Genomic DNA, 40,983 nt, shown 5'->3' with positions numbered 1-40,983 from the left:
GCTCAGCGGCCCGGTGAGCGCCGCGGTGCGGGCCCGGTCCACCGCGCCGGCGGCCACCACCTGCAGAAACTCCACGTGGCGGGAGAGCTGCTCGACCCGGTCCGCGAAATCCGCGGCCTGCCCGAAACCCCACAACGCGGTGTCGTCGGTGGTGATCGCGTTCGAGGCCAGATCAGCAAGGCTGCGGTCCACCACGTCCGCCTCGGAAGAAACGACCTGCAGGGCGTTGGCACCGGCAGAAGCCAACCCACCGGCACCGGGCCCTAAGGCCCGGTCCGCGGCGAATCCCCCCATGGCTTCCATGGAACAAGTCTGGTCAGGGGGTCTGACATTAAAGGACGGCAGCGGGCGCCGGCAACGGAAGCTGCCATACCCGGCCGGCCCACGGTGAAACTAGGCCAGCGTGATGAGGTCCAGGTAGTCCTCGTTCCAGAGATCCTCAACGCCGTCGGGCAGCAGCACCACACGCTCCGGGTTGAGTGCTTCAACGGCGCCTTCATCGTGGCTGACCAGGACGACGGCGCCGGTGTAGTTGCGCAGGGCCCCGAGGATCTCCGCACGGCTGGCAGGGTCAAGGTTGTTCGTGGGCTCGTCCAGCAGGAGAACGTTCGCACTCGAGGCCACGATGGTGGCCAGCGCCAGACGGGTCTTCTCACCGCCGGAGAGCACGCCGGCGGGCTTGTCGACGTCGTCACCGGAGAACAGGAACGAGCCCAGGATGCCGCGGACCTCGGCGTCCTTCATGTCCGGCGCGGATGACCGCATGTTTTCGAGGACGGTGCGGTCGTGGTCCAGGGTCTCGTGTTCCTGGGCGTAGTAGCCCACCTTGAGCCCGTGTCCGGGGACGATGTCGCCCGTGTCCGGGCGGTCCACGCCCGCGAGCATCCGCAGCAGCGTGGTCTTGCCGGCACCGTTGAGGCCGAGGATGACCACCTTGGACCCGCGGTCGATGGCGAGGTCCACGTCGGTGAAGATCTCCAGCGAACCGTAGGACTTGCTGAGGCCTTCTGCGGTGAGCGGGGTCCGGCCGCAGGGCGACGGGTCCGGGAACCGCAGCGCAGCCACGCGGTCCTGTGCGCGGACAGATTCCAGTCCGCTGAGCAGCCGCTCGGCGCGCTTGGCCATGTTCTGCGCGGCGACAGCTTTGGTGGCCTTGGCACGCATCTTGTTGGCCTGGTCTATCAGGACCTGGGCCTTCTTCTCGGCGTTGGCGCGTTCGCGCTTGCGGGCGCGCTCGTCGGTCTCACGCTGCTGAAGGTAGCGCTTCCAGCCCATGTTGTAGAAGTCGATCTGGGCCCGGTTCGCGTCCAGGTGGTACACCTTGTTGACGGTGGCTTCCAGCAGTTCCACGTCGTGGCTGATCACGATCAGGCCGCCCTGGTGGTTTTTGAGGAAGTCCCGGAGCCAGGAGATGGAATCCGCGTCGAGGTGGTTGGTGGGCTCATCCAGCAGCATGGTTTCCGCGCCGGAGTACAGGATGCGTGCCAGTTCCACGCGGCGCCGCTGGCCGCCGGACAGCGTCTTCAGGGGCTGGTTGAGGATCCGTTCCGGCAGCGCGAGGTTGGAGGAAATGGCGGCTGCTTCGGCTTCCGCCGCGTACCCGCCGCCGGACAGGAATTCGTTTTCGAGCCGGTCGTACCGGCCCATGGCCTTGCGCTGGACTTCCGGGTCCTCGCTGGCCATGTCCGCCTGCGCCTTCTTCAGCTTGCCGACGACGACGTCCAGGCCGCGGGCCGACAGGATCCGGTCCCGCGCCAGCTGCTCCATGTCCGGCGTGCGCGGATCCTGGGGCAGGTACCCGATCTCGCCGCTGCGGGTCACTTTGCCGGCGGCAGGCAGGCCTTCACCGGCGAGGACGCGGGTCAGCGTGGTCTTGCCGGCACCGTTGCGGCCGACAAGGCCGATCTTGTCACCCTTGTCGATGCGGAAGCTCACCTGGTCCATGAGCAGGCGGGCGCCGGCACGGAGTTCAAGTTCCTGAACGGTAATCACAGCAGGTATGGCCTTTCACAACAGGGAATGCCGCAGCACGGCAGGTTGCATGCCGCGCGGCGTCACGTAAGGAACACCGGGGATGCCGGCCGGAGAACGGCCCGTTCAAGTCTACCGGCCGGTGCAACCCGGGCAGAACACGCCTTCGCCGCCAGGCAAGAGTGGAATACCGGCCAGGAAGAGCGGAGTATTTGTACCCAGCACCAGACCCCGTGCAGCCCCTCTTGTAGAACAGCAACAAAATGCGGCTACTCCCGGGCCAGTAACGTCAACAGCAGCCGATAATTGTTTGTACCCCTCCGACAGGACCTCCCATGACCCAGACCCATTCCGCCGGCACCCTGCAGCCGGCTAAGCGCAACCGCTGGAACGCCACCGACCTCGGACTCATCGCCGTCTTCGCCGCGCTCGTGGCGGCGTCAGCCCTGGTTGCGGCCATCCCCGTGGGCGGCCTCGGCGTTCCCATCACGCTCCAGACGCTCGCCGTCATGCTGACCGGACTCGCGCTCGGGCCCGGCCGCGCCTTCGCCGCCGTCGGCCTCCATACCCTGCTTGGGCTCGCCGGTCTCCCCATCTTCAGTGGCGGCCGCAGCGGGCTGGGGATCCTGGCCGGACCGTCGGCCGGCTACATCATCGCGTTCCCCCTCGCCGCTGCGGCGGTGGGCTGGATGGCCTCCGTCATCATCCGCCGCACGGTGAAGTTCCGGGCCGTGTTCCTTTTCGCTGCCGCGATGGTCGCCAGCATTGTACTGATCCACGGACTGGGCATCGCCGGCATGATGGTCAACGCCAAGCTGGACTTCGCCAAGGCCTTCCTGGCCGATCTCCCCTTCTACCCGGGTGACATCATCAAGAACGTCCTCGCCGTTGCTGTGGCCATCGCCCTGCACAAGGCCTTCCCGGACCTGCTGGTCCGCCGCGTCCGCAAGGTCCCGCAGCAGCCCGCCACACCGGAAGCCCCCAAGCCGGAAGCCTCCGCGCAACAGTGAGCACCATCTCCCTCAGGAACGCAGGGGTCAGCGTGGCCGTCGACGGCCGCCCTGACCCCAAGGTCCTGCTGCAGGACATAAGCCTGGAGCTCACCGAGGAGCGGATCGGTGTGATCGGAGCCAACGGCTCCGGCAAGTCCACGCTGCTCCGCCTGCTCAACGGCCTCGTGGCGCCCACCGAAGGGACCGTGACCGTCAACGGCGCCGACACGGTCCGCAATGTGCGCGCCGTGCGCCAGCAGGTGGGGTTCGTCTTCACCGATCCCCTCTCCCAGCTGGTCATGCCCACCGGGCGTGAGGACGTGGAGCTCTCCCTCCGGCGTTCGGTGCGGCACGGGAAGGAACGCCGGGACAAGACGACGGCCGCCCTGGACCGGTTCGGCCTCCTGCCGCTGGCGGACCAGAGCATCTATGAACTCTCCGGCGGCGAACGGCAGCTTCTCGCCCTGGCGTCCGTGCTGGCAGTGGAACCCGGAGTGCTCGTGCTGGACGAGCCGTCCACGCTGCTGGACCTCCGGAACCGCGAGCTGCTGCGCCGCACCCTCGCCGGCCTCAGCCAGCAGATCGTGATGTCCACCCATGACCTGGAGCTGGCCCTGGACATGGACCGGGTTTTGGTGGTCGATTCCGGACGGATAGCCTACGACGGCGGTGCTGCCGCCGCCGTCGGGCATTACCGCTCGCTGTCCGCCCGGAGCCTGTCAGGCGGGGACTTCCGGTGAGGGGCCACGGCTTCCTGCTCGCCAACTACGTGCCCGGCACGTCCCTGATCCACCGCATGCCGCTGTGGCTGAAGTTCTTGCTGGTCCTGGCCTGCGGAATGGCCTCGTTCCTGATCGTCGACTGGCGGCTGGCTGCCGGAGCCCTCCTGGTGATGTGCGTGCTGTTCCTGCTCAGCGGCGCCGGGGCCGTGCGCCTCTTCCGGGCGGTGCGGCCGCTGCTGCCCATCCTGCTGGTCATCGGCGCGTTCCAGTGGTGGCAGCTCGGCGGGCCGGTTGCCGCGCGGATCGTCCTGAACATCCTGCTGTGCGTCGTGGCGGCGTCCCTGCTGACCGCCACCACGCCGCTGCACCGCCTGCTCGACGGCGTGGTTTCCCTCGCCCGCCCGTTCCGGCGCTTCGGCGCGGACCCCGAGCGCTTTGCCCTGACCATCGCCATTATGCTGCGGAGCATTCCGTTTATTGCCGGGGCTTTCGCTGACGTCCGGGATTCGGCGCGTGCCCGCGGACTGGAACGCAACCCGCGGGCACTCGTCCTGCCGGTATTCATCACCACCGTTGCGTATGCCCGCCATACCGGCGAGGCGCTGGCCGCCCGCGGGCTGGGCGAACCCGAAGACTGAGCGCCGTCAATTGACGTAAGAAAACGCAAAGTACTTCCCCGTTTTTTATTTCCCTCTGTGAAGCAATTTGAGCATTAAAAAACTTTATTGACGGCGAATTGCGAAATGTAAATGGCCTGTCATCAAAACTGGCGGATCCCTCGCAGCCAAAAGTACTTTTTCTGCAGTGAGCGCTCCCGGACGCATCGAGGCCGGGAGACAAAGTGCTCTTGAGTTGACGCCGCCATCGGACTGGTTCCGGATAACGGTGCCACCTCAGGAAGAAAGTGACCCCGAGGTGACCTCAGTAGAAACGGAACCGGCGCTCAGCGCCGTCGACACGCTTGTCCGCGAGCTCGCAACGCTGCATCCGGAGATCGAAGTGCTGCGGCCCTCTCCTGAGACCGGCCCCTACGGCCATGATGCAGCCACGGCGCGCAGCGCCAACGAAAAGCTCGCACCCGGCGGCACCGCCCCGGACGGTCCCGCCGTCGCCCTGCCCGCGGACGCCAAACAGGTGCAGGCACTGGTCCGCACCGCCGCCGCGCACGGGGTGACAGTGGTTCCGCGCGGCGCAGGGTCGGGACTGTCGGGCGGGGCGAGCGCCGCGGCGAACCAGCTTGTCCTGTCCACCGAACGGCTGAACCGCATCCTGGAGGTTTCCCCGCTCGACGAGGTGGCCGTCGTCGAGCCCGGCGTCATCAACGCTGAACTCAACGCCCACCTCCAACCTCACGGCCTGTTCTACGCGCCGGACCCGGCAAGCTTTGAAATCTCGAGCATCGGCGGCAACATCGCCACCAACGCCGGCGGGCTGCGGTGCGCCAAATACGGGGTCACCCGGGAATCTGTCCTGGCCCTCGACGTCGTACTGGCCGACGGCAGCCTCATCACGGTGGGACACCGGTCCATCAAGGGCGTGACCGGGCTCGACCTGACGTCCCTTATTGTGGGGTCCGAGGGCACCCTTGGGATCGTGGTCCGGGCCACCGTCCGTCTCCGGCCGCTCCCCGTGGCGCGCAGGACCCTCAGCGCCTTCTTCGCCGGCACGCGCGAAGGCACCGCAGGCCTGGCCGCCATCACGCTCTCGCCCGTCCGCCCGGCCGTGATCGAGTTCTTCGACACCCCCAGCCTGGAAAACATCGACGACCATTCCGGAACCGGACTGCGCCAGCGCGGCGGAGCGCTGATCCTGATCGAAATCGACGGCTACGGCATCGACGAGCAGGCCCGCGACCTGAGCGCCGCGCTCACGGCAGTTGGCGGTCACGTCACCGTCGAGACCGAAGAACAGGCCGCCCTGCTGTGGGAGCTGCGCCGGAACGGACGCGGCTTCCCCGAGGGACAGTGGTTCATCGGCGAGGACATCGCCGTGCCCAAGTCACAGCTGCCCAGGGTTTACGAGGCATTCCCCGCGCTGGAAGCGCGCTACGGCGTTCGGATCTCGGCCGTCTCACATGCCGGGGACGGCAACCTCCACCCGGTCATCTCCCGGGAGATAGGGCCCGACGACGATCCGGCCGTTCCGCCGGCGACGCTCGCCGAGGCCGCCACCGAGCTGGTTCGCGTCGCCCTCGCCCTGGGCGGCACCGTCACCGGAGAACACGGGGTGGGCACCATCAAGCGTGAATGGGCCGCCCTGGAACTCTCCGAACGGAACCTGCAGGCGCAGCAGGCCATCAAGGACGCCCTGGACCCGGAGCATCTGCTCAATCCCGGCAAGGCCTTCTAAGGCGCCTCCCACAACGGGCCGGTCGCGCACACCGTTCCGCCACAACACCTCCCGCGTTCCCCACATACTTTCCAAGGAGATTTCCCATGTCCTCAGCCCTTTGGCCGCGGCGCGCCTTCCTCGCGACCGTCAGTGCCGCCACCGCCTCCGTACTCCTCACCGCATGCGGCGGTGCGACGGCGACCGGTCCGTCCGGCGACGGCACGCCGGTCGACGGCGGCAACCTGACCTTCCTGATCCAGGGCTATGACACCGGCTGGGTGTCCAGCAAGACATCGATCTCCAGCTACGAGGGCAACCTCTGGGGCCAGATCACCGACAAGCTCGTCTATGTCGATGAGAAGGGAAAACTCAGCCCGTGGATCGCGGAAAGCTGGGAAGAACTCAACGGCGCGAAGGAGTTCGTCCTCCACCTGAAGAAGGGCGTGACGTTCTCCGACGGTTCACCGCTGGACGCGGCGGCCGTCGTCGCGAACCTCAACGCGTGGGCGAAGGGCGATCCCAGCCGCGGCGTCAGCAAGGTGGGCCTGTTCCCGTCCACGAACTTCCTGAAGGCCGAGGCGAAGGATGCCGGGACGGTCCGCGTCACGTTCTCCTCGCCCGCGCTGGGCTTCATCGCCACGCTGGGCTACCACGGCTGCATCCTGCTCTCACCCAAGACCCTCGCCCTTCCGGTGGAACAGCAGGCCGACCTGAAGCAGGAAATCGGCAGCGGCCCGTTCGTCGTCAAGTCGTGGAAGCAGGGTGACAGCTACGTCCTCGAAAAGCGCAAGGACTACAACTGGGGCCCCGCCGCACTGGGGCACACCGGCCCCGCCCGCCTGGACACCATCACCTACAAGGTCATCAAGGACACCTCCGTCCGCACCTCCACGGTGGCCTCCGGCCAGGCTGAGGTGGCCTTCAACGTGGAACCGCAGGAGATCGATTCCCTCAAGGCGCAGGGCTTCACCGTGGGCACGCCGCGCTACCTCGGGTTCACGGACGGCTTCCAGGTCAACACCGGCACCTTCCCCACCAACGAGCTGAGCGTCCGGCAGGCCATCCAGCACGGAATCGACCGTGAAGAGATCCTCAAGACCGTCTACACCGGCGACTGGACCGCCGCCACGACGTTCCTGCAGGGCAACGTCCCCGAAGCCGGCGACTACAGCGGGCTCTTCAAATTCGATCCGGAAGCTGCGAAGAAGCTGCTCGAGGACGACGGCTGGAAGACCGGCGCCGACGGCTACCGCGTGAAGGACGGCAAGACGCTCGAACTCACCCTCTCCCCCAACCCCTACGTCCCCTCCACCAAGGCCGAGGACGAGCTGATCTCGCAGCAGCTGAAGAACATCGGCATCAAGGTCAACCTCAAGGTTGTGGACGTGGCCGGTTACGCCGCCGTCCAGGCCAGCCACCCCCCGCTGTACCAGACGTCGCGCAGCTTCGTCGACGTCGGCACGGTCGCCGGCGTGCTGACCAGCCAGAACAACGGCGAGGACTGGTTCAGGCTGGGAACGAGCGACAAGAAGCTCAACGAGCTGTCCACCGCCGTCGCCACAGCCTCCGACCGGGACACCCGCAAGAAGGTGGCCGGCGAGATCCAGCAGCACGTCCTGGAGCAGGGGTACTTCATCCCGCTCAACCAGCTCGTGCAGCGCCTCTACCTGATCTCGCCCAAGGTGCAGGGCGTCCAGTACAACGGCCTCGCGTACGCGAACTTCTACACCGCATGGATCGCCAAGTGACTCGCCCCATCCCCGGCAGCGGACACGGGGCGGTGACATGAAGCCGGCCTACCAGCGTTACGCGCTGACCAGGACGGCGCAGGCCGCGGTGGTTGTCCTGCTGGCCTACGTGCTGACCTTCCTGGTGACCAGCGTGCTCCCCGGGGACGCCGTCACCAACGCGCTCCGGGACCCGCAAAACGGCCTGAGCGAGCAGGAAATCCAGCGGATCGTGGCTTTCTACGGCCTCGACAAGCCGGTGCTGGTGCAGCTGGGGCTGTCGCTGGGGCGCTTCCTGACCGGGGAGCTGGGCTTCTCCCTGCAGTCGGACCTGCCGGTATCACGGCTGATCGGTGACGCCCTGCCCTCGACGCTGACCCTGGCCGGCAGTGCACTGGTAATCGCTGTAGTCTTCGCGGTGGCCATCGCCTACGGCGCCCACCACCTTCCCGGCAAATGGTCCGGGGCGGTGCGGTCCATTCCGTCGTTTTTCCTTTCGGTGCCGAACTTCGTCATCGGGCTGGTGCTGATCGAACTGTTCGCCTTCCGCCTGCACTCGTTCACCACCACGGACCCGAACAGCCCGGCAGCCACACTGTTCGCTGCGGTCACCCTGGCGATTCCGGTATCGGCGCCGCTGGCCGAGGTGCTGATCGCCGGGCTGGACCACGAGTCGCGGCAGGACTACGCCCAGGTTGCCCGTTCACGCGGCATCACCGAGGCAGGCCTCTTCGTGAAGCATCTGGTGAAGCCCTCGGCACTGCCCTCCGTGGCCATGGTCGCGCTGATCGTGGGGGAACTGCTGGGCGGGTCCGTCATCACCGAGACAATTTTCGGCCGGGACGGCATCGGCACCGTGGTGCAGAAGGCCGTCACAGGCGAGGACCAGCCGGTGCTCCAGGCCGTGGTGTCCCTGTCCGCGGTTGTCTTCGTTGCGGTCAACCTCATCGCGGACCTCGTGTCCCCGCTGGTTGATCCGCGCGTCAAGCTCAGAGAGACGGTGGACGCATGACAACCGCCTTTACCCTGGAACGCCTGCGCGGCGTCGGCGGGGCCACGCGCCGCGGCACCCTGCGGCTTCCGCCCACGGTGGTGCTGTCCTTCCTGGTGGTGCTCACCGTGGTGCTGTGGTCCCTGTTGCCAGGACTGTTCACCTCCCACAGCCCGGTCACCGGGGAAACCGCGACCAAGCTCGCCGCCCCGAGTCCGGGCCATTGGTTCGGGACCGATTACCTGGGGCGCGATCTGTATGCCCGAGTGGTGTTCGGCACTGCGTCATCGGTGACCAGCGCCCTGGTGGCGGTCCTCATCGGCCTCGTCGCCGGCAGCGCCATCGGCCTGGCCAGCGGATTCCGCGGCGGCTGGGTTGACGCCACATTGGGCCGGCTCGTCGACGTTCTGCTCGCGGTCCCCGGCTTCCTGCTGGCCGTGGTCATCGTCAGCTCGCTCGGCTTCCAGACCATCAACGCCGCCATCGCAACCGGCGTGTCCGCCGTCGCCGTCTTTGCCCGCCTCATGCGGGCGGAAGTCCTGCGGATCAGGGGCGCCGTGTACGTCGAGGCGTCCTACCTGGAGGGCGGCAGCCGGCTGCACGTGCTGCTGCGGCACATCCTGCCAAACGCCTACCGGTCCGTACTGGTGCTCGCCGTCCTGCAGTTTGGAACATCGATCCTGGTCATCGCCTCGCTGGCCTTCCTCGGCTACGGCGATCCGCCGCCGGCCTCCGACTGGGGTCTCCTGGTGGCCTCCGGCAAGACGTACGTCACCGCCCCGTGGCTGGTGTACGCCCCTGCCCTGGTCATCGTGATCACCGTGCTCTCCGTCAACCGGATCAGCCGATGGCTGCGGAAGGCAAAGTGATGGCCGTGCCGACGCAGGAGACGCCGACGCAGGATGCGCTGCGCCGCAGTGGAAAGGACAACAACGTGCCACGACCCAACGGGACACTCCTCAGCGTGGAGAACCTGGCGGTGGCGTATGGCAGGAACGCGGTGGTGCGCGACGTCGGCTTCTCCCTGGAGCGTGGCCAGAGCCTCGCCCTGATCGGAGAATCAGGATCGGGCAAGTCAACGATCGCCAAGGCCATCCTGCGGCTGCTTCCGCACGACGACGTCACGGTCACCGGAAACGTGCGGCTGGACGGGCGGGAGACGCTCGGACTGCCGGACCGGCAGTTCCGCCCGCTCCGCGGCCGGCAGCTCGGGTTCATCCCGCAGGACCCCGGCTCCGCCCTGAACCCGGTCCGCACCATCGGATCGCAGGCCCACGAAGCAGCCGGCCTGCTCGGCGGGACCGACGCCGAGGAGCGGCGCTCGCGGATCCTCGCGGTGTTCGAACAGGTCGGTTTGCCGGACCCGGTCCGGGTCTACAACTCGTACCCGCACCAGCTTTCCGGCGGCATGCTCCAGCGGGTGCTGATCGGCCTGACGGTGCTTCCGCGGCCGTCGCTGATAGTGGCGGACGAGCCGACGTCGGCCCTGGACGTCACGGTCCAGAAGCTCATTCTGGACATGCTTTCCGAGCTGCGGCAGGAGCTGGACATCGGCCTGCTGCTCATTACGCATGACCTGGCGGTTGCGGCCGAACGTGCGGACAGCCTCGTCGTGCTCAAGGACGGCGCTGTGCAAGAGAGCGGCACGGCCCGGCAGGTCTTCGAGGCGCCCCGCTCCGACTACGCCCGCAGCCTGCACGCCGACGTTCCGGCGCTCAACCCGGACCGCTACCGCAGCCAGCCGTCGGCCCACAACCAGGAACAAGCGGACGACGGCGGCCTGCCGGTATCCGTTGGGTTGGCACAGTTTGGCGGGTTGGCACAGCCTGGTGGGTCGGCGGACAGCGCGCCCCACATCGACGTGCGCGGCGTTACCAAGCGCTTCTCCTCGCGCGGCAAGGACGTCCTGGCGGTCGACGGCGTGTCCTTCGCCGTGAAGCGCGGGACCACCCACGCCCTGGTGGGTGAATCGGGGTCCGGAAAGACCACTGCCATCCGGCTGCTCCTGGGCCTCGAACAGCCTGACTCCGGTGACATCACCGTGGGCGGGGATGGGATCCACGGCCGGTCGCACGCCGACCTGCGCGGGGTCCGCCGGCACCTGCAGCTGGTCTACCAGAACCCCTTCACCTCGCTGGACCCGACGTGGCGCGTCAGCAGGATCGTCCGTGAGCCGCTGGACCAGTTCGACGTCGGCAGCAAGGCCGGGCGCGCGGAGCGCGTGCAGGAGGTGCTCGCGTCCGTCGGCCTGCCGGAATCAGTCCTCGGCCGCCGCCCCGCACACCTCTCGGGCGGCCAGCGGCAGCGCGTGGCTATCGCCCGCGCACTGGTGCTGCGGCCCGACGTCGTGGTCCTGGACGAACCGACGTCGGCCCTGGACGTCAGCGTCCAGGCCGGAATCCTGGAACTGCTGGCCCGGATGCAGCGCGAGGTGGGGTTGACGTACCTGTTCGTCTCCCACGACCTGGCGCTGGTGAGGCAGATCGCGGACACAGTCTCCGTCCTGCGGCGCGGCCAGGTGGTGGAAGACGGGACCGTCGAGCAGATCTTCAGCCGGCCGCAGCACCCCTACACACGGGAGCTGCTGGACGCGATCCCGCGCATCTCCCGGCCGGCACATGGGCCCGACACGCAGCACCAGAGCACAACGCCCGAACAATTTGCGGAGGCAACACCATGACCATCAGCCCCACTCTCCCCCTTGCCGCGGCGGACCGCCGCCCCGCCCTGGTGGCCGGATTGAGCGCACCGAAAGGATTCGGTGACGCCACGCTGCGTGACGGGCGCGCGGACGCCATCGAGCTGCTGGGCGGCATTCCGGATCCGGGCGTACTCCCCACCCAGCAGCTTACCGAGGCGACGGCCCGGGTCCTTTCCCGCCCGGGCGTACCGGCGCTGCAGTACTCCCGCACCGAGGGCATCTCACCGCTGCGGGAATGGATAGCCGAGCGCGAGGGCGTTCCGGTGAACCGGATCATCGTGACCAACGGCGGGTTCCACGGCCTGGCACTGGCGATCCAGGCCGTCGTCGAACGCGGGGATCTGGTTGCCGTCGACAACCCGATCTTTCCGCTGTTCCTGCGCGGGCTGGAACTGTCGGCCGCCGAGATCCTGCCGGTCGCCGTCGGCCCCTCCGGGCTCGACGTCGGGCAGCTGGCGGACCTGCTGCGCGCCGGCGCCCGCCCGTCGGCGCTGTACACGGTCCCGGACTTCCACAACCCCACCCAGGGCACGCTGTCCGAGGAGGGGCGCCGTGAGCTGGTCAGGCTCGCTGAGCAGTACGGGTTCATTGTGTTCGCCGACAACCCGTACCGGGAGCTGTGGTTTTCCACGCCCGCGGCGGGCTCTGACGTGTTCAACGCCTCGGAGCACGTCATCCACATCAACACCTTCACCAAGACACTCGGCCCGGGCCTGCGCCTTGGCTGGGCTGTGGTTCCGGAGCATCTGACCCGGGACATTGTGGCGCTCCGCAGCCGGCAGGACTCACACAGTTCCACACTCGTGCAGGCCGTGGTCGGCGAGCTCCTCACCTCGGATCCGGGCCTGTTCGATGCGACCCTGGACCGGGCAAGGGCCCTGTACCGGAACCGCGCACAGACCCTGGTGAACGCCCTTGAACGCGAGGCGCCCGGCGTCTTCGACGCCGACGTACCCGACGGCGGGCTGTTCCTGTGGCCGCGGCTGCTGGACAACAGCATCGACGCGGACCGGCTCGCTGCCGACGCCAGTGCCGAGGGCATCGAATACCAGCGGGGCTCGTTCTTCCCCTCGGGCCCGGGCACCGACGCCGACCGGCACCTTCGCCTGGCCTACGGCCACGTCAGCGAGCCGCAGCTGGAGGAGGCGGCCGCACGTTTGGGCCGCGCGCTGCGGCGGCAGGCGGGGTAAACAGACTCGACGCGGCTTGCAAACCCAACTGGGACGCAGCACAGGAGGGTTCTGAGCGCTCAGAACCCCCACAGCTGCGACCCAGTTGGGTTTACCGCTGCACAGGTCCTGTCGACTGCCCTTCCTCAAAACAGCAAATCACCACGGCCTGGCGCATGGGGCCGCCCGGCTCCTCGAGCTGGTCTACGAGCGTTTCGACACCCATGCGTCCCAGCTCCGTGCTGGGCAGGGTGAGGACAGTCAGCCGGGGATCCGTCGCTGCAGCCCCGTCCGGCGTTGAGCCGATCAGCAGGACCGACATGTCCCCGGGGACGTCGATGCCGCGCCTATTCAGGCCGTTCAGGAAGCCGAACGACGCGTTGTCGTTCATGAGGATCACTGCCGTCGTGTCCGGGGCTGTTTCGAGCAGCTTTTCTGCGGCGTTCTGACCTGACATCGGCGACTCCTCGCAGGAGAGGTGGACTGATTCCAGCCCGCGGCGCTCCACTTCCGCGGCAAAGGTCGCCCTGCTCCGCACCACAGGACCGTAGCCGCTGAGGGCATGCTCGGCCCCGCCGCTGTCCACGAAACAGAGCCGGCTGTGGCCCAGCCCCTCCAGGTAGGAGACGGCCTCGATCATGGAATTCTCAAAGTCGACGTCAACGTACGGCAGTTCCTCCGGATGCCGCGTCCGTCCGATCAGGGCAAACGGCAACGTGGATCGCTGCAGCCGCTCCACCCGGGCATCGTCCAGCTGCACTTCCATGAGCAGGACACCGTCGATGAAGCCGCTTGAGATGAGCTCCTCAATCTGCCCGGCGTCGTTGCTGATGGGCCACAGCACAAGGTTGTAGCCGAGGTCCTTCGCCGTCTGGGTCGCGCTGGTGAAGAACTTTACGGCGGTCTCGCTAAGCCGCCGCTGCAGCGCAGGGTAGAGCAGGGCAATGATCCGGGTGCGCTTGCTGGCCAGCGCACGTCCCAGGGCATTCCGGCGATAGCCAAGCTGCTGCATGGCCTCCTCGACCCTGGCGCGGGTGGCCGGGGCAACCGGCTTGGTGTCATTGATGACAAAGGACACCGTGGCGATCGAGACGTCCGCCAGCCTCGCAACGTCTCTCATGGTGGGCACAGCGCGCCTCTTTCAGTTCAGACTCGGGGAACCGGACAGGACTCCAGTAAAGCGGTTAACTTTTTCCTTGACAACCCCGCGCTGCGGCATGCAGAGTTGTTCCGACATCCCCCGACATATTGAACCCGTGGCGGACTTTGGCCTTCGAGTTAACCGCTTAACTGCCTGTCCGCGCGAACCCACTTTTTCGACAGGAGGACGATGACGTCCACAACATCAGAGCCCGGAAAGCTGCGGATAGCCCTCATCGGCTACTCATTCATGGGCTCCATTCACGCACAGGCCTGGATCACGGCACCGCGGTTCTTCGACCTCGGCGTGGTACCCGTCCTCGCAGCGGTCTGCGGCCGCGACCAGGAAGCAGCCCAATCTTTCGCCAACAGGTTCGGCATCGGCCGGGTGGAGACCGACTGGCGGACCCTCGTGGCCGACCCGGACATCGACGCCGTCGACATCTGCGCCCCGGGGAGCCTGCACGCAGAGATTGCCATGGCCGCGCTCGAGGCCGGCAAGCACGTCCTCTGCGAAAAGCCCCTCGCCAACACAGTGGGCGAAGCCGAGAGGATGGCCCTCGCTGCGGAGGAGGCGAAGGCCCGGGGCGCCCTGGCGATGGTCGGCTTCAGCTACCGCCGGACACCGGCACTCGCCTACGCAAGGGAGCTGGTCCGGGACGGCAGGCTCGGCACCGTCCGCCATATCCGTGCCTCGTATCTGCAGGACTGGATCGTGGATGAGGAGTTCCCGCTGGTCTGGCGCCTACAGAAGGACAAAGCCGGTTCAGGTGCGCTCGGCGACATCGGCGCACACATCATCGACCTCGCGCAGTACGTGACCGGCCACCGCCTGGCAGGGATGAGCGCGCTGACGGAGACTTTTGTGAAGACCAGGCCGTATGCCGGTTCGTCGTCCGGACTCCAGGCCCAGCTGGGCCCCGAGCCAGCATCCGGCCTGCGAGCGCAGGGCCACGAGAAGCCCGAACGGGGCGCAGTGACCGTGGATGATGCCACCGTCGTCATCGGACGGACCGCCGAAGGGGCGCTGGCTACGTTCGAGGCAACCCGCTTCGCCACGGGCCGCAAGAATGCCATCAGGCTTGAGGTCAATGGTTCACGCGGTTCGCTGGCCTTCGACTTCGAGGACCTCAATGAGCTGTGGTTCCATGACCACACCGACCCCGCCGAATCGTCAGGCTTTCGCCGCATTCTCGTCACGGAGCCCAATCACCCGTACGCCGGAGCGTGGTGGCCGCCCGGACATGGGCTCGGCTACGACCACGCCTTCGTCCATCAGGCAGCCGACTTCGCCCGGTGCGTCGCCCGCGGCGAACAGCCGGAGCCATCGTTCGCGGAGGGGCTGCAGATCCAGCGCCTCCTCGAAGCCGCAGAGGCCAGTGCCGCCAACAACGCCCAGTGGCAGGACGTAACGGCCGGCGCGTAGCCCGCCGTCGTTCCCGGCACGAACCAACCACCGGAGCCATTCAGTACAACGCAGCCAACCGCAGCGGCCATAGGCCGCCCGGATGATCCCGTGCGCCCGGAACCACGGAACCCCCGGACGAACGAATCACCGGAACCACCGAACACCCAACACCGCAACCACCGAAACACGGCAAAGGAGCCCCCTCATGAAGAAATCATCACTCACCTGCCTGATGGCCATGGCCGCCATCGCGCCCCTCGCCCTCACCGCCTGCGGCGGGGGCGGCAGCCAGGCCGCCGCCAGCGAAAAGGTCGACTCGCTCACCGTCCTTGACTACTACAACAACGAACCTGACAAGACCCACATACAGGGCGCGCTGGACAAGTGCGCCGCGCAGCTGGGCGTGACCCTCAAGCGCGAGACCGTCCCCGGCAAGGACCTCATCCAGAAGGTCCTTCAGCGGTCGTCCTCCCGGACCCTGCCGGATGTGCTGATGCTGGACAACCCCGACGTGCAGGAGATCGCCGCAACCGGGGGCCTGGCCCCGCTGGACGACTTCGGTGTGGACACTTCCGGCTTTGCCCAGGGCATGCTGGACGCCGCCACGTACGAGGGCAAGGTGTACGGCCTGGCCCCCACCGCCAACACGCTGGGTCTGTTCTACAACAAGGAGATGCTCGCCGCTGCCGGTATCCAGCCGCCCAAGACCTGGGATGAGCTGAAGGCAGCGGCGTCAAAGCTGACCACCGGCGACCGTTACGGCCTGGCGTTCTCCGCGATCGCCACCTATGAAGGCAGCTGGCAGTTCCTGCCCTTCATGTGGACCAACGGCGGGGAGGAAACCGACCTGAAGAGCCCCAAGGTGGCGGAGGCGCTGGGCTTCGTTGACGGCCTGGTGGCCTCGGGGTCGGCGTCCAAGAGCGTGGTGAACTGGAGCCAGGCGGACGTGCGGGACCAGTTCGCTGCAGGCAAGGCCGCCATGATGATCAACGGACCGTGGCAGATCCCCTCACTGGCCAAAACGCCCAACGTCAAGTGGGAGGCTGTCCAGGTCCCCGTCAACGCACAGGGGCAGACCCCCGTAGCGCCGCTGGGTGGCGAGGTCTGGACGGTGCCGCAGACCGGCAACAAGGCTAAGCAGGCCAAGTCCGCTGAGCTGGTGGCGTGCATCAGCAGCGATGAGAACCAGCTGGCCCTGGCCAAGGAGCGCTTCACGGTTCCCACCAAGACCGCCCTTGCGGGTGAGTACGTGAAGGCCGTTCCTGAGATGGCAGCGTTCACTGAGCAGGTGGCCAACGCCCAGTCCCGGACGGGCAAGCTCGGCAAGGAATGGCCCAAGACGGCAACGGTCATGTACACCGCAATCCAGCTGGCGCTGACCGACCAGGCTTCCCCGCAGGAGGCCTTCACCAAGGCCGAGGCGAAGTAGGCCCGGGATGAGGCAAGCACCCACCACGCATAACGGAGAGGAGCCACGGCCGTGCCGACACTGACCACCAGCCCGGCGCCGGGAGACCTGTCCCCCGCCGCCACCGCAGGCACGGCAGAACGGGACGGACGACGGCGGGGCTTCCGCCGGGAGCGCCTGGTCCAGGCACTCTTTCTGGCGCCCGCCGCTCTCTTCCTCCTGCTGTTCTTCGGCTACCCCGTGGTGAAGAACGTGGTGATGAGCCTGCAGGAGTACACCACCCGGACCTTCTTCACCGGAGAAGCACCCTGGGTTGGCATGGCGAACTATGCCACCGCCGCCGGAAGCAGCCTTTTCGCCCCGGCGATGCTCAACACCGCAATGTTCACCCTGGGTTCGATCGCCGGCCAGTTTGTCATTGGACTGGCCCTGGCCAGTTTCTTCAAACGGCGGTTCCCGCTGAGCGGTTTCCTCCGTTCGATGCTGCTGCTGCCGTGGCTGCTGCCGCTGATCGTCTCGAGTGCAACGTGGCGGTCGATCCTCGACCAGGACAGCGGCATCCTCAACGCGTTCCTGCGGAACCTCGGTCTTATCCAGGAGCCAGTCCCCTGGCTGACCAGCCCGTCGGTGGCGCTGCTGGCCGTGGTCCTGGTCAACATCTGGGTGGGCATTCCCTTCAACGTCACCCTCCTCTACGGCGGCCTGCAGGAGATTCCCGAGGAGCTGTACGAGGCGGGCGCCGTCGACGGCGCAACCGGCTGGAAGGCGTTCTGGCACATCACCTGGCCCAACCTGCGCCCGGTGGTCAGCGTGGTCCTGGTCCTCGGCGTCGTCTACACGCTCAAGGTCCTGGACATCATCCTTGGGCTGACAAACGGCGGACCGGCGAACGCCACCCAGACCCTGGCCGTGCGCTCCTACCAGGAGTCGTTCGTCAACTTCCAGTTCGGCGTCGGCGCTGCCTTCAGCAACATCCTGATCCTGATCTCACTGGTGTTCGCGGTGGTCTACCTCCGCATGAACCGCCGTGCGGTCGACGAGTAAGAGGAGCACCATGACAACCCTGGATATAACGACGCCGGGCTCCGCGGCGGCCCGGCTGCGGAAGGCCAGCCGGCCCAAGCTGGGGCACACCGCCGTCGGACTTCTGCTGCTCGCGGTGATGCTGTTCCCGGTGTACTGGATGGTCAACGCATCCCTGCAACCGTCGGGCAACACCCTCACCGCGGACTTCCTGCCGCTGAACCCCAGTTTCGAGGGCTATGAGAAGGCGATTGCGCAGCAGGGCCCGAACCTGCTGACCAGCCTGGTCATCTCGCTCGGTACGGTGGTGTTCAGCCTGGCCGTCGCGGCCCCCGCAGCTTACATGCTGGCGCAGTTCCGGTTCCGCTGGATCAACGCCGCGCTGCTGGCGATCCTCATTTCGCAGATGATCCCCGGCATCGTGATCGCCAACGCCCTCTACGCCGCCTACAACGACCTCGGCCTGCTCAACTCCATCCCCGGGCTGATCCTGGCCGACTCGACCCACGCCATCCCGTTCGTGATCCTGATTATGCGGGCCTTCATGATGCGGATCCCGCCCAGCATCGTGGAGGCGGCGAGGGTGGACGGCGCCGGGCTGGTCCGGGCGTTCGTCTCGATCGTGCTGCCCATCAGCCGCAACTCGCTCATCACCGCCGGGCTCTTCGCCTTCCTCTTCTCGTGGAGCGACTTCCTGTTCGCCCTGACGCTGACCACCACGGAGGACGTGCGGCCCGTGACGCTGGGCATCTACCAGTACCTGGGCACGCAGGTCTCCAACTGGAGTGCCGTGATGGCGACGGCGGTGCTGTCCTCGCTGCCGGCCATCGTGCTGCTGGTCCTGGCGCAGAAGTACATCGCGGCCGGGGCCACCGGCGGCGCCGTCAAATAGCCCCTTCCTCTCTCGAACCTAAGGAACCCTACATGACTGAGAACCACACTCCCCTGCGCGTCACCGTATGGGGCGAAAACCGCCACGAACAGCACCAGCCGCACGTGGCCGAGATCTACCCGGACGGCATGCACAACACCATCCGCGAGGGCATCGAGGAGAACCTCGGCCCGCGGGCCGAGGTGGCCACCGTGACCCTCGACGACCCCGAGCACGGCCTCACCGAGGACCGGCTGCGGAACACGGACGTCCTGGTCTGGTGGGGCCACGCCGCCCACGGAGAGGTGACAGACGAGGTGGCGGAGCGCGTCCACCGGCACGTGCTGGCCGGCATGGGCCTCGTGGTGCTCCACTCCGGGCATTGGTCCAAGATTTTCGGCAAGCTCATGGGCACCACCTGCACACTGCGCTGGCGCTCGGAGCGGGACCGCGAGATTGTCTGGACGGTGGACCCCACGCATCCGATCGCGCAGGGCGTGCCGCACCCGTTCATCATTCCGGAGCAGGAGATGTACGGCGAGCATTTCGACATCCCCGCCCCCGACGAGCTGATCTTCCTGAGTACCTTCTCCGGCGGCGAGGTGTTCCGCAGCGGGTGCACGTTCAAGCGCGGGTACGGCAAGATCTTCTTCTTCTCCCCCGGCGACCAGGACTACCCCGTCTACCATCACAAGGACGTGCGCAGGGTCATCGCCAACGGCGTGGAATGGGCCCGCACCGCGCGGCCCGAACGCACCGACCCGGTCCTGCTGCGGTACGAAACCGAGGCGTTCTACACCGGCCACAGCTACGAGGGGGCGATGGCCAATTGAGCCGCTTTTCTACTGTGACTGATCCAACGGCACCCGTCCGCGTGGTCCAGGTGGGGGCCGGCGGGATGGGCCGGGCCTGGCTGCGGCTGCTGGGCGAGGCGGCCGACGTCGAACTCGCCGGCGTCGTCGATCTCAACCCGCAGGGGGCGCGGGACGCGCTGGCCGATCTGGGCCTCGGCGGCGTGCCAGTGGGGATGAGCCTGACCGAGCTGGCAGGCGCCGTCGGGGCGCAGGCGGTGGTGAACGTGACGGTCCCGGACGCGCATCACCCGGTGAATGTCGAGGCGCACTTCCTTGGGCTGCCGGTGCTGTGCGAGAAGCCGGCGGCGCCGACCGTCGCGGATGCCCTCTCCCTCGCCGCGGTGGCGGAGGCAACCGGGCAGCTGCTGATGATCAGCCAGTCCCGCCGCTACTTCCGGACGCTCGCCGGCTTCAAGCGGCAGGCAGCCCGGCTCGGCGAGATCGGGCTGCTGACCTGCGACTTCTTCAAGGCGCCGCATTTCGGTGGCTTCCGGGAGGAGATGGAGCACGTGCTGCTGGTGGACATGGCCATCCACGCGTTCGACACCGCGCGGTACCTCCTCGGCAGAAACTCGGTTTCCGTTTACTGCGAGGAGTTCAACCCGGGCTGGAGCTGGTACGCCGGGGACGCCGCTGCCACGGCCGTGTTCGAGATGGACGGCGGGACCCGGTTTGTCTACACCGGAAGCTGGTGCGCCGACGGGCTGGAAACCTCGTGGAACGGCAGCTGGCGGATCAACGGAGCCAACGGTACCGCGGCGTGGGACGGCGCTGCGGCGCCAGTCGCGGAGCATGTTGCCGGGGCTGTTTCTGGGGCCGGGGCTGCTTCTGTGGCGGACGACGGCGGCCGGCCGGGTTTTGCTTCTTGCTCTTCTTCTCAGCCGGATTCTTTGGTTGCCGAGGGCGGGACCCCGGAAGAGATCGCCGGGGCGCTGGCTGAATTCGTCCGGTGCCTGCGGACGGGTGAGGTTCCCTCGGGCGAAATCCATGAGAACGTCCTGAGCCTGGCAATGGTCGAGGCGGCCGTGAAGTCTTCGCAGACCGGGCAGAAGGTGTTCATCCGGGACGTCCTCGACGACGCGCACCGGCAGGCGCTCGCCGTCGAGCAGGTCCCTGCCGCCAAGGAGGTCCTGGCCTCGTGGGCATCGCCGCTCGAAGCCCTAAAGCGGACTGGCTATTCAGGGCAGGCTGTTTCCGAGGTGCTGGGGTAGGCGGTGGTGGGAACGGCCGCCTGACGGTGCTCGGCGGACTGGCGGCGATCGTTGGTCCCGTCAGCGGCGGCCAGCTGGCCACCGTCACCTATTGGCGTGGCGTCTTCCTCTTCCTCGCGGCGGTGGGCGTCGCCATCCTGGCGGCCTGCCTGGTGATTTTCAAGGAGACACTTCTGGTCCAGCAGCGCACCCCGCTAGCGACCTCCCTGGCCCTGAAGGGATATCCGGATGTCGCAGGCACCGCGTCGTCGCTGCTGGGCCTGGCCCGGTTTGCCTTCGGCGGCATCGCTGCACCGCTGGTGGGCTGAGAGTCGTTAGGGCATGCCCGACGGCGGTGTCTGGCTTGGGAGCGCTGTTATCCAAGCGTCAGGAGCCGGCCTTCTTTTCCGCCTTTTGGCGCGCCCGGTCGAGCGCGCGGTAGACGGTGGAACGGCCAACGGAGAACAGCTCGGCCAGCTCATACATGGTGTGTTCGCCAGCGTCATGCAGCTGGACCAGGAGGGCCTCCTGTTTCGCCGAAAGTTTGGGCTGTTTCCCACGCAAGCGGCCCTTGGCTTTGGCGATCTTCATACCTTCGCGCGTTCGCGCCCGGATGAGATCGCCTTCAAACTCAGCAACCATGGCCAGAACGTTGAACAGCAGCTTGCCTATCGGATCCGCGGGATCATGCAACGAACCGCCGATGTTCAGCTTCACCCCGCGCGCGGCGAGGTCGTCCGCGATCTGATGCGCATCCCGCACAGAGCGGGCCAGCCGGTCGAGTTTCGTCACCATGAAGGTGTCGCCGCTTCGGCACGCGGCCAGCGCTTCACGAAGTCCTGGGCGGTTCGTGTTACTGCCAGTGAGGCCATGATCGACATAAATACGATCAGGTTCGACGCCCATGGCCGCCAACGCATCCCGTTGGACAGTGAGGTCTTGTTCGTCGGTGGAAACCCTTGCGTAGCCAACCTTTATTTCAACCATGAACAGGAGTGTCCGCCTAATGGGTGGCAGTGCGCCATATAGCAGCCCGTCACCGGACATATCACCGGACCGTTTATGCGGAACGGTTGCCTCCGCCTAGACCCAACAGTGCAGGTCAAGTGGTGGTGCGTCCCGTGAGTGACCCGCTTACGGGACGTACGCGGACGGGCCTCTTTTGGGACGGCGGCTCAGTCCTTCGGGGGCTGCCATCCCCTGTCGGACGCTGCTCGGATTCCCAAGTGACACGGGCAGGAGCACAATGAGAGAGTTTCAGCTCGTTGATCGGGGTAGAGATGAGAAAAGCCGGGAAAGTAGTTCTCGTAATCTTGGTTGTGTTGGTCATTTCTGGGATTGTCGGCTGGTTGGCCGGCCCGGAAGCCGGGGGCAGCGCTTTGTTGATGTTGGCGGTGGGACTTGGCGCCTACTTTGGTGCTGGCTGGGGTGGAGATCGCGCCACAAAGGTTGAAGAATACCGGCAGGAGTTACTAGCCAAAAGGAAGCCTGGAGTTTTTCAGCCGCCAAACAGCGACAGAGATTCGGGAGATCGCAACCCGGGTGGAACATCCCAGGTTGACCATCAGCGTGATCATAATGACTGAGCCGTGATTGGGATAGATAGCTATGCCGGCCATGGCGTTTGGGCTAGTAATCCTGCTAATGGGCCTGTTTGCGTTGCTCATTTCCGGCCGCCTATCCACGCTGGTGACCAACTGGAACATCTTCTTGCGCAAGGAAGACATGGATGCCTACAGAAGTCAGAGGCGCCGCGGCATAAGACTTATCGCCAAAATCTGGGTTGCGCTGGGTGGTTGTCTTATTCTCATCGGATTCTTTGCCTGGAGCTTCGGATTTCCTCAGCCCCCGCCGTAATGAGTTAGGTGGTGGAAGTCTGGTGAGGGGCTGGCCCAGAGGCTGGCTAAACCGAAGGGAGCAGACATGGCCAAACGCGAGATGCCCGGTACATGGGTGCTGTATTTGTTGCCACCCTTCGCCTTCGCTGCCTTCCTCGTTTGGCTCATGAGGGACGTCTGGCATTGGTTCTGAAAGGCTAGAGCGGCGCTGCAGGGACAGTTTGGTCGCCGCCCCAAAGGCTCGCCCCGTTGCGCAGAATGAACCGGAAGCGGTTCGGCCGTCGGGCTCGCCCCTTTGCCTGTATCCAAACGATGGTTGGGGCGTTAAGGTCGAAGCAGTCAACGTGGGGGGACGCGCCAGTCACCATAATGGGGGGATCAAAACATGGCTCTTGTACGTGTGCGGGCTGGTCTAGGTCGAGCCGTATACAAAGCCTCCCAGACGGCTAACGTGCTCCTGCTTGTGGGGGGCCTGTTCTCGGTTGTGGCCGTTTCCACAGATCTGGGCACACGCCTTGCGGCGTATGAAGGCCCCGTAGACGGCGACGTCCTCCGCGGACCGACCATCGTCATCGCCACTGGTTTGATAACCGCAGTGCTAGCCGCAACCGCCTTTCTGCTGCTGCGAATCGGCCAGAGGTGGGCGAGCTGGTTTGACGCCCTTATCTGGGCTGTTTCTTGGCTGCCGGCCAGCATCAATTTGAGTGCGTACAGTCACGCACCTGGAGTCGGCTACACATTCAGCACGATAGTTTGTGCTTTAGGCATCGTTCTTGCCATCGCCACATTTCTTCTCATGCCGCCATCTCCCGATGGGAGCTCTAATCCGGAAGTCACGGCCTGAAAGCCAGAAGGCCGGCAAGGGTTCCTCAAGCGCGCTTACGGAAGGCCAATCAAGCTGCGACATAAGCGCTGCAGGCACACGAGGCCTTAGACGGCGGCTGGAAGCACAACCGCGTCAAGGAAGATGTAAAGAACCGGGATAAGCGCGTAGGTTGCCAAACTACTGGCCAGCAAGGAATTTCCCTCGATGATGGAGGGCCCGCCTGGCAACCGTGCAGGAGAACTTGGAAACCATCGTCCGATGAGCCAGCGGCCATAAATCTCAAAGGCGCAGAGGACGCCAGCAACAGGACCGATTAGCCCGACTACTGTGATGGTCGGGATCAACCATGGTGCCCACTGCAGTAGGGCCCACGTAACCGGTATCACGGCAACGCCGGCGATTGTGAGCCATGCGAACGCCCACTCCATAACCGCAAGCTCGTTGTCGCGCAGGGACCATTCTCTTAGCTCCTCCCGCAGGGAGGAGCTTTTCAAGCGCTCGGCAAGGTTCCAGCCGTAATAGCGCCGGGTACGTTGAAAGGTGAGCCAACGACAGAGGTTTATCCTATGCAAATCAGTGGTACCTCCCCATAACCTCGCCGTGATCATAGTCGCAGGGTAATCGCCGGCAGTGCGACCGAGCCAATTACCTGGATTAGAGACCTGGCAGCCGGGGCGGCGGCAATGTATCCCACGAGGGGTTCCACCAGCGGCTGTAGCGGGCTGCGCTTGTTCTAGTTGGTGGTGAATTTTCCCTCTACGCTTTCAATGACGATTTCCGGGGCTGCTGCTGCAACTTGGAGGGCTAGCGGCATGCGATGCAGAGAAACGTCCCCCTCGGAGTACCTGATTTGGACTCTGACGGCGTTATAGATTGGGTCCACCATCACTGCGGCGATCTTGCCCTGTGGGCCTGGATGGAACCTCGTCGCTAGCTGATTCCGCAACGCGTTGAGATACGTCAGCGGTTTCCCGGTTCCGACATCAGCGATGAATTCACCACTCGGATCCAGCGTCTCCCTCAGCCGTACAAATTCGGGATCCTGCCATGACCCGCCGACAGTCCACACGTGGATGGCTGAATAGTTGAAATTAAAGTAGGCCCCTCCGAAGCGTTCCGGGTGGGATCTAACAAACTCGTCAACCTGGCTAAAAGCAGCCTTTAGGGCTGATGTAGGCGTGCCATAGAAGCGATCATGAGTGATAAAGCGGGCCGGAGTGTCCTTGGCTTGCGGGGCAGCTGGGCTTGTTGAAGGCTGCGGTGCGGCTGGGCTCGTCGAGTGGCCAGAACCAGACGGCGGCGCACCAGCGTTTTGGGTGCATCCCGCACCCAGGGAGGACACAGCAACGATGCCAATGACCCAGACCGCAGGAGGCACTAGGTTCCTCATTCTTTGACTATCGGCTGGTCATCTGCCCATGTCAACGATCCGCTTGGCTCATGGGATGAGCATCCCAGACGTGCCCCAGTCGCGTTATTCCGTCCATGTGGCCCGTTCAAGGTTCCCAACGTGAACAGTCCCACTTGTGTTGTTTGACGGCCCTGAGCCCCACCTTGGCGACCGGCTTACGGGACGGACTAAAAGTTCTTTACGGGACAACCCTCACGGGACGGTGCAGGCATGGTCATCGTTAATTTCGGGCGTAGTCTCCCATATGCAGGGTCCAAAGTCTGAGTTCAACCCCGCCAATAGCGTAGAAACGGTCCTATAGAAAGTGAGGAAATTATTATGCGGCGGTTGGGCGAAGCATCGTGGTACCAAGTCGTAGGGCTGTTGGTGATCGCTGGAATTATCCTTTTCGGGGGCAATCCAGGGCCGTGGAGGTTTGCGCTAAGTGGCCTGCTTGCCGCATTCGTGCTGGCAATTGCAATCGTTAAATTGCGCGCGCGGAGCAGCGCACTTCGGGATCAAGAGGGCGTCCCACGTGATCGGTGAGCGGAGCCATGATGGACCGGCCGACCTCTAAGTGAATCACTACTCGTTCGCCCCGCCGGACGGTCAGTCATCCTGCCTTTGGCCTGGACTATCGGGTGACCGGCGTTCGTGGTTCAGTTCATATATGGAGTCTAGGAAGCGCTCGGCATTCCAGTCTGTACCCGCAAGCCCTGAGGTTCAGCGTAGGTTCCGTCGTCTCGGCCGCTTCATGGTGATTTACACACCTGTCATGCTGCTTCTGAGTTTCCTGCCGATCGTCACCGAACCCTGGCTCTGGATCAAAGTAGGCGTCATCGTGGTTGGCACCATCATTTTCGGCATTTGGGTGATCCGGTTCTCACTATGGCAACGGGATGAATATTGGCGTGAACGCGGCAAGGACCCGAAGCATCCGGAACGCCTTGGCAGGGTGGACGATGGTCACCACGGGGCAAACACCACGGAGGGATAGAGACAATTGCCAAGAGTCGCTTCAAACGATGGCGGCTCGTCATGGACCAGACCTCTGCAACTGTCGCAGCCGAGGTGGCTTAGGGAGTCATTCGGTCGAGACGTCAGGTTGCTTGGTAACCGGTGAGTGCAGGGAGACTGAGCAGGCCCGTGGCGTTGGGTTGCCAAATGACCCATGCAACGATGATCACAACCACCGCAAGTACCAGCAGCAGCGCTGAAATAAGTATTGAGCGAGGCTTCATGGGGGAAGCGTAGCGCCGCTTGTCGGCTAGGCACCATCAAACCGGCCGACAGTTGCACCCCGAAATCGGAACGGTTCGTTTGAGGTTCGCCGAACGACTGTAGAGGGCTGAGGTTTGTTCCAGTAGGCGGTGAATTGTCGCCGCGGCCACCATAGGATGCTTGGATGACTGACGAGCGGCGAAGAATAGGCATCCTGGAGCTGAACCCGGCACTAGAACATATTCGGGTGCCTGCCAGTGACCGCTGTTGGTGGTGTGGAGACGCGGCGAGCACTGAAGAACACAGAATCAAGGCTTCCACACTTCGTCGGGTAGCCAGGTTGGACGATGGCACCGCTACACCGGGCAACGTCTTCAAGAAGAGTTCTGACTACGAGGGGACACTTCGCAGCCTGGGCAAGGGCACTCAAATTCGTTGGCGCAAGAATCTATGCGGTCGTTGCAACAGCTCCAAAAGTCAACCATTCGATCGCGCCTATGACGATTTTGAAGCTTTTATAGTGGGCCACATCCACGATATGTCCACGTGGAAACGACTTGATTGGCAAATGGTCTACGGCCCTGAATGGCGAGAAAAAGCGCGGAACCTTGCGCGCTACTTCGGAAAGCAACTTGGATGCATGCTGGCAACCCAGCAGTTGCAGGTACCTGACGAGCTTATTGAATTCCTGAATGGGGCAGATCGCTGTCCGTCAACGTGCTTCATGCTATACATCAATCCCCGTGGGGTTGATGCTCACGAGCAGATGCGTAGCGATGGATCGGAAGACGGCTTATCCAGTTTCGTTGGGTTGCTCGAATCAACTGCATACCAAACCGAGGGAGTGTTTTCTGGAGTCGACTACGGCTACCACATTGGGTATCTATGGTTCATTGCCCAATGGCGAGCCGGTGTCGACGTTGCATCATGGTTTGAATACCAGGTGATAGACCTGCCACGAGTCTCCAACGAATAGGGAATGGGCAGCCATTTAGGACGTTTCGTGCAACCGCGAACGAGCTAGAGTCTCGAGCCGAGGGTCCGCAAGCGTCCCGGTACAGGTTCGGCTCCCGATCCTTTGTGTCCCGACTAAAGCTGCCTGCCCCGACGATCCCAGTCTGCCCGCCGGGCTTCCTCCTCATCCCAGAAGTGACCGTCGCGACGGCGCACATAAAACAGATATGCGAGCCCGGCCGCGCAAAGAATCAAGAGCGCCACCATTAGGAAATGGAACCCATCCCAAGGTTCATCCGATCTGGCCACAAGTTGCGAGATGGGATTCACGGCAAGCACGATCCACATGAACAGTTGAAAGCGGAAACCGCCCCGTGTCATGCGAGGTTCCAGGCGCTTCTGACCTTCCGACATGTTCGGAGCCTACAGCCGCAGACGACGGGTATAAAGGCATCACCAGTGCGCCGTAACCGGTTCCCCTACAGCCCTTTGACTATCTGCTCACGCAATGAGGGGGTTGAAGGCTAGGTAGACCCCGAAGACGATGAACATGATGCTTCCTCCGATAATGATCCCCCGCATTACAGCAAGGGTCCGATCACGATTAGCAGGGACGACACGGGCTTGTTTCAACGCCGCATATTGCATCAGCGACAGAGGTTTCCTGCCGACAATCATGGCGAGGCCGGCTAGGACGACGAAGACGCCTGGGAGATACGACGGCATACTCATGTGCTCCTACGCACGGCGCGGATGACGGGTCTCATGAAAGCAGATTGACGATGCCGAAGACTAGGAAACCCAGGCCAATAACCACGCACAATACGATGTATAGCAATCGACTCGTTTTCGCGTACTTGATTACACCGGGATGTTCAGCATTAGGCGAAACCGCTTCCATGAGCTGCAATCTCCTGCGATCCGCCCTGCGCGTGAGAAAGGCACTGAGGATACCCGCGGCCAGGAGCACCAGCCCGAAAACCAATTCGCCCATCTGGAACCTTCCGCAGCATGAATGAACTCGTACACCCGCTAACAACGATCTTAGACACGACGGAGCTAACCAAATCTCGAGGAGGGCAGAAACGACTCGTCACCCTGCCCATTCTGCACGACCGCGCTTAGGCCCACGAATAGCAGAGCTCGTGCGCTTGAAGCGCCGAAAGCGTCCGTAGAGCGTTCCGTTGATAATCCTAGTCAGCCCAGCGTTCCCAGTAATTATCGGCGGCCTGCAGGAGTCTCCGTGAATGCGTTCGCACTCCGATGATCGGATGGCTGCTCGGCCTGCCCAGGAAACCGGAAGCGTCATTACCCGGAGTGAAGCTGACAGCAAGCAGAAATCCAAGGGCAAGGACGGGTGCGAAGCTCAGCAGCGTGAGAACCAGTCCGTAAGTCAGGCCCGGCGCTTGCCGGCGTCGAGTCTGTAATCGGAAGCCGCCAAGATAGGTGCCCAACGTGTTTCCGCGGGCATATAGGACCCAATTGGTAATCAGCGCCAAAAGCACCATGGCAATGGCAACAGTGCCCTGGTGGGTTGGTACGAGAAAGAACAACAGAAGTGCCGGCCCCCAAACCACGAGCGAATCGACGAAAATCGCGAACAGGAGTGAGGGCCAGTCCACAATTGCGGGTTCAGGGGTTTTCACAGGGTGATTCTGCCATGCGGCCGTAGCCATCGCGGTTAAGGAGCGACGGCACGTCATCGCAGCCCGAAAATGCCACATGACCCCTGGAGAGGTCTTGTCTCGTGCCCACTAGGCGCGTTGTCGAGGGGACTATGGACTAGACCTAAGGAACTGTGCCGTGAAGGGTTCCCAGGCTGGGATCACAAGGACCTAACCTCGCCCAGGGCGGAACATGAGGTACGCCAATCGGATGGTGTTCCCGGCAAGGGCAGCTGCAGCGACGCCCCAGAAAATCATGGCCTGTATGGCACTGCTTTCGGTGTAGGGATCAAGCTTTAAGGCCGAACGGAGAACGTCTGAGTTGTGCCCCGCCAGCCACAAAGAGGGCTCTACGGCCAACCAGACTGCTATTGCAGCGGCCACAGTCCAGCCAAGAAGTTGGAGAATCGCGAGCCAAGCATCTCGAAACAATTTCCTCCGGCCGGCGCGCTGCGCGGGCCGGTTCCGGTCCAGTCGGCGTCGGTACGTTGGAGGGTCGTAACTGCGGTCCTCTCCTGACGCTGCAGATTCAGGCAACTCCACAGGTGGCCCAACAAGCTGCTCTCGCAGCCGGCCCAGCGTTCGCGCATTGTGCTCACGCACGATTCCTGCAAGCCCGCTCCCGAAGTCATCTGTAAAGGCGATCATCCGGGACACACGTGCATTTCCATCTGGGGCTATCCAGACCAGTTGACCTAACGGGGTTACGTCCACAATGCTCTCACGGACGATCTTCCTGTCGCGGAACAAACCCTTTATGTGGACCTGAGTAGATGTGAGACGGACCCCTAGCCTCCAGTTTCGCCAACTAAACCAGAGCACGACCAAACCGATGCAACTCGAGAAGACCAACTCCTCGGACACGGCGCCGGATGGTGTCGACAAGGGAACTAAGCCTTCGGAAATCACAACGACGAGGGACACCAGAAAAAAGGCAAACATGGCAACGCGGGAGACAAACAGCTGATGAAAGCTGGCTTCATCTCCCATAACGGCATTCCCTTCCGGCCGCCACGACCCTCGATTATCGAGCCTGGCTGCAGCTCCGATGATTCCAGTTTCAAAGGTTCGGTCGCGGATGCCAAACCAAACATGGACTAGACCTGACGACTTGTGCCGTGACGGGTTCCCAGACTGGGATCACATGGACCTACCCCGCCCCGGGCGGAACATGAGGTACGCCAAACGGATGGTGTTCCCTGCAAGGGCACCTGCAGCCGCGCCCCAGAAAATCACGGCCTGTATCGCACTGCTTTCGGTATAGGGATCAAGCCTCAAGCCGAACGGAGAACGTCTGAGTTGTGCCCCGCCAGCCACAAAGAGGGCTCTATGGCCAACCACCCTGCTATAGCAGCGGCAACGCTCCAGCCAAGAAGTTGGAGAACCGCGAGCCAACCGTCTCGAAACAATCTCCTTCGGCCGACGCGCTGCGCGGGCCCATTCCGGTCCCGTCGGCGCCGGTACGTTGGAGGGTCGTAACTACGGTCCTCTCCTGACGCCGCAGATTCACGCCGCTTCACAGGTGGCCCAACAAGCTGCTCTCGCAGCCGTTCCAGCGTTCGCGTGTTGTGCTCGCGGACGATTCCGGCGAGCCCGCCGGCGAGGTCTGTAAAGGCGATCATCTGGGACACCCGTGTATTGCCAGCCCGGTCTATCCACACCAACTGGCCCAACGGGGTTACGTCCAAAACACTGTCACGGGCGATCTTCCGGTCGCGGAGCACACCCTTTATGTGGACCTCAGCCGAAGTAAGACCGACACCGAGCCTCCAGTTTCGCCAGCTAAACCAGAGCACGACAAAACCGATGCAACTCCAGAAGACCAGTTCCTCGGACATTGCGCCGGATGGTGTCGACAAGGGAACTAAGCCTTCGGAAATCACAACGCCGAGAGACACCAGAAAAAAGGCAAACATGGCAATGCGGGAGACAAACAGCTGATGAAAGCTGGCTTCATCGCCCATAAACGGGATTCCCTTCCGGCCGCCATGACCTACGACTATCGAGCCTGGCTGCAACTCCGATGTTCCCAGTTTCAAAGGTTCAGTCGCGAAATACCAAACAAGCATGGACTAGACCTAGCGAACTGTGCCGTGAAGGGCTCCACCGGCGGAGCGCCTGCGCGGCGGCGGACCCAGCGGGAGGCCAAGCCCGCTCAACGGATCGGTGCATCATTAGAGCATGTGGAAATGGCGGACCGCGCGTCTGAAATTAGATCGGCAGTGGCAAGCTCGGAAAGCTCGAGTGCAGGAGCTGGAATTACTGCCCGAGCCAGGTTACGGATACGGACCGCAATGTGAAGCCATCATCGCAGGTCGCCGAGAATTCACGGGCAGAGTACTCAGCGGGCCGTACGTGGGGCACGACCTCCTGATCAGGGTGTATGGCGATGCTGCACTCGACACTGAGTACGTGCCGGCCGACTTTTCATATACGGCCGACTACTGGCTGGTTGATGAGGATAATGCTGGTCCCGGCGACGACGAGTATGACCCGTCGTTCGACACGCTCGAGGAGCTCCAGGACTGGCTGCACGACATATCAATCGAATGGCACTCACCGTACATTTCGCTCGCGCGGATAGGGCGACTATCGGGTTATGACGGGACGCAAGTGCCGTACCCAAGCTGGCACGGCCGGCAGATTGCCCATCATCGCGGCCACGAGAGAGTCTGCTAGCCCTTCTCACGCGTGCTTTTGTGAAAAGGCCCGCAGTTAGGGCAGAAGAGACGCATTGCAGCTCATGCCGTGACCGTTCTGCCCAGTGGCATCCGGCTTCCACGCCGAGCATGAACTTCGCAAGGAGAAAATGTATCTACTGCCAATGTCATCAACAACAAGGAGCTGGTCCTAGCCGTGGTCCTTCCAACCGCTGACTTCTGGGGCCACAACGGCCGCGTAGGTGTCATCACGCAAGGAGATTGGACCAATCGACTCATTCTGGTTTACCCGGATACTGCGAAAACCTGGGCATTCGTAGCGAGTTCCAGCCATGGAGAAGGGGACCTCGATTTCTACCCGCTGAACGATCAAGCAGCCGACGAGGTAATAACCGAACTCGGAATCGTGTGGCTCGCTAGAAGCGCCGAAGAGGAGAGGCTAGAAGATCGCGTTTTTGGCCTCCGTGAGCACCTTTCGGACGATAACTCCATCCGAGGAATGCTGCGCGAAGGCCTCAAAAAGCTCTTTGGCCGGGCCTAATCCACGGGCTCAGCTACAAGGGCGGAAAACGTCACCGAAGTACTCCCTAAATTGTCTATTGGACTGGACCGACGAGACCGTGCCGCTAAAGGTTCGCGAATAGGGCATCAGTGCGGTGCGAGTAGATCCGCGGCCGCCGGTAACACTCCGGCTCCTGCGTTCTTGGTTACTTCGCCTCGGGCATCTCCCGGCCGAAAGCGTATTTCTGATGGACTTTGAGCAGCAGTACGGCCATGTCCGTCATGACGAGCTGGCCGATATTAGGCTCATCGGTATCCAGTATCCGGTCGAGATTAGGCGTGATAGTTCCTGTCACGGTCAGCCCCGTCTTCCGCATTCGTACCGAGGTTGGGGTGTCTCCTCTTTGCATCGGGGCTGCGCCAGGGTAAGGCAATCGTTGGCTTTCGGCGATGCTGAACTCCAGAGCCCGCAGGGGTCCGCTCAGCCACCATTGCCGCCACTCCTCGGAGGCGTTGATGTCGATAGTGGCTTCCCGTGCAGTTGCCCGGTATAGCTGTACCCGGTGTGGGGCGTGTTCACGCTGTTCGAGGTATTGGAGGAACTCTCGATCCTTCTCACGCGGGGTCAAGGGCCACAGCCTATTGGTGCTCCGTTCGTAGGCGTTTTGAAAGTCAAATAACAGCGATCTGCCGTTCATTCCCTCAAAGAACTCAAGAAAGCTTGGGCGATCCGGGTGATTTACGAAATGAAAATCCGACGGCGGGGGGTCGTTGCCCACAAGGACTTGGTGGTAACACCAACCGAGCAGCCATTCGTCATAGCTAACTGGTACAGGCTCCGAAAAGCGCCCTAACAAGGGAGGAGCTAATGGATCTGGATCCTGTGGACGCTTACCTTTCTTCCGCGCACGATGTGCGTCGAAGAAAGCCCTTGGCTCAGGGCGACTGCTCCAGACCTGGAAGAGGGCTGCCGCGCGCCGAATGAGCTGCTCATAAAGATCGAGGATCGTCTCGGGAGTCTCCGCCCGCAGTTTCTTGACCAGTGCGTTCGACTGCGGCCCTGGATCGCGGTTCCACAATCGTGCCTCTGCTACAAAATCCCTAAGGTCCATTGCATCCCTTCGCGAGAGCCGAAGCCGGCAGCGAGGTTTAGCTCCTGGCCAGGAGCGCCACCCATAGCCGGACTCCAAGACGACATTACTAAGCCGGAGCCCCAAAGCAGCCTCCACGACACGCGGCGTGCATCGGCGCCCGCGGCCCGGACAAATCCGCACCGGTTAAGGTCCCGAGGGAGAAATATGGACTAGACCTAGCGAACTGTGCCGTGAAAGGTTCCTCCAACAGGGTGGTGAGAGAAGGTTCCTATTGCGCGGGCTTGCCGGGTGGAACGGTCCTGTCTGTGATTTGCCCTTGGCCGTCGCTGATGACGAATTCACCAACTACTGTCTTACCCGTGGAGTCGTAGACCGGGACCGAGAATGTCTTGCCGCGGCGGGCTTCTTGCCAGGCAAGTGCCTCTTCCCTGGTTTTGAAGGTTTTAATAGCAGCAGTACCGGTCGCATCTTCGAGCTCACTCGTGTACACATACCCGGGAACCCCGTTGGTTGCTATAACGGCGGTGAGGTCGGGCGTTCCTTTTTCATTTTCGGCGCCGTAGGAGTTGCCGTCCGCATTGACTGCCCAATCAGTCGTTTCACTGTTCACATACTTTGCGCTCAACCGCCAGCGCGATCCAGAATCGGCTTTGATCGTGACGCTGTTCAACCCAGGAGTGAGAGGAAGCGTGTAACCGCTCCAGTCCTGGGGCGTCCCGACCGCCGAGGCCTCGCAAACAGTGTAGGCACCGTCCTGGAACTCGAAGCGGCCAGGGGTCAGGCAGTTCAGCTCCACCTGAATCCCCGTGGTTCCCGCTGGCGGGTCTCCGAGTTCAATGGTTGCCGTTCCCTCGCGGACCTCGTCCACGGCAGTGGACAGCGGCGTGACCTCCTGGGACCCGGGAATCACGAACAGGCCGGCCGCTGCAGCACCGACCCCGCCCAAAATCCCAGCCCCCGCCAGGACACCCGTCCCCAGCCACATCCGGGTGCGCTTCCGTGCACGGGCAGGCGAAGCTTTCTGAACCCGTGCAACAAGTTCTGCCTCCAGTGCCTTGCTGAACCGGTCATCGACGCGAAGCTCGTTCATGACCGTTCTCCTTCCAAAACCGTGATCGGGGTGGGGACGTAATGTGTACCGGTGAGCGCGGTTTTCATGCGCTGGCGCGCCCGGTGCATCCGGGTCTTGGCCGACCCGGGCGTCAGCTTAAGGACGGCTGCAGCGGCGGCGATGGTGAAGTCCTCGAAAACCACCAGGCTCACCCAGGGCAGTTCATCATAAGTCGTCCAGCTAAAATTGCCTGATGGCATCGAACATCGTAAACCCACTGCAAGAAGGCGGGCAGTGACGGGCAGCGCGTTGTTCGCCGCGGGGTCGATTCTGGTCGCAGTTGTGACACTGGCGCTCTGCTTCCGGAGGGGTGAGCGCGCATCCCTGTACAGCTTTTTCTATACTTTGCTGGTTCTGTTCGTCGTTCCTCTTTTTGCGATTTACGCAGGCTTCCGGCCGAGCGGCCTCGGACCGGCCGGCGCATGGTTGTCGGCCATCTCTGGGAGCATGCTTCTCGCTTCGCGTTTTCGGCCGACCAGGATAGTGAAGTTCCTGGGTGCCTATTCTGAAAAACGGGTGATGTGGAAGCGGTATATGGGCGATACCGCCGAGTACGCGGAGTGGCATTCGGAACTAAAAGCGCATCGTAAGTACTTCCTGAGACTGCTGGGAATCCTTCCAGTCTTACTCGTGCCTACTGTTGCCGTGGCCACAGCCCTTGGCTGATTTCGCCTAATTGGTCTGGGTGACCTAACCGTTCCGTTGAGGGTTCCCGGAAGGAAAGCCGCGAATCTTCAACGACGTTCCTCCTATGGGGGTCAAATTCGGAGATGCGGCTTTCAATGGCGCAGGAGCAGGTTCAGGCCAGCGAACAGAAGACCGATCCCGAGGAGCCCAAACAGCACCCCTATCGCCAGCCAAGTCCCCTCCGTGATCGCTTCAGCTGCTTCGCGGCCTCGCCGTCCAGCGAACATATCCATCCATTGCCGATGTCCCTTCGAGACGGCAGCCCGAAATACGGCTATCGCCAAGCCGAGGAGCAGGAATAACGCCCCCAATAAGGTGAAACCTAGTCCCTGCAAGACCACGACGGACTCCTACCCATCAGCTGGCTGATTCCCTGCTCAAAGGAACAGAGGCCAGATGAATGTACCCCTCAACTCGACAGAAGGAACAGTGCGTATGCCAAGGCGTGGCTGGGTGCCGTAAAGGGTTCCGCAAAAGCGGAGGCGACCTTCACTCCAGACGGATGTCAGCCCAAACGTCCCCTAGGAGCGGGCCACCGGGCGGCGTCAGCTTGTAATAGCGCTTCATCAGTTCCCGACGTTCAGCGTCGGTGGCCTCGACCTGATTCAGGAAGTTAACAATGGATTGCGCGATGTGTTCGGCCAGCGGGGCTGTTCTCATCAGATCAGCGGAAGCATTCGGATTGGTGGCCGCCCATTCACGCAGCTCCGGGAAACGTTCCACAGCCCTGTCCAGGATGTCCGGGGGTGTTGTGTAGTTCATCGCGAGCGAGCTATAGACGTCATACTCGTCTGTGTCAGCCAGGATGAGGAACATCTCCCGACTCAGGTTTTCGTGTCGGGCTAGGGTCGATCTGTCATATGCAGAGCCATTTCGTGCGACTTCCTCATCTGGTCGGTCGAACTTATCTGACGGAGTGTAATCAAAAGTAAATCCGCGCATCGGTTGCCGCTTTCCCTAGAAGGCTCATCGGGACAGCTCCGAAGATGGACCAATGGAGCCAATAACGCCCACCTTACGTCACCCCACGTCCATGTAGTCGTTCCCAGCGGAGCCATTGGACTAGACCTCACGACCGGTTCCGTGCAGGGTTCGTCCTTCGTACCGTGCTGGCTAGTTTCCATCAGGGCCAGTAGATATCGGTCCACGCTGGATTAGGCTCTCAACATGATGGCCCAAGGTCAGCCTGGCGGAGATCCACCCCGCACGCCCGAAGAGGCGAATTTCCTTAGCGGGATCACGCTCGCAGTATCCGCGTGGTCCCTTCCCGATGTACAGCTCGGCTCGTTCACGGTGCTGGACCGCATGAAACCGATAGTCGTGACTCTCACCGTCCCTGGAATCGACGTCCCGCAAGGCACCTGTACGCTCCAGATCGGCTACTGGAACGAAGGCCCCTACGGCCGAGCCTTGGAAGGTGAATGGGGCGATGACCATCTCCTCGACAACCATGTCTACGACGGAGACGGCCTCACAGTCGTCGGTCTGGACGAGGCGCCGGAGACGTACGGCACATTCGCTGCCGGCTGGCTGCAACGCCAACTTCAGCGGCCGGTGGAACGCCTTGATTGGCTGCGCGGCGAGCAGGTCCAGGAGTCGGCGTGGCGGCTCGCCGATTCAGGGAAAACCATTGCACGCAGGGGCGGGTCAGTACATCGTCCTGGCAAGGCACCTAGCCGAATCCAGAGAGTTCGTTGACTCAAAAGGAGTCACATCGTCTGCCGCTGGCCGAATAGCCCGATGAGGGCTGCGCATATGAGGACAGCTCCGTACTCGAGACGACTTCCCTCACGAAACCTCGCGGGCTGGGGAGTATGCTCGGGCCATGCTGCGAGCTCTAGCAAGGGCCAAGAAGACGAATTGGCAGTGGATGATTGGGATAAGTGTTATTCCACTTGTCTTAGGAAGTTGCGCGATGATCCCAGGAGAGGCAAACATCACCCCCGGCAAATCTGACCGTTGGGTCGTAGGCGTGGCCGGCCGAGGAGCGGCGCGATAGACCCGTGCCTCGAAGACCCGATTATCGAAGAGTCAATTCAAAGTGCAGATCTGCCGTCGACGCACTTGAGCATCAAACTTCGCGAAGCGGCGAAAAAAGAAGATGCTGAGCGTATCGCGGACTGCCTTCGACGCCGCTTGAAAAGCGGCGACGTATCTATCATTAGCCCCAAGACCTGAAGTAGCTGCCCGGACTGGCCCAACTGTCCGGTCAGCGTTACCGGAAAGTCCGAGACTTAATTCTTCCCGCCCGGGTATCAGTGCGGGCTAGGATCAAAAAAGGGCAGCCGAGATAAAAAAGCCCTTGCCGCTCGGAAGGTGGGAAAAGGCACTCGCTCGATCGTACTGGTGGGTTCTCCTCGTTGGCATGTTGGTCTCCAGCATCCTCCGTGAACCGCTCGGTTTCTGGCCCTCAGTTGCGCTCACTGTCGTCATCATCGCTGCCTTTGCGCTCGTAGTCGCGCGACTGGCAGCGTCGGAGCGGGAGGCTCGTCTCGTCCGAGACGTTGAGCGCGGACTGATTGAATGTGCAATCCGCTACCCCAAGGCTCTCCCTGGTTCGCTGAGCAGCAGGTGGGAACGGGGATTTGCCGAGGTGAACGATGGAATTATCAAATTCCGGCCCCTGTTTGACGAGATGGGATCCCCCACGGAACATGTGCGAGAGTTCAGCGAGTTATCCTCCTACGGATTGCTCGATCTTCCCCCGAAGAGGCCGGCGGAGCTCAAGCGGTCCTGGAAAATCGCAGCGATCGGCACCGACAAGGGAGACCTGGAAGTAGCCACCGGAGAAGCAGGTCTGAGCCTGCTCGCTGGCCAAATCGACCGCGCCACTGGTCCTTTCTGAGACCTTCTATACAAACAAGAACCCTCCGTGGGCTCGTTCGGAGGGAAACAGTTCGCCTTTTAGCGACATGCCCCTTGCCCTCTGATGACGACTTCCTGGCCACATTTGGCCAGTCTCGGCGGAGAGCCGATTTTCCGCCCCGGTCAGGGTTCCATGAATGGCTGAATTACACGCCGTTGGAATCTGTGGGGAGCCACACATCTCGATGCCGAAGTGCATGATAGGAAGATGTGGAAATGGCGGACCGTCCCTCTCAAACTTGATCCCCAGTGGCGAGCTCGGAAAGCTCGAGTGAGCAAGTTGGAATCCTTGCCCGAGCCAGACTATGGGTACGGACCGAACTGGGAGGCCATCACCGCCGGCCGGCGTGAGTTCACCGGCAGGGTACTCGAGGGCCCGTACGTAGGCCACGACGTATTAGTCCAGGTTTATGGTGATCCCGCGCTGAACCGAGAGTACAAACCAGCAGATTTTTCATACTCGGCTGAATACTGGTTGGTTGATAGGGATAATGCCGGTCCCGGCGACGACGACCCTGATTCATGTTTCAACAGCCTGGAGGAGCTACAGGAGTGGCTGGGTGGCACGCCCATCGAATGGCATTCACCGTATGTCTCGCTCGCACGAATAGGGCGACTCCTGGGTTACGACGGGAAGCAAGTACCGTAACCGTTACAGATCCAACTCGAATGCCCAAGACCCGTTCCCGAGGGGAAAATGGACTAGACCTAGCGGCCTGTGCCATGAACGGTTCCTTCGGTGATCGGCTAATGGGCAGTGGTGCGGGGAAACTCTGCAGTTCGAGGCAGACATAGCCTGAGGGGTCTGTCAGTCCTTCGTGTGAGACTGGTGATCGTGATTGAGCGAGCAGTGGATTTTGAACGCCTCCGTTGGATGCGTTGCGGGACTTGTAGCAGTGAGTGGCATGCAAACGCTGAGTGGTTAGACCGCTTTCACCAACGAGATGAAGCCTGTCTGAATTGCGGCACCAACTGCGAGTCCGAGAAGCGGCCTGACTTCTGGGCTTCGCAAGATGACCCCTCCCACGATGACTCGAAGGTGCGTGAAACGTTCTGGTATCACACGTCAACGCACCCGAACTGGCCCGATCGAGCCTTCGACCCCACAGCTACCATCACGGACATCACCAAGCGGAGATTGCAAGAAATCGGGGGCGACGGGAGAGGGCTGGAGCGCTGGGCCACGCGTCAGAAGGCTAAGGCACTTCATCTGGGCACCTACGAGGCGGCGATCGAGAACATGCTCAGGCGGATGACTGACCAAAACGGTGCCGACGAGCAGTTCTACTTATACCGGGTACGCCTCCGCCGCAACGCCTCCATCGAACCAGGCGTGCATCCAGAGCGCGCCAACATGGCAGGCGACGTGCAGTTGGCTGAACTCTGCGCAGCCGGCGTTGACGTACTTCGCTATGTAAACACCCATGAAGACCCATCAAGTGTTTCTCTCGCGGTCAGGCTTGAAGCGATCCTGGCCGTACAAGTGATCCCGGTTCCATTAGCGGTCAATGCAGCAGATGCTTGGGTGAGCGCCGGGGCGGCGCGACTGATAGAGGCGGCGAGGCTGCCCGCACCCGAGCCAAAAACCAAGTTCGAACGCATGCAGCGGCACAGGCCCTCGGCGCTTTCTATTGAGGTGTCCAAAATGGAAGACGAAGTCGCCGACAGGCTGCCGTTCGGGCTTCGCGACAGGTTTCATCGGCTCTTCGATGAAGAGAACCTGAGTGCGGAGCCGGCTGCATTCCCGTCGAAGTTGATTGGTTTGGCTGCGCTCGTCAACGATCCACTCGCGGTTCTCGGATTGCTCGACACCGTACCGTCTCGAGAAGTCTGACTGCGATTTGGACCCGGAGAGCGGCTTCGTCGAAGGTCGCGGGTTCCACGGGAACGATCAGGGCTTGAATCGCTTGTCAGCAGCTCACGCGATAATCAGTACATGGGAGAAGCTGACATTGAGGAAATCGGCGCAGAATTTGCTCGCCGGTTTTGGAAGGCGCTCATGGCGAATGCGGTGGCGTTGATCGAGGACGCCGCACTTCTTGCTGGCCACCAAAGCCCGGGCCGGGCCCAGTCGCTTCTCGTCCTCGCGGTCGAAGAGCTTGCGAAGGCGCGGTGGCTCTACGAGGCCTCGGAGTGGGAGTGGACTGCGCCGCTAGGGCTCTACGGCCAAGCGCCCAGGCCGGCGCGAGAGGTTCGGGTACCTGAAGGGCTGCGCACAACACGCCGGCCTCATGCGGAAAAGTTGCAAGTAGCCGAGCAGTTCGCATCAGGTCTCGGTGGCTTTTGGGACCCGAGCCGACGAGCGGAGTATTACCAACTTCCGGATTTGGCCACCTTCGAAGCAACAGCAAAACAGCGCAATCTGGACAAGCAAGCAGGCTTCTACGTCGATCGAGCAGGCGACGTTGTCACGTCACCCCTGAATGTTCCGGCTGATGGCGTGGCTGACTCCATTCAGCACGCAGCGAAAGTAATCCAGATGCATCTGATCGAGGATCATACGCGGCAGCAGGACTGCGCAGATCTCAGCCTGATCGACTCAGCTGAGGATTTGCACTGGGCAGTCATGCCCTACTCGGATCCCGGATTATTCGCCGATTTTATGAAGCGAATGAGCAAGAACGGGGATGCTCAAGGCCAGTCGAACTAGTCCTCTGCCCAACGCGGTGGATACGGCGGGATCATTCGAGAATCCTGTGAAGGATCCCTTAGGGACGACGATTCGCCGCCCATTTCATCCCGACGCCAGACGTAGCGCGTACTATTCGTCGTCTCCGTGGTCCTCGGCCGCACGCCGCCTGAGCGTTTCGATATAGTCCCGACGGATCGCGCTCCTGATGCGGGGCCGCTTACCGTTGTTTACGTCTCGGACATACTGTGCCAAACGCTCCGGATTGGTTCCGGACCAACTGCCTTCACTCCTCGCGGGACCACGACGCACCCAAACGTCTTGCCGGTAGGCTTCGAACTACTAACAGCGCTTGGGATAACAGAGGAACGAATGACGCGATCGACTGGGCCCGTTTTCCTTCTGCTGCACACCCGCGTCCATCCCGACCTATTCGCCGGCCGGGCATCTAAGGTCATCGGCGTCTTCAGCTCGGAGGAGAAGGCCTCAGACTCTTTGAGGAGGCATGCCCTCCTTGAGGGATTCAAGGATTCCCTGGAAGGGTTCGCAATTCACCGGATCGAGCTAGACGGCCTTCTGGCCCACCCGATCGAGTTATGGGAGTAACCGGTGAACAGAATCTTTAGCTTGTATAGAGTCCAGCAAGACGACCAGATCGAATCAGGGAACCCCACTCGTCTCCTGGGTTTCTTTTCCAGCGAGGAACTCGCACAAATCGCCCTCGATGCGGTTCACCGGCAAGACCCGCAGGCGGTGGGTGAATTGGAGATCGTCCCCCATGACTTGGATTTTGAAGAATGGAACGATGGCTTCGTAACTGAGTTTCCGGATTCTGACTAGATTCCACACCCCCACCAGGGAGCCCGTTCAGGGTTCCCGAAGGGAAAAGCAATGGACTAGACCTAGCGAACTGTGCCGTGAAGGGTTCCTTCTATAGCCCGGGTGTGGGGACGTACCCGATCCTGGAGTCGGCAGCGCTGCAGCTACCCCGCTGCGCAGGGGGACGCCGCGACCAGCCATTCGAGACGGTACTGCCGTAGCCGCA

Annotated in this window: 39 protein-coding genes and 1 pseudogene; 27 read left to right on the top strand and 13 right to left on the bottom strand. The window is 62.9% G+C overall.

Annotated features, from left to right (window positions below):
- Together ARGLB_RS04935 and ARGLB_RS04930 are read right to left on the bottom strand one after the other, a co-directional pair.
- A pseudogene (locus ARGLB_RS04935) lies at positions 1 to 303 on the bottom strand (hypothetical protein); the annotation flags it as partial.
- 90 nt (positions 304 to 393) lie between these two features.
- Positions 394 to 1,992 (bottom strand): ABC-F family ATP-binding cassette domain-containing protein, encoded by a 1,599-nt coding sequence (locus ARGLB_RS04930; RefSeq protein WP_003799570.1) that lies wholly within the window; start codon positions 1,990 to 1,992, stop codon positions 394 to 396.
- 314 nt (positions 1,993 to 2,306) lie between these two features.
- Between ARGLB_RS04930 and ARGLB_RS04925 the strand changes: the two genes are divergently transcribed.
- The 9 genes from ARGLB_RS04925 to ARGLB_RS04885 all read left to right on the top strand — a co-directional run bounded on the left by ARGLB_RS04925 (position 2,307) and on the right by ARGLB_RS04885 (position 12,625).
- Positions 2,307 to 2,981 (top strand): biotin transporter BioY, encoded by a 675-nt coding sequence (locus ARGLB_RS04925; RefSeq protein ID WP_003799566.1) that lies wholly within the window; start codon positions 2,307 to 2,309, stop codon positions 2,979 to 2,981.
- Positions 2,978 to 3,703: an energy-coupling factor ABC transporter ATP-binding protein gene (locus ARGLB_RS04920; RefSeq protein ID WP_003799564.1), complete on the top strand. Its 726-nt coding sequence runs from the start codon at positions 2,978 to 2,980 to the stop codon at positions 3,701 to 3,703. Before ARGLB_RS04925 ends, ARGLB_RS04920 begins: the two co-directional genes overlap by 4 nt.
- A complete protein-coding gene (locus ARGLB_RS04915) occupies positions 3,700 to 4,323 on the top strand; it encodes an energy-coupling factor transporter transmembrane component T family protein (protein ID WP_003799561.1) in 624 nt (207 codons plus the stop codon). Before ARGLB_RS04920 ends, ARGLB_RS04915 begins: the two co-directional genes overlap by 4 nt.
- Before the next feature lie 277 nt (positions 4,324 to 4,600).
- Positions 4,601 to 6,034 (top strand): FAD-binding oxidoreductase, encoded by a 1,434-nt coding sequence (locus ARGLB_RS04910; protein WP_003799559.1) that lies wholly within the window; start codon positions 4,601 to 4,603, stop codon positions 6,032 to 6,034.
- Between the two features lie 86 nt (positions 6,035 to 6,120).
- Positions 6,121 to 7,764, top strand: a complete 1,644-nt coding sequence (locus ARGLB_RS04905) for an ABC transporter substrate-binding protein (protein WP_003799557.1) — start codon at positions 6,121 to 6,123, stop codon at positions 7,762 to 7,764.
- A 37-nt stretch (positions 7,765 to 7,801) separates the two neighbouring features.
- Positions 7,802 to 8,755 carry an ABC transporter permease gene (locus tag ARGLB_RS04900; RefSeq protein WP_003799554.1) on the top strand — a complete coding sequence of 318 codons (954 nt, stop codon included), beginning with the start codon at positions 7,802 to 7,804 and terminating at the stop codon, positions 8,753 to 8,755.
- Positions 8,752 to 9,603: an ABC transporter permease gene (locus tag ARGLB_RS04895; RefSeq protein WP_003799550.1), complete on the top strand. Its 852-nt coding sequence runs from the start codon at positions 8,752 to 8,754 to the stop codon at positions 9,601 to 9,603. The genes ARGLB_RS04900 and ARGLB_RS04895 overlap by 4 nt, the downstream gene beginning before the upstream one ends.
- A complete protein-coding gene (locus ARGLB_RS04890) occupies positions 9,603 to 11,414 on the top strand; it encodes a dipeptide ABC transporter ATP-binding protein (RefSeq protein WP_003799548.1) in 1,812 nt (603 codons plus the stop codon). Before ARGLB_RS04895 ends, ARGLB_RS04890 begins: the two co-directional genes overlap by 1 nt.
- Positions 11,411 to 12,625: an aminotransferase-like domain-containing protein gene (locus ARGLB_RS04885; protein WP_003799546.1), complete on the top strand. Its 1,215-nt coding sequence runs from the start codon at positions 11,411 to 11,413 to the stop codon at positions 12,623 to 12,625. The genes ARGLB_RS04890 and ARGLB_RS04885 overlap by 4 nt, the downstream gene beginning before the upstream one ends.
- A gap of 91 nt (positions 12,626 to 12,716) precedes the next feature.
- On the opposite strand, the gene ARGLB_RS04880 is transcribed toward ARGLB_RS04885, so the two are convergent.
- Positions 12,717 to 13,724 (bottom strand): LacI family DNA-binding transcriptional regulator, encoded by a 1,008-nt coding sequence (locus tag ARGLB_RS04880; RefSeq protein WP_043417998.1) that lies wholly within the window; start codon positions 13,722 to 13,724, stop codon positions 12,717 to 12,719.
- A 210-nt stretch (positions 13,725 to 13,934) separates the two neighbouring features.
- On the opposite strand from ARGLB_RS04880, the gene ARGLB_RS04875 reads away from it, so the two are divergent.
- The 7 genes from ARGLB_RS04875 (at position 13,935) to ARGLB_RS04845 (ending at position 20,827) form a co-directional block, all read left to right on the top strand.
- On the top strand, positions 13,935 to 15,170 hold the full coding sequence (locus ARGLB_RS04875) for a Gfo/Idh/MocA family protein (protein WP_003799542.1): 1,236 nt from the start codon (positions 13,935 to 13,937) through the stop codon (positions 15,168 to 15,170).
- Positions 15,171 to 15,357: 187 nt separating this feature from the next.
- Positions 15,358 to 16,581 carry a sugar ABC transporter substrate-binding protein gene (locus tag ARGLB_RS04870; protein ID WP_003799539.1) on the top strand — a complete coding sequence of 408 codons (1,224 nt, stop codon included), beginning with the start codon at positions 15,358 to 15,360 and terminating at the stop codon, positions 16,579 to 16,581.
- An 87-nt stretch (positions 16,582 to 16,668) separates the two neighbouring features.
- Positions 16,669 to 17,604, top strand: a complete 936-nt coding sequence (locus ARGLB_RS04865; RefSeq protein WP_050934282.1) for a carbohydrate ABC transporter permease — start codon at positions 16,669 to 16,671, stop codon at positions 17,602 to 17,604.
- 10 nt (positions 17,605 to 17,614) lie between these two features.
- Positions 17,615 to 18,475, top strand: coding sequence for a carbohydrate ABC transporter permease (locus ARGLB_RS04860; RefSeq protein WP_003799536.1), 861 nt, complete (start codon positions 17,615 to 17,617; stop codon positions 18,473 to 18,475).
- Between the two features lie 32 nt (positions 18,476 to 18,507).
- Positions 18,508 to 19,287 carry a ThuA domain-containing protein gene (locus ARGLB_RS04855; protein WP_003799534.1) on the top strand — a complete coding sequence of 260 codons (780 nt, stop codon included), beginning with the start codon at positions 18,508 to 18,510 and terminating at the stop codon, positions 19,285 to 19,287.
- Between the two features lie 65 nt (positions 19,288 to 19,352).
- Positions 19,353 to 20,519: a Gfo/Idh/MocA family protein gene (locus tag ARGLB_RS04850; RefSeq protein ID WP_003799532.1), complete on the top strand. Its 1,167-nt coding sequence runs from the start codon at positions 19,353 to 19,355 to the stop codon at positions 20,517 to 20,519.
- Between the two features lie 26 nt (positions 20,520 to 20,545).
- Positions 20,546 to 20,827 (top strand): hypothetical protein, encoded by a 282-nt coding sequence (locus ARGLB_RS04845; RefSeq protein ID WP_003799531.1) that lies wholly within the window; start codon positions 20,546 to 20,548, stop codon positions 20,825 to 20,827.
- A gap of 58 nt (positions 20,828 to 20,885) precedes the next feature.
- On the opposite strand, the gene ARGLB_RS04840 is transcribed toward ARGLB_RS04845, so the two are convergent.
- On the bottom strand, positions 20,886 to 21,485 hold the full coding sequence (locus ARGLB_RS04840; RefSeq protein ID WP_043417983.1) for a recombinase family protein: 600 nt from the start codon (positions 21,483 to 21,485) through the stop codon (positions 20,886 to 20,888).
- 3,842 nt (positions 21,486 to 25,327) lie between these two features.
- Here ARGLB_RS04840 and ARGLB_RS04820 point away from each other — a divergent pair.
- Together ARGLB_RS04820 and ARGLB_RS23130 are read left to right on the top strand one after the other, a co-directional pair.
- On the top strand, positions 25,328 to 25,549 hold the full coding sequence (locus tag ARGLB_RS04820; RefSeq protein ID WP_245531474.1) for a hypothetical protein: 222 nt from the start codon (positions 25,328 to 25,330) through the stop codon (positions 25,547 to 25,549).
- A gap of 408 nt (positions 25,550 to 25,957) precedes the next feature.
- Positions 25,958 to 26,749, top strand: coding sequence for a hypothetical protein (locus tag ARGLB_RS23130; protein WP_003799516.1), 792 nt, complete (start codon positions 25,958 to 25,960; stop codon positions 26,747 to 26,749).
- A gap of 113 nt (positions 26,750 to 26,862) precedes the next feature.
- Here the strand turns inward: ARGLB_RS23130 and ARGLB_RS04815 are convergent, their stop codons facing one another.
- The 5 genes from ARGLB_RS04815 to ARGLB_RS04790 form a co-directional block, all read right to left on the bottom strand.
- Positions 26,863 to 27,141 carry a hypothetical protein gene (locus ARGLB_RS04815; protein ID WP_003799513.1) on the bottom strand — a complete coding sequence of 93 codons (279 nt, stop codon included), beginning with the start codon at positions 27,139 to 27,141 and terminating at the stop codon, positions 26,863 to 26,865.
- An 87-nt stretch (positions 27,142 to 27,228) separates the two neighbouring features.
- Positions 27,229 to 27,459, bottom strand: coding sequence for a hypothetical protein (locus ARGLB_RS23505; RefSeq protein ID WP_043417978.1), 231 nt, complete (start codon positions 27,457 to 27,459; stop codon positions 27,229 to 27,231).
- Between the two features lie 31 nt (positions 27,460 to 27,490).
- Positions 27,491 to 27,721: a hypothetical protein gene (locus ARGLB_RS23815; RefSeq protein ID WP_003799510.1), complete on the bottom strand. Its 231-nt coding sequence runs from the start codon at positions 27,719 to 27,721 to the stop codon at positions 27,491 to 27,493.
- Between the two features lie 199 nt (positions 27,722 to 27,920).
- Positions 27,921 to 28,373 carry a hypothetical protein gene (locus ARGLB_RS04800; protein WP_003799508.1) on the bottom strand — a complete coding sequence of 151 codons (453 nt, stop codon included), beginning with the start codon at positions 28,371 to 28,373 and terminating at the stop codon, positions 27,921 to 27,923.
- A gap of 1,292 nt (positions 28,374 to 29,665) precedes the next feature.
- Positions 29,666 to 30,355, bottom strand: a complete 690-nt coding sequence (locus tag ARGLB_RS04790) for a hypothetical protein (protein ID WP_003799504.1) — start codon at positions 30,353 to 30,355, stop codon at positions 29,666 to 29,668.
- Positions 30,356 to 30,635: 280 nt separating this feature from the next.
- Between ARGLB_RS04790 and ARGLB_RS04785 the strand changes: the two genes are divergently transcribed.
- Both ARGLB_RS04785 and ARGLB_RS04780 read left to right on the top strand, forming a co-directional pair.
- Entirely contained in the window at positions 30,636 to 31,070 is a 435-nt protein-coding gene (locus tag ARGLB_RS04785; RefSeq protein ID WP_003799501.1) for a hypothetical protein, read from the top strand.
- A 177-nt stretch (positions 31,071 to 31,247) separates the two neighbouring features.
- Positions 31,248 to 31,592, top strand: coding sequence for a hypothetical protein (locus ARGLB_RS04780; RefSeq protein ID WP_003799499.1), 345 nt, complete (start codon positions 31,248 to 31,250; stop codon positions 31,590 to 31,592).
- A 166-nt stretch (positions 31,593 to 31,758) separates the two neighbouring features.
- On the opposite strand, the gene ARGLB_RS23125 is transcribed toward ARGLB_RS04780, so the two are convergent.
- The 3 genes from ARGLB_RS23125 to ARGLB_RS22990 form a co-directional block, all read right to left on the bottom strand.
- Positions 31,759 to 32,664 (bottom strand): hypothetical protein, encoded by a 906-nt coding sequence (locus ARGLB_RS23125; protein WP_003799497.1) that lies wholly within the window; start codon positions 32,662 to 32,664, stop codon positions 31,759 to 31,761.
- A 250-nt stretch (positions 32,665 to 32,914) separates the two neighbouring features.
- Positions 32,915 to 33,736 (bottom strand): hypothetical protein, encoded by an 822-nt coding sequence (locus ARGLB_RS04770; RefSeq protein ID WP_003799496.1) that lies wholly within the window; start codon positions 33,734 to 33,736, stop codon positions 32,915 to 32,917.
- On the bottom strand, positions 33,733 to 33,957 hold the full coding sequence (locus ARGLB_RS22990) for an RNA polymerase sigma factor (RefSeq protein ID WP_139023256.1): 225 nt from the start codon (positions 33,955 to 33,957) through the stop codon (positions 33,733 to 33,735). The genes ARGLB_RS04770 and ARGLB_RS22990 overlap by 4 nt, the downstream gene beginning before the upstream one ends.
- 34 nt (positions 33,958 to 33,991) lie before the next feature.
- Here ARGLB_RS22990 and ARGLB_RS04765 point away from each other — a divergent pair, with 34 nt between their 5' ends.
- Together ARGLB_RS04765 and ARGLB_RS23120 are read left to right on the top strand one after the other, a co-directional pair.
- Positions 33,992 to 34,423: a hypothetical protein gene (locus tag ARGLB_RS04765; RefSeq protein ID WP_003799490.1), complete on the top strand. Its 432-nt coding sequence runs from the start codon at positions 33,992 to 33,994 to the stop codon at positions 34,421 to 34,423.
- 116 nt (positions 34,424 to 34,539) lie between these two features.
- Positions 34,540 to 34,746, top strand: coding sequence for a hypothetical protein (locus ARGLB_RS23120; RefSeq protein WP_003799488.1), 207 nt, complete (start codon positions 34,540 to 34,542; stop codon positions 34,744 to 34,746).
- 187 nt (positions 34,747 to 34,933) lie between these two features.
- On the opposite strand, the gene ARGLB_RS04755 is transcribed toward ARGLB_RS23120, so the two are convergent.
- Positions 34,934 to 35,260 carry a hypothetical protein gene (locus ARGLB_RS04755; protein ID WP_043417969.1) on the bottom strand — a complete coding sequence of 109 codons (327 nt, stop codon included), beginning with the start codon at positions 35,258 to 35,260 and terminating at the stop codon, positions 34,934 to 34,936.
- Positions 35,261 to 35,611: 351 nt separating this feature from the next.
- Here ARGLB_RS04755 and ARGLB_RS04750 point away from each other — a divergent pair, with 351 nt between their 5' ends.
- The 5 genes from ARGLB_RS04750 (at position 35,612) to ARGLB_RS23115 (ending at position 40,778) form a co-directional block, all read left to right on the top strand.
- Complete coding sequence (locus ARGLB_RS04750; protein WP_003799483.1) at positions 35,612 to 36,142, top strand: hypothetical protein; 531 nt, start codon at positions 35,612 to 35,614, stop codon at positions 36,140 to 36,142.
- A 667-nt stretch (positions 36,143 to 36,809) separates the two neighbouring features.
- On the top strand, positions 36,810 to 37,289 hold the full coding sequence (locus ARGLB_RS04745) for a hypothetical protein (RefSeq protein ID WP_003799481.1): 480 nt from the start codon (positions 36,810 to 36,812) through the stop codon (positions 37,287 to 37,289).
- 855 nt (positions 37,290 to 38,144) lie between these two features.
- Complete coding sequence (locus ARGLB_RS04735; RefSeq protein ID WP_139023255.1) at positions 38,145 to 39,143, top strand: hypothetical protein; 999 nt, start codon at positions 38,145 to 38,147, stop codon at positions 39,141 to 39,143.
- A gap of 102 nt (positions 39,144 to 39,245) precedes the next feature.
- A complete protein-coding gene (locus tag ARGLB_RS04730) occupies positions 39,246 to 39,959 on the top strand; it encodes an AbiV family abortive infection protein (RefSeq protein ID WP_003799475.1) in 714 nt (237 codons plus the stop codon).
- 588 nt (positions 39,960 to 40,547) lie between these two features.
- Complete coding sequence (locus tag ARGLB_RS23115) at positions 40,548 to 40,778, top strand: hypothetical protein (RefSeq protein WP_003799470.1); 231 nt, start codon at positions 40,548 to 40,550, stop codon at positions 40,776 to 40,778.
- Positions 40,779 to 40,983 lie beyond the last annotated feature (205 nt).

It is taken from the genome of Arthrobacter globiformis NBRC 12137 (assembly GCF_000238915.1).
Lineage (GTDB): Bacteria > Actinomycetota > Actinomycetes > Actinomycetales > Micrococcaceae > Arthrobacter > Arthrobacter globiformis.
Note: the sequence above shows the minus strand (reverse complement) of the source record. Positions and strands in the feature narration are given on the sequence as shown.

What these genes read in the sequence shown, in the direction of transcription:
- ARGLB_RS04925 (WP_003799566.1), top strand. Translation starts at nt 2,307, where the DNA reads ATGACCCAGACCCATTCCGCCGGCACCCTGCAGCCGGCTAAGCGCAAC.
- ARGLB_RS04905 (WP_003799557.1), top strand. Translation starts at nt 6,121, where the DNA reads ATGTCCTCAGCCCTTTGGCCGCGGCGCGCCTTCCTCGCGACCGTCAGT.
- ARGLB_RS04900 (WP_003799554.1), top strand. Translation starts at nt 7,802, where the DNA reads ATGAAGCCGGCCTACCAGCGTTACGCGCTGACCAGGACGGCGCAGGCC.
- ARGLB_RS04895 (WP_003799550.1), top strand. Translation starts at nt 8,752, where the DNA reads ATGACAACCGCCTTTACCCTGGAACGCCTGCGCGGCGTCGGCGGGGCC.
- ARGLB_RS04890 (WP_003799548.1), top strand. Translation starts at nt 9,603, where the DNA reads ATGGCCGTGCCGACGCAGGAGACGCCGACGCAGGATGCGCTGCGCCGC.
- ARGLB_RS04885 (WP_003799546.1), top strand. Translation starts at nt 11,411, where the DNA reads ATGACCATCAGCCCCACTCTCCCCCTTGCCGCGGCGGACCGCCGCCCC.
- ARGLB_RS04880 (WP_043417998.1), bottom strand. Translation starts at nt 13,724, where the DNA reads ATGAGAGACGTTGCGAGGCTGGCGGACGTCTCGATCGCCACGGTGTCC.
- ARGLB_RS04875 (WP_003799542.1), top strand. Translation starts at nt 13,935, where the DNA reads ATGACGTCCACAACATCAGAGCCCGGAAAGCTGCGGATAGCCCTCATC.
- ARGLB_RS04870 (WP_003799539.1), top strand. Translation starts at nt 15,358, where the DNA reads ATGAAGAAATCATCACTCACCTGCCTGATGGCCATGGCCGCCATCGCG.
- ARGLB_RS04860 (WP_003799536.1), top strand. Translation starts at nt 17,615, where the DNA reads ATGACAACCCTGGATATAACGACGCCGGGCTCCGCGGCGGCCCGGCTG.
- ARGLB_RS04855 (WP_003799534.1), top strand. Translation starts at nt 18,508, where the DNA reads ATGACTGAGAACCACACTCCCCTGCGCGTCACCGTATGGGGCGAAAAC.
- ARGLB_RS04850 (WP_003799532.1), top strand. Translation starts at nt 19,353, where the DNA reads ATGGGCCGGGCCTGGCTGCGGCTGCTGGGCGAGGCGGCCGACGTCGAA.
- ARGLB_RS04840 (WP_043417983.1), bottom strand. Translation starts at nt 21,485, where the DNA reads ATGGTTGAAATAAAGGTTGGCTACGCAAGGGTTTCCACCGACGAACAA.
- ARGLB_RS04820 (WP_245531474.1), top strand. Translation starts at nt 25,328, where the DNA reads ATGCTGCTTCTGAGTTTCCTGCCGATCGTCACCGAACCCTGGCTCTGG.
- ARGLB_RS23130 (WP_003799516.1), top strand. Translation starts at nt 25,958, where the DNA reads ATGACTGACGAGCGGCGAAGAATAGGCATCCTGGAGCTGAACCCGGCA.
- ARGLB_RS04815 (WP_003799513.1), bottom strand. Translation starts at nt 27,141, where the DNA reads ATGTCGGAAGGTCAGAAGCGCCTGGAACCTCGCATGACACGGGGCGGT.
- ARGLB_RS23505 (WP_043417978.1), bottom strand. Translation starts at nt 27,459, where the DNA reads ATGAGTATGCCGTCGTATCTCCCAGGCGTCTTCGTCGTCCTAGCCGGC.
- ARGLB_RS23815 (WP_003799510.1), bottom strand. Translation starts at nt 27,721, where the DNA reads ATGGGCGAATTGGTTTTCGGGCTGGTGCTCCTGGCCGCGGGTATCCTC.
- ARGLB_RS04790 (WP_003799504.1), bottom strand. Translation starts at nt 30,355, where the DNA reads ATGGGCGATGAAGCCAGCTTTCATCAGCTGTTTGTCTCCCGCATTGCC.
- ARGLB_RS23125 (WP_003799497.1), bottom strand. Translation starts at nt 32,664, where the DNA reads ATGGACCTTAGGGATTTTGTAGCAGAGGCACGATTGTGGAACCGCGAT.
- ARGLB_RS04770 (WP_003799496.1), bottom strand. Translation starts at nt 33,736, where the DNA reads ATGAACGAGCTTCGCGTCGATGACCGGTTCAGCAAGGCACTGGAGGCA.
- ARGLB_RS22990 (WP_139023256.1), bottom strand. Translation starts at nt 33,957, where the DNA reads ATGCCATCAGGCAATTTTAGCTGGACGACTTATGATGAACTGCCCTGG.
- ARGLB_RS23120 (WP_003799488.1), top strand. Translation starts at nt 34,540, where the DNA reads ATGGCGCAGGAGCAGGTTCAGGCCAGCGAACAGAAGACCGATCCCGAG.
- ARGLB_RS04755 (WP_043417969.1), bottom strand. Translation starts at nt 35,260, where the DNA reads ATGTTCCTCATCCTGGCTGACACAGACGAGTATGACGTCTATAGCTCG.
- ARGLB_RS04750 (WP_003799483.1), top strand. Translation starts at nt 35,612, where the DNA reads ATGATGGCCCAAGGTCAGCCTGGCGGAGATCCACCCCGCACGCCCGAA.
- ARGLB_RS04745 (WP_003799481.1), top strand. Translation starts at nt 36,810, where the DNA reads ATGTTGGTCTCCAGCATCCTCCGTGAACCGCTCGGTTTCTGGCCCTCA.
- ARGLB_RS04730 (WP_003799475.1), top strand. Translation starts at nt 39,246, where the DNA reads ATGGGAGAAGCTGACATTGAGGAAATCGGCGCAGAATTTGCTCGCCGG.